This window comes from Olsenella massiliensis, from assembly GCF_001457795.1.
Taxonomy (GTDB): Bacteria; Actinomycetota; Coriobacteriia; order Coriobacteriales; family Atopobiaceae; genus Olsenella_F; species Olsenella_F massiliensis.
Window position 1 is genome coordinate 57672 of record NZ_LN898209.1, and the last position, 56232, is coordinate 113903.

General features: G+C 66.5%; 52 protein-coding genes and 1 riboswitch (1 of these 53 cut by a window edge). Of the genes, 40 read left to right on the forward strand and 12 right to left on the reverse strand.

The genetic code is table 11. The features are described 5' to 3' along the window. Nucleotides 1-105 precede the first annotated feature (105 nt). The 4 genes from yihA to BN3001_RS01440 all read right to left on the reverse strand — a co-directional run bounded on the left by yihA (nucleotide 106) and on the right by BN3001_RS01440 (nucleotide 4763). Nucleotides 106-696 (reverse strand): ribosome biogenesis GTP-binding protein YihA/YsxC, encoded by a 591-nt coding sequence (gene yihA, locus BN3001_RS01425; protein ID WP_058270050.1) that lies wholly within the window; start codon nucleotides 694-696, stop codon nucleotides 106-108. Nucleotides 697-842: 146 nt separating this feature from the next. Continuing rightward, nucleotides 843-3446, reverse strand: a complete 2604-nt coding sequence (locus BN3001_RS01430) for a DEAD/DEAH box helicase (RefSeq protein WP_058270051.1) — start codon at nucleotides 3444-3446, stop codon at nucleotides 843-845. A gap of 97 nt (nucleotides 3447-3543) precedes the next feature. After that, entirely contained in the window at nucleotides 3544-4518 is a 975-nt protein-coding gene (locus tag BN3001_RS01435) for a LysR family transcriptional regulator (protein ID WP_058270052.1), read from the reverse strand. A gap of 29 nt (nucleotides 4519-4547) precedes the next feature. Then, a complete protein-coding gene (locus BN3001_RS01440) occupies nucleotides 4548-4763 on the reverse strand; it encodes a hypothetical protein (RefSeq protein WP_058270053.1) in 216 nt (71 codons plus the stop codon). A gap of 133 nt (nucleotides 4764-4896) precedes the next feature. Between BN3001_RS01440 and BN3001_RS01445 the strand changes: the two genes are divergently transcribed. From BN3001_RS01445 to BN3001_RS01455, 3 genes are all read left to right on the forward strand, one after another. After that, entirely contained in the window at nucleotides 4897-5268 is a 372-nt protein-coding gene (locus BN3001_RS01445; RefSeq protein ID WP_058270054.1) for a helix-turn-helix transcriptional regulator, read from the forward strand. A gap of 96 nt (nucleotides 5269-5364) precedes the next feature. After that, nucleotides 5365-5967, forward strand: coding sequence for a hypothetical protein (locus tag BN3001_RS01450; RefSeq protein WP_058270055.1), 603 nt, complete (start codon nucleotides 5365-5367; stop codon nucleotides 5965-5967). Then, complete coding sequence (locus BN3001_RS01455; RefSeq protein WP_070639630.1) at nucleotides 5964-6347, forward strand: GIY-YIG nuclease family protein; 384 nt, start codon at nucleotides 5964-5966, stop codon at nucleotides 6345-6347. Before BN3001_RS01450 ends, BN3001_RS01455 begins: the two co-directional genes overlap by 4 nt. On the opposite strand, the gene BN3001_RS01460 is transcribed toward BN3001_RS01455, so the two are convergent. After that, nucleotides 6335-7102 carry an autoantigen p27 domain-containing protein gene (locus tag BN3001_RS01460; RefSeq protein WP_058270056.1) on the reverse strand — a complete coding sequence of 256 codons (768 nt, stop codon included), beginning with the start codon at nucleotides 7100-7102 and terminating at the stop codon, nucleotides 6335-6337. The two genes, BN3001_RS01455 and BN3001_RS01460, sit on opposite strands and share 13 nt — an antisense overlap. 306 nt (nucleotides 7103-7408) lie before the next feature. On the opposite strand from BN3001_RS01460, the gene eno reads away from it, so the two are divergent. The 8 genes from eno (at nucleotide 7409) to BN3001_RS01500 (ending at nucleotide 17693) form a co-directional block, all read left to right on the forward strand. Continuing rightward, nucleotides 7409-8707, forward strand: coding sequence for a phosphopyruvate hydratase (gene eno / locus BN3001_RS01465; RefSeq protein WP_058270057.1), 1299 nt, complete (start codon nucleotides 7409-7411; stop codon nucleotides 8705-8707). 217 nt (nucleotides 8708-8924) lie between these two features. Next, nucleotides 8925-9131, forward strand: coding sequence for a hypothetical protein (locus BN3001_RS01470; protein WP_058270058.1), 207 nt, complete (start codon nucleotides 8925-8927; stop codon nucleotides 9129-9131). 109 nt (nucleotides 9132-9240) lie between these two features. Next, complete coding sequence (locus BN3001_RS01475; protein ID WP_058270059.1) at nucleotides 9241-10587, forward strand: glutamine synthetase family protein; 1347 nt, start codon at nucleotides 9241-9243, stop codon at nucleotides 10585-10587. Between the two features lie 198 nt (nucleotides 10588-10785). Beyond that, nucleotides 10786-13008 (forward strand): ABC transporter substrate-binding protein/permease, encoded by a 2223-nt coding sequence (locus BN3001_RS01480; RefSeq protein ID WP_058270060.1) that lies wholly within the window; start codon nucleotides 10786-10788, stop codon nucleotides 13006-13008. Continuing rightward, nucleotides 12998-13855, forward strand: coding sequence for an amino acid ABC transporter ATP-binding protein (locus BN3001_RS01485; RefSeq protein WP_082629899.1), 858 nt, complete (start codon nucleotides 12998-13000; stop codon nucleotides 13853-13855). Before BN3001_RS01480 ends, BN3001_RS01485 begins: the two co-directional genes overlap by 11 nt. Nucleotides 13856-14040: 185 nt before the next feature. Continuing rightward, nucleotides 14041-14715, forward strand: coding sequence for a response regulator transcription factor (locus BN3001_RS01490; RefSeq protein ID WP_058270061.1), 675 nt, complete (start codon nucleotides 14041-14043; stop codon nucleotides 14713-14715). A 239-nt stretch (nucleotides 14716-14954) separates the two neighbouring features. After that, nucleotides 14955-16313, forward strand: coding sequence for a S1C family serine protease (locus BN3001_RS01495; protein WP_082629900.1), 1359 nt, complete (start codon nucleotides 14955-14957; stop codon nucleotides 16311-16313). A 909-nt stretch (nucleotides 16314-17222) separates the two neighbouring features. Further along, complete coding sequence (locus BN3001_RS01500; protein WP_197407434.1) at nucleotides 17223-17693, forward strand: SixA phosphatase family protein; 471 nt, start codon at nucleotides 17223-17225, stop codon at nucleotides 17691-17693. Nucleotides 17694-17843: 150 nt separating this feature from the next. Here the strand turns inward: BN3001_RS01500 and BN3001_RS01505 are convergent, their stop codons facing one another. After that, nucleotides 17844-19169, reverse strand: coding sequence for an LCP family protein (locus tag BN3001_RS01505; RefSeq protein WP_058270063.1), 1326 nt, complete (start codon nucleotides 19167-19169; stop codon nucleotides 17844-17846). A gap of 329 nt (nucleotides 19170-19498) precedes the next feature. Between BN3001_RS01505 and BN3001_RS01510 the strand changes: the two genes are divergently transcribed. The 12 genes from BN3001_RS01510 to BN3001_RS01565 all read left to right on the forward strand — a co-directional run bounded on the left by BN3001_RS01510 (nucleotide 19499) and on the right by BN3001_RS01565 (nucleotide 33793). Next, entirely contained in the window at nucleotides 19499-20533 is a 1035-nt protein-coding gene (locus tag BN3001_RS01510) for a LacI family DNA-binding transcriptional regulator (protein WP_058270064.1), read from the forward strand. 104 nt (nucleotides 20534-20637) lie between these two features. Then, on the forward strand, nucleotides 20638-21969 hold the full coding sequence (locus tag BN3001_RS01515; protein ID WP_058270065.1) for an ABC transporter substrate-binding protein: 1332 nt from the start codon (nucleotides 20638-20640) through the stop codon (nucleotides 21967-21969). Nucleotides 21970-22053: 84 nt separating this feature from the next. Beyond that, entirely contained in the window at nucleotides 22054-22929 is an 876-nt protein-coding gene (locus BN3001_RS01520) for a carbohydrate ABC transporter permease (RefSeq protein ID WP_058270066.1), read from the forward strand. Continuing rightward, nucleotides 22929-23795: a carbohydrate ABC transporter permease gene (locus BN3001_RS01525; RefSeq protein ID WP_082629902.1), complete on the forward strand. Its 867-nt coding sequence runs from the start codon at nucleotides 22929-22931 to the stop codon at nucleotides 23793-23795. The genes BN3001_RS01520 and BN3001_RS01525 overlap by 1 nt, the downstream gene beginning before the upstream one ends. 2 nt (nucleotides 23796-23797) lie before the next feature. Continuing rightward, complete coding sequence (gene malQ, locus BN3001_RS01530) at nucleotides 23798-25276, forward strand: 4-alpha-glucanotransferase (RefSeq protein ID WP_058270067.1); 1479 nt, start codon at nucleotides 23798-23800, stop codon at nucleotides 25274-25276. A 10-nt stretch (nucleotides 25277-25286) separates the two neighbouring features. Further along, complete coding sequence (locus tag BN3001_RS01535) at nucleotides 25287-26471, forward strand: ABC transporter ATP-binding protein (RefSeq protein ID WP_058270068.1); 1185 nt, start codon at nucleotides 25287-25289, stop codon at nucleotides 26469-26471. Between the two features lie 154 nt (nucleotides 26472-26625). After that, nucleotides 26626-26720: riboswitch (glycine riboswitch) on the forward strand. A gap of 158 nt (nucleotides 26721-26878) precedes the next feature. Further along, on the forward strand, nucleotides 26879-27964 hold the full coding sequence (gene gcvT, locus BN3001_RS01540; protein ID WP_058270069.1) for a glycine cleavage system aminomethyltransferase GcvT: 1086 nt from the start codon (nucleotides 26879-26881) through the stop codon (nucleotides 27962-27964). A 74-nt stretch (nucleotides 27965-28038) separates the two neighbouring features. Further along, nucleotides 28039-28425 carry a glycine cleavage system protein GcvH gene (gene gcvH, locus BN3001_RS01545; RefSeq protein ID WP_058270070.1) on the forward strand — a complete coding sequence of 129 codons (387 nt, stop codon included), beginning with the start codon at nucleotides 28039-28041 and terminating at the stop codon, nucleotides 28423-28425. Between the two features lie 2 nt (nucleotides 28426-28427). Then, complete coding sequence (gcvPA, locus tag BN3001_RS01550; protein WP_058270071.1) at nucleotides 28428-29762, forward strand: aminomethyl-transferring glycine dehydrogenase subunit GcvPA; 1335 nt, start codon at nucleotides 28428-28430, stop codon at nucleotides 29760-29762. Then, nucleotides 29759-31300, forward strand: a complete 1542-nt coding sequence (gene gcvPB, locus BN3001_RS01555; protein ID WP_197407435.1) for an aminomethyl-transferring glycine dehydrogenase subunit GcvPB — start codon at nucleotides 29759-29761, stop codon at nucleotides 31298-31300. Before gcvPA ends, gcvPB begins: the two co-directional genes overlap by 4 nt. Continuing rightward, a complete protein-coding gene (locus tag BN3001_RS01560; protein WP_058270072.1) occupies nucleotides 31297-32349 on the forward strand; it encodes a lipoate--protein ligase in 1053 nt (350 codons plus the stop codon). The genes gcvPB and BN3001_RS01560 overlap by 4 nt, the downstream gene beginning before the upstream one ends. Before the next feature lie 31 nt (nucleotides 32350-32380). Further along, nucleotides 32381-33793: a dihydrolipoyl dehydrogenase family protein gene (locus BN3001_RS01565; protein ID WP_058270073.1), complete on the forward strand. Its 1413-nt coding sequence runs from the start codon at nucleotides 32381-32383 to the stop codon at nucleotides 33791-33793. On the opposite strand, the gene BN3001_RS01570 is transcribed toward BN3001_RS01565, so the two are convergent. Next, nucleotides 33790-34212, reverse strand: a complete 423-nt coding sequence (locus BN3001_RS01570; protein ID WP_197407436.1) for a thioesterase family protein — start codon at nucleotides 34210-34212, stop codon at nucleotides 33790-33792. The genes BN3001_RS01565 and BN3001_RS01570 overlap by 4 nt on opposite strands. A gap of 133 nt (nucleotides 34213-34345) precedes the next feature. Between BN3001_RS01570 and msrA the strand changes: the two genes are divergently transcribed. Genes msrA through BN3001_RS01590 form a run of 4 tightly spaced genes read left to right on the forward strand, consistent with a single transcriptional unit; the run spans nucleotide 34346 to nucleotide 36643 of the window. Beyond that, the gene (msrA, locus tag BN3001_RS08430) at nucleotides 34346-34903 is read left to right on the forward strand and encodes a peptide-methionine (S)-S-oxide reductase MsrA (protein WP_235815008.1); all 558 of its coding nucleotides are present in this window, start codon (nucleotides 34346-34348) and stop codon (nucleotides 34901-34903) included. After that, complete coding sequence (gene msrB / locus BN3001_RS08435) at nucleotides 34900-35373, forward strand: peptide-methionine (R)-S-oxide reductase MsrB (protein WP_058270075.1); 474 nt, start codon at nucleotides 34900-34902, stop codon at nucleotides 35371-35373. The genes msrA and msrB overlap by 4 nt, the downstream gene beginning before the upstream one ends. 26 nt (nucleotides 35374-35399) lie before the next feature. Beyond that, entirely contained in the window at nucleotides 35400-36167 is a 768-nt protein-coding gene (locus BN3001_RS01585; protein ID WP_058270076.1) for an HAD family hydrolase, read from the forward strand. A gap of 2 nt (nucleotides 36168-36169) precedes the next feature. Then, nucleotides 36170-36643 carry an acyl-CoA thioesterase gene (locus BN3001_RS01590; RefSeq protein ID WP_058270077.1) on the forward strand — a complete coding sequence of 158 codons (474 nt, stop codon included), beginning with the start codon at nucleotides 36170-36172 and terminating at the stop codon, nucleotides 36641-36643. A gap of 63 nt (nucleotides 36644-36706) precedes the next feature. Here the strand turns inward: BN3001_RS01590 and BN3001_RS01595 are convergent, their stop codons facing one another. Then, complete coding sequence (locus BN3001_RS01595) at nucleotides 36707-37912, reverse strand: iron-containing alcohol dehydrogenase (protein WP_058270078.1); 1206 nt, start codon at nucleotides 37910-37912, stop codon at nucleotides 36707-36709. Between the two features lie 35 nt (nucleotides 37913-37947). Beyond that, on the reverse strand, nucleotides 37948-38319 hold the full coding sequence (locus BN3001_RS01600) for a VOC family protein (protein WP_058270079.1): 372 nt from the start codon (nucleotides 38317-38319) through the stop codon (nucleotides 37948-37950). 255 nt (nucleotides 38320-38574) lie between these two features. Between BN3001_RS01600 and BN3001_RS01605 the strand changes: the two genes are divergently transcribed. The 3 genes from BN3001_RS01605 (at nucleotide 38575) to rbr (ending at nucleotide 40139) form a co-directional block, all read left to right on the forward strand. Further along, nucleotides 38575-39000, forward strand: coding sequence for a Fur family transcriptional regulator (locus tag BN3001_RS01605; RefSeq protein ID WP_148362915.1), 426 nt, complete (start codon nucleotides 38575-38577; stop codon nucleotides 38998-39000). Between the two features lie 132 nt (nucleotides 39001-39132). After that, nucleotides 39133-39516, forward strand: coding sequence for a desulfoferrodoxin (locus tag BN3001_RS01610; protein ID WP_058270080.1), 384 nt, complete (start codon nucleotides 39133-39135; stop codon nucleotides 39514-39516). Nucleotides 39517-39593: 77 nt separating this feature from the next. After that, nucleotides 39594-40139 (forward strand): rubrerythrin, encoded by a 546-nt coding sequence (gene rbr / locus BN3001_RS01615; protein ID WP_058270081.1) that lies wholly within the window; start codon nucleotides 39594-39596, stop codon nucleotides 40137-40139. 138 nt (nucleotides 40140-40277) lie between these two features. On the opposite strand, the gene BN3001_RS01620 is transcribed toward rbr, so the two are convergent. Both BN3001_RS01620 and BN3001_RS01625 read right to left on the reverse strand, forming a co-directional pair. Continuing rightward, complete coding sequence (locus BN3001_RS01620; RefSeq protein WP_058270082.1) at nucleotides 40278-41306, reverse strand: Gfo/Idh/MocA family protein; 1029 nt, start codon at nucleotides 41304-41306, stop codon at nucleotides 40278-40280. A 159-nt stretch (nucleotides 41307-41465) separates the two neighbouring features. After that, nucleotides 41466-42344, reverse strand: coding sequence for an EamA family transporter (locus tag BN3001_RS01625; RefSeq protein WP_058270083.1), 879 nt, complete (start codon nucleotides 42342-42344; stop codon nucleotides 41466-41468). Nucleotides 42345-42746: 402 nt separating this feature from the next. Here BN3001_RS01625 and BN3001_RS01630 point away from each other — a divergent pair, with 402 nt between their 5' ends. The 3 genes from BN3001_RS01630 (at nucleotide 42747) to BN3001_RS01640 (ending at nucleotide 45804) form a co-directional block, all read left to right on the forward strand. After that, a complete protein-coding gene (locus tag BN3001_RS01630; protein ID WP_058270084.1) occupies nucleotides 42747-43010 on the forward strand; it encodes a DUF4177 domain-containing protein in 264 nt (87 codons plus the stop codon). 183 nt (nucleotides 43011-43193) lie between these two features. Beyond that, nucleotides 43194-43991 carry a Cof-type HAD-IIB family hydrolase gene (locus BN3001_RS01635; protein WP_058270085.1) on the forward strand — a complete coding sequence of 266 codons (798 nt, stop codon included), beginning with the start codon at nucleotides 43194-43196 and terminating at the stop codon, nucleotides 43989-43991. A 937-nt stretch (nucleotides 43992-44928) separates the two neighbouring features. Then, nucleotides 44929-45804: a hypothetical protein gene (locus BN3001_RS01640; protein ID WP_148362916.1), complete on the forward strand. Its 876-nt coding sequence runs from the start codon at nucleotides 44929-44931 to the stop codon at nucleotides 45802-45804. A 602-nt stretch (nucleotides 45805-46406) separates the two neighbouring features. On the opposite strand, the gene BN3001_RS01645 is transcribed toward BN3001_RS01640, so the two are convergent. Then, the gene (locus tag BN3001_RS01645) at nucleotides 46407-47177 is read right to left on the reverse strand and encodes a CPBP family intramembrane glutamic endopeptidase (RefSeq protein WP_058270087.1); all 771 of its coding nucleotides are present in this window, start codon (nucleotides 47175-47177) and stop codon (nucleotides 46407-46409) included. Between the two features lie 349 nt (nucleotides 47178-47526). Here BN3001_RS01645 and BN3001_RS01650 point away from each other — a divergent pair, with 349 nt between their 5' ends. The 7 genes from BN3001_RS01650 to cas1e form a co-directional block, all read left to right on the forward strand. Further along, nucleotides 47527-50604 (forward strand): CRISPR-associated endonuclease Cas3'', encoded by a 3078-nt coding sequence (locus tag BN3001_RS01650; RefSeq protein WP_058270088.1) that lies wholly within the window; start codon nucleotides 47527-47529, stop codon nucleotides 50602-50604. Nucleotides 50605-50749: 145 nt separating this feature from the next. Beyond that, a complete protein-coding gene (gene casA, locus BN3001_RS01655; RefSeq protein WP_058270089.1) occupies nucleotides 50750-52420 on the forward strand; it encodes a type I-E CRISPR-associated protein Cse1/CasA in 1671 nt (556 codons plus the stop codon). Nucleotides 52421-52530: 110 nt separating this feature from the next. Continuing rightward, entirely contained in the window at nucleotides 52531-53103 is a 573-nt protein-coding gene (gene casB, locus BN3001_RS01660; RefSeq protein WP_268872520.1) for a type I-E CRISPR-associated protein Cse2/CasB, read from the forward strand. 49 nt (nucleotides 53104-53152) lie between these two features. After that, complete coding sequence (gene cas7e / locus BN3001_RS01665; RefSeq protein ID WP_058270091.1) at nucleotides 53153-54289, forward strand: type I-E CRISPR-associated protein Cas7/Cse4/CasC; 1137 nt, start codon at nucleotides 53153-53155, stop codon at nucleotides 54287-54289. Beyond that, entirely contained in the window at nucleotides 54289-55035 is a 747-nt protein-coding gene (cas5e, locus tag BN3001_RS01670) for a type I-E CRISPR-associated protein Cas5/CasD (RefSeq protein WP_058270092.1), read from the forward strand. Before cas7e ends, cas5e begins: the two co-directional genes overlap by 1 nt. Before the next feature lie 12 nt (nucleotides 55036-55047). After that, complete coding sequence (gene cas6e, locus BN3001_RS01675; protein WP_082629906.1) at nucleotides 55048-55740, forward strand: type I-E CRISPR-associated protein Cas6/Cse3/CasE; 693 nt, start codon at nucleotides 55048-55050, stop codon at nucleotides 55738-55740. A 36-nt stretch (nucleotides 55741-55776) separates the two neighbouring features. Next, nucleotides 55777-56232, forward strand: the 5' portion of a protein-coding gene (cas1e, locus tag BN3001_RS01680) for a type I-E CRISPR-associated endonuclease Cas1e (protein ID WP_058270093.1). The gene runs 513 nt beyond the window's last position; 456 of the gene's 969 nt are visible here — the first part of the coding sequence; it begins with the start codon at nucleotides 55777-55779; its stop codon lies off the right edge, out of view.

A 56232-nucleotide genomic window follows, 5' to 3' on the forward strand; every position in this document is an offset into this window, starting at 1 on the left:
GGCCAAACAGTGCTCTAAGTGGCGTTACGTTTCAAAGAGGATCAAGGGGAGGGCAGCAATGGGGCTGCCCTCCCTCATATATGTCCTGTCGCTATCGTCGCGCTCTTACAGACAGGCCTCCTCGATGCGGCGCCTGAGCTCGGGAATGCCCGTGCCCGCCTGGGAGGAGGTGAGCACCATCTGGCTGCGCTCGATGCCGAACTGCCTTGCCAGCGTCTGGGCCTGGGACTCCTGTCTGGTGCGACTGAGCTTGTCCGCCTTGGTGAGGGCCACCACAAAGGGCAGGGCGCTCTCTCGGAGGAAGCCGAGGGTCTCAAGGTCGATCCTCTGGGCGTCGTGGCGGATGTCCACGAGCGCGACCACCAGGTTGAAGCTGCGCTCCTGGTCAAAGTAACCGGCGATGAGGTTGGCCCAGCGCCTCTTCTCGGCCTGGCTCACCTTGGCAAAGCCATAGCCGGGAAGGTCCACGAACATGACGCCGTCCACGTCGTAGAAGTTGATGTTGGCCGTCTTGCCGGGCTGCGACGACACGCGCGCGAGCGAGGCGCGGCCGATGAGCCTGTTGAGAAGGGACGACTTGCCCACGTTTGAGCGCCCCACGAAGACGACCTCGGGCGTCGTGGGTGCCGGAAGCTGCTCGGGCGTCCCGTAGGAGGCCGCATAGCGGGCCGTCTCGTAGCGGAGCTTGTGTGCCATGCGTTTTGGTCCTTTCGCAGAAGACGACGAGGCGCCGCCCGTCGGGTGTGGCTATCGTAGCCCAAGGAAGGCCGCGCGGCCAGGCGGGCCGCCTGCGAGCTGCCGCGCGCCTCGTTCGGCGCGGACCCCTCATCGCGCGAGGGCCCCTAGGGGGCGGCGAGGATGTCCTCGGCAAAGCCCACCCTGTAGGAGGAGAAGACCACGGCACCCTCGTCCTGGGTGGCGTCAAGGTCCACGTCGGCGGCGATGCCAAAGTCGCGATCGCCGTCGCTGTCGCTGAGCATCTGGCGCACGTGCCACACACGTAACGTCGCCTCGTCGCCCTCGTCGATGCTCAGAAAGTCTCGGCTTCGGGCGTCGCCGTCAAGCAGGATGTACTCGTGCTCCTCGTAGAGGCTGTCGATCGCCTGGCGCCAGCGGTCGCGTCGCCAGCCCCAGTCGGCGTCAAGCTCCCCCAGCGCCGTGGCGTCACGCCGGGCAACGAGGAGTACGCGGGCAAAGAGGGCGTTGCGCACGAGCAGGGTCAGGCCACGGCGGTCGCGCACCACCGCGTCGGCCGCCTGGGGCGCCGCGCCGGCGTCGGACGTTGCCTCGTCGGTCCCGGCCCAGGCGTCCACGAGGCTCGAATCCACCGTGCGCACGACCATGCCGAGCCACGAGACCACTTCAAGCAGGCGCTCGTCGAGCTTGTCCGTCGGCACGGTGCGGGAGAGCACCCGGTAGGCGTCGGAGAGGTAGCGCAGCAGCGTCCCCTCGCTGCGGGCTATGCCCAGGCGCTGGACGTAGCCCTTGAAGTCCGCGGCGGTCTCGACCATGTCGCGTAGCACCGACTTGCAGGAGAGGGCGTAGTCCGCAGCCCAGGGAACCTCCTTTACGTAGCGCCCGTAGGCCTCAAGGAGCATGTCCTCGAGCGGCTTGTCGTAGCTCACCTCCTGGATGCGCTCGACGCGCTCGTCATAGTCCACGCCGTCGGCCTTCATCTGCGCCATGGCACGGTCGCGCGCCTCGCGCTCCAGCGCCCTCAGGATCTGCGGGGGGTCTTCGAGCGTGGCCTCGACCATGCTGATGAGGTCGAGCGCATAGCGTTCGTCCTCGGGGTCGAGCAGCTCCAAGGCCGCGAGCAAAAAGGGCGAGAGGGGCTGGTCGAGCGCAAAGTCGTCGGGGAGGTCGACGGTGAGGGCGTATCCCTCGCCTCCCGTCGCATCGGGCTCTATGACGCCGGCGTCAAGCAGCGTCGCCAGCACCTCGTCGGCGCGGGCGTGGAGGCGGAGCTTCTCCTCGGCGTCCTGGAGGGAGTCATCGATGAGGCGTCGGATGCGCCCGCGGGCGTCACCGCCCTGCGAGACCTCCGCCAGGACCATCGCGTGGGTGACCCTCAGGCGGGGCCGCAGCGTCTCGGGCGCGGCCAGGATGAGCTTCTGGAAGGTCTGGTCGTTCCAGCCCACGAAGCCCTCGGGGGGCTTCTTCGTCCTGACCTTGCGCGCCCGCCTGGGGTCCCCGCCGGCCTTTGCCAGGGCGCGGGCGTTCTCGATGTCGTACTCGGTGGCCTGCGCGATCACGACGCCCTCGCTGTCAAAGCCCGCCCTGCCTGCCCGTCCCGCCACCTGATGGAACTCCCGGGCGTTGAGCCTGCGCATGCGCCTGCCGTCAAACTTGGTGAGCTGGGTCAGAAGGACGGTGTGAATGGGCACGTTGATGCCCACGCCCAGGGTGTCCGTGCCGCAGATGACGGGAAGCAGGCCCTGCTGCGCCAGCCGCTCGACCAGCAGGCGATATCGCGGCAGCATGCCCGCATGATGCACGCCCACGCCCGTGAGCAGGAGCCTCCTGAGCGTCTTGCCGAAGCCGGTGGTAAAGCGCGTGCCGGCGACGGCCCTCTTGACCTGCTCGCGCTGCCCCTTGGTCGACACGCCGAAGCTCGCCAGGCCCTGGGCGGACTTGAGGGCGCTGTCCTGGGAAAAGTGCACGACGTACAGAGGCGCCTCGCCGGCGTCCAGGGCGACCTTCACCGTCGCCTCGAGGGTGGTGTCGACGAAGCGATAGGAGAGGGGCACGGGCCTGGGGGCGTCCACGACGACGTCCACGGTACCGCCCGTCTGCTCCTCAAGCTTCGCCGCGATGGTGGACGTGTCGCCCAGCGTGGCGCTCATGAGCAGGAACTGCGCCTGGGGCAGCGTCAGCAGGGGAACCTGCCAGGCCCAGCCGCGCTCGCGGTCGTCAAAGAAGTGGAACTCGTCCATCGCGACGGCGCCGACGTCCGCCTGCGCCCCCTTTGACAAGGCGATGTTGGCGAGGATCTCGGCCGTGCAGCAGACGATGGGCGCCGTGGGGTTGATCGTGACGTCGCCCGTGATCATGCCTACGTTGTCGCGGCCCAATAGGCCCACCATGTCAAAGAACTTCTCGCTCACGAGCGCCTTTATGGGTGCCGTGTAGTAGCTGCGCCGGTCAGTGCAGCACGCCATGAAGCAGAGTCCCGTCGCGACGAGGCTCTTGCCCGACCCGGTCGGCGTGCCCAAGATCACATGGTCGCCCGCTGCCAAATCAAGCAGGGCCTCCTCCTGGTGCCCCCAGAGCTCGACGCCCCGCGAGGCCACCCAGCCCAGGTAGAGATCGAGCGCCTCGTCGGCGGGGATGTTCGGGAAGTGCTCGTCGTCCGGCCAGGGAATAAGCTGGCCGAGCCCCGCCTCATTCCGTGCCGTCGGGGCGTCCGAGCCGTCGTCATGCGTGCTGGGGGCGTACGTCGTCATGCTGCCCCTTCCGTGAGGCTGCGGCCATGGCCCTCCCATGGTACGCCATGCGACGCGCGCCCCCCTCGCGTCATCGTCCGTCGTGCGGGCCTTCGCCTCATGCGTCAGGGCCGTCCTTCGTGTCCTCGACGCGCCGGAGTCGGCGCGAGGGAACGATGGGCGAGCTGCCCTCAAAGCTCACGATGCGCTCGGACAGGCGTGCGATGTACTCCTCGGCGAGCGCGCTCGGCCGTCGTTGGCCGTGAACCACGTAACCCACGTTCATGACCTCGTCGGTCTCCAGGGGCACCGAGGTGATGCCCGAGTACATCTCGTCCGAGCGCACGCCCGTCGAGATGAGGTAGCCGTCGTAGCCCTTGAGCAGGCTCGTCATGGTCGCGCGGTCGCTGGCGACGATCTGCCGGTCATGGGGCAGCGTCGAGAGCGGCTCCTCGGAGAAGTACAGCGAGCTCTCGGGCCCCTGCTCGAAGGTGTAGCGCGGAAACTCGGCGAGGTCCTTGACGCGCACGGTGCCCCGCGCCGCCAGGGGATGCCCGTCTCGAACGAAGACATGGGGCTTTGCCCTGAACAGTGAGGTAAAGACGAGGTTTGACTCATCCAGCCTGCGACGCAGCGCCCGCTCGGTCGAGGTGGCCAGATAAAGGATCCCCAGGTCGCTCCTGAAGCTGCGGACGTCGTCGATGATGCTGGCCGTGCGCGTCTCGCGCAGCGTGAACTGGCAGCTGCGCGACTCGTGGGCGGACACGAAGTCGATGAAGGCCTGGACGGCGAAGGCGTAGTGCTGCGACGAGACGGACAGCGTGCGCTGCGGAGAGCCGCCGCGGCTGTATCTGCTCATCAGCAGGTCGGCCTGCTCGACGACCTGCCGCGCGTAACCGAGGAACTCGGCGCCGTCGCTGGTGAGCGCGATGCCCCGCGAGGAGCGGTCGAAGATCCTGATGCCCAGCTCCTGCTCAAGGTCGCGCACGGCTACGGACAGGCTCGACTGCGAGACGAACATGCCGTGCGCCACCGCGTTGATGGAGCCGTTCTCTGCTATGGCGATAATGTAACGGAGCTGCTGGAGCCGCATGGGCGCCCTCTCTCGTGCTCAGGATGCGGCTATCCTATCCTCACGGCTCCCATGATGTCAAGAAAGCGCTGGTAGTCATCCTCACAGTGAGGCAGGAACGCTGCGTCGACGCCGTCACAGAGCTCCCCGTAGGTTATGGCCCTTCCCGAATCCAGCGTAAGATACAGCTCCGTCGCGGGAGGCTCCCGCCAGCTCTCGTCGGCAGGGGGTTCGGGAAGGGGGCGTTCGTGCGCACCATGCTCCATGTGAGGCTGCCCTTCGTCGTAGACTCTACCTTACAGAGAGTCTACGACGAATTAGCGACATAGCCTACGGAGGCAAGACACAGGGACCGCGCCACTGTTCACAATGGGACCTCGCGTGTGGACGGGAGGTGCGATGGCTGACGAGGTTCTCGGCGCGCGTCTGAAGAGGCTGCGAGACCGTGCCGGCAAGACCCAGGAGCAGGTCTCTGCCGAGATTGGCGTCTCGAGCAAGGCATACAGCTCGTGGGAGACGGGTCGCCATGACGTGCGGGGCAGGTATGTTCCCCCGCTGTGCCGGAGCCTGGGCTGCACGCCCAATGACATCTTTGGCTGCGATGTTGCCGACGGACGCTCGCCCGTCGCTCCGGCGTCGCCGCTGCTGGACGAGAAGGTCATGGAGTTCATAGAGCTCTATGACAGGACGCCGGCCAACGTTCGCGGCGCCATTCACGTGATCATGGAGAGCGCGATCAAGACGCGCAGGCCCCGTCGCCCCCGATTGTGAGCTGGCGCGGCGGCGGGACGGCGCCATGCGCCTGGGTTCTGGGCTACCATGGTGGCGAGAGACGAAGGCCGTCCCGTTGGAAGGTGCGTGCGACCGATGCAGGTGGACTCCCTGGTGCATATTCCCGCCGCGGGCGGGTATGGCAGCGTCATGGGGCTGGGCGAGGACGGCAGCGTGGAGGTCGAGCTCATCGACCCTGGTGCGGATGACTTCTCCCTCCGGCTTCCGCTCGCCAACGTGGGCGAGCTGGAGCACGCCCGTGACGCCGACCTCGAAGCCCTCGCGCGCTCGCTGGCTCTCCTCCATCTGCGGGTCAGCAGGGCGCTTGACCTGGACAGGTCGTTTGACCTGTACGTGGGGCGCACGGAGGACGCCGCCCTCGACCTTTGGTTTGGCGGCGGCCGCAGGCGGCCGCGCAGGCTCAGGACGCTGTCTGCGGCCGAGGGGGAGGCGCTCGCGAGCACCCTGGCGAAGCTCGCCCTTGACGCCTGGAGGCACGGCGGGCCTCGGGAGGATACGCGCACGCTCGACGGCTGGGGCTGGTCGTGCGAGGTCATCGGCGGCGGCAGGGGCGCCTCGGGGTTCGGGCGCCAGCGCCCCTTTGAGGGCATGGAGGGGCTCTGCGACGTCCTCATGCGACTGGGGGCGCCCATCGGGTGGGAAGACGACGCCCCCGGCGCCGTCCCGTGCGCCCTATGAGCCCACGAGAGGGCGCCACCCTCGCCGCGGCGACGCGGGGAGAGGGCCGGGGCTACCTGGTCTACGTGCTGCGTTGCCGTGACGGCACGCTCTACAGCGGCATCACCACGGACATAGTGCGGCGCCTGGGCGAGCATCGCCTCGGGGGTCCCAGGGCGGCGGCCTATACGAGGTCGCACGGCGTCGAGGCGCTCGTCGCGCTCTGGGAGGCGCCGGACCGCTCGTGGGCGAGCAGGCTGGAATGGCGCCTGCATCACCTGACACGGGGGCGGAAGCTGTGGCTGGTCGCGCATCCCGCGCAGGCAGGGGAGCCGTTCAGGCCGCTGGGGCCTGACGCGCTCGAGCGGGCGTGGCGCTCCGTCCCTGGTCAGGACGTCTGATGGAGAAAAGCCGCCCAGGAGGCGCCTTGGTCCGCGCGCGTGGCGCCATCCTCTGAGCCGGCCTCGTCGGCGCCGGTGTCCCGGCGGGAGCTTGCCTCGTTGACGGCGGCCGCCTGGGGGTCCGGCCGTGCCATCCTCCATCCGCAGGTGGCAATGACGAGCGCCAGCACGACGACCGTCAGGGCGGCGAGGCCGCAGGCCAAAAGGCGCCGATGGCTCACGTCGCTGTCCTCGACGTACAGGCGGGGGTCGTGCCGGGAGACGGGCAGGAAGGGCCTGACGGCGGGAGGTTCCTCGGCGGGAGGCTCGCATGGCCGCCCGTCTTGGGGAGGCTGTGATCGCGTCTCGTCGAGGTCGGTTTCAGCCGCATCCGTCTCGTCAGCATTCGCATTGTCGGCATCCGTCGTCTCGGGCTCCGCCGGGGCGGCATGGACGGCGTCCGTCGGCGGTTGAGGCTGCGGCGGGGCCACGGCGTCCGCGTGGTCGTCTTCCGTGGCGCCAGGGCCGCCGTCGCCCTTGCCGCACTCGTCCGAGGCCTCGTCCTGTTGCGGCGGGCGCCCGCGCCCCCGTCGACTGTGCCTGCCCCAGCTCGCCATGCTGAGGTCCCTCTCGGAGTAGTCATCGTCCATCTCGTCGTCGGTGGTCCCGGCGTCGGGGCAGTCCCACCAGGAGCGCAGGTCGTATCCGCACTGCGCGCAGAAGCGCTGCCCCTCGACGAGGGGCGCTCCACACCTTGGGCAGTGGCGCGTTGTCATCGGCACTCCTGGGGCGTATGCGGGCGGGTGGGTTCGCGCCTTCACAGGTCGCCCCTTTAGGATAGCAATATGCGCGCGCAAAAGAGGCCGCGTTTGATCGGCGGCAGCCACGATGATGCCGGGCGCCGGTCTCGTGCGGGGCGAGAAAACTTCCCCTGCCGGGTAAATCCTAGTTGCATGATGGGTATTACTACCCACAGGAACGTACGCACGGTGGTCATACGGCGTCAGGGTCTCTTGCCTGTGCGGACGCGTGACCCGCATCATTCGTCGGCGGCACCGCCGCCCGAGAGAAGGAAGCCTGTCATGAGCGAAATCATTGACGTCTACGGCCGCGAGGTCCTGGACTCCCGCGGCAACCCCACGGTCGAGGTGGAGGTCGCCCTGGCCGACGGCTCCGTCGGCCGCGCCATCGTGCCCTCCGGCGCCTCCACCGGCGCGTTCGAGGCCGTCGAGCTGCGCGACGACGACGCTGACCGCTACCTGGGCAAGGGTGTCCTCGGTGCCGTCGCCCACGTCAACGGGGAGTGTCGCGAGGCCATCGTGGGCCTTGACGCGGCCGACCAGCGCGCCGTCGACGCGGCGCTCATCGCGGCGGACGGCACGCCCAACAAGGCCAGGCTCGGCGCCAACGCCATTCTGGGCTGCTCGCTTGCCGTCGCCCGTGCCGCAGCGGTCTTTGCCGGCCAGCCCCTCCACGCCTACCTGGGAGGCGTCAACGCTCACACCCTGCCCACCCCCATGATGAACATCCTCAACGGCGGCGTTCACGCCGACAACAACGTGGACTTCCAGGAGTTCATGATCATGCCCGTGGGCGCCCCCGACTTCAAGACGGCCCTTCGCTGGTGCACGCAGGTCTACCACACCCTCAAGGGCGTGCTCAAGGACGCCGGCCTCTCCACCGGCGTTGGCGATGAGGGCGGGTTTGCACCCGACCTCGCGTCCAACGAGGAGCCTCTCGAGTACCTCATGAGGGCCGTCAGGGAGGCGGGCTTCGAGCCGGGCAGGGACTTCCTGTTCGCCATGGACCCGGCCACCTCGGAGCTGTACGACAAGGAGACGGGCACCTACGTGCTCAAGGGCGAGGGCCGCTCGCTCACCAGCGACCAGATGGTCGACTACTGGGAGAAGCTCGTCGACACGTATCCGATCATCTCGATCGAGGACGGTCTCGCCGAGGAGGACTGGGACGGCTGGGTCAGGCTCACCGAGCGCCTGGGCAGAAAGGTCCAGCTCGTGGGCGATGACCTCTTCGTCACCAACACCGCCCGTCTGAGGAAGGGCATCGAGCTGGGTGCCGCCAACGCCATCCTGATCAAGGTCAACCAGATCGGCACCCTGACCGAGACCCTGGAGGCCATGCAGACCGCGCAGCGCGCCGGCTACGCCTGCGTCGTGAGCCACCGCTCCGGCGAGACCGAGGACACCACGATTGCCGACCTGGCCGTCGCCACCAACGCAGGTCAGATCAAGTGCGGCGCCCCGGCGCGCTCAGACCGCGTCGCCAAGTACAACCAGCTCCTGCGTATCGAGGACGCGCTGCTCGACGCCGGTGCCTTTGCCGGCAGGGGCGCGTTCTACAACCTGCGCGCGCAGGGCTAGACCACCCTTTTCCCGGCCTTGATGCCGTGTTCGGCACCGACCCGCGCCCCTCATCCGGCACGGGCGGTGCCGTCCTGCTGCCTGCGGGCAGGCTCCGCGCGCGGGGCGGCGCGTCCTGCGCCGGTTGTGTGCCTGGCATGAGATGTGCCGCCCGTGTCGCCGCGCCAGAGGAGGACGCGTATAGTAAACCATAGCTAACACAAGGAAAGGCGGGAGCATGCTTGCAGACGTGTTGGTGATCGCGGCGGTCGCCGTGGCCCTGGGACTCAGCATCCGCGCGGTCATTCGGGGCTCGTCCGACTGCTGTGACTGCGCCAGCGGCAAGGGATGCGCGGCGCACGCCTCGCACCAGGGGCGCTGCCCGGCGGCCAAGGACATGGTCGCCAACGCGGAGAAGGCGCTCGGCAAGGCGCACAAGGCGTGACGTGCCGCTGGGCGACCCCTCGGACCCTCGAAACAGAGGCGTAATATGTCTCTGCCAAGCTATGCGCTGAGGCAGGGCCGATGAGCGCGGCGCGACCAGAGGAGGGTCCATGAGTGATGACAGGAACATCGACTTCGTCCTGAGGACGGTCGAGAAGCGCGACGTCCGCTTCATCCGCCTGTGGTTTACTGACGTGCTCGGCAACCTGAAGTCCTTCTCCATCTCGTCAGAGGACCTCGAGGAGGCGTTCGAGGAGGGCGTGGGGTTTGACGGCTCCTCCATCGAGGGCTTCGTGTCCGCCGACGAGTCCGACATGCTCGCCTTCCCGGACGCGACGACCTTCCAGGTGCTGCCCTGGCGCCCGCAGAAGTACGGCGTCGCCCGCATGTTCTGCGACGTGCGCACGCCCAGTCGCGAGCCCTTCGGGGGCGACCCCCGCTCCGTGCTGCAACGTATCTTCGCCCGGGCGGACGAGCGTGGCTACGTCATGAGCGTCGGTCCCAAGCTTGACTACTTCTACCTGCGCCCCACCGACGACGCCAACCCCGTCCCCGCGGACCGGGCCGGTTACTTCGACTTCACCTCCAACGACTCGGCGACCGACCTGCGCCGCGAGACCACGCTCTCGCTGGAGCATATGTCCATTCCCGTCTCGTACTCCTACCACAGCAACGCGCCGTCGCAAAACGCCATCGAGCTTCGCTATGCCGAGGCTGTGACCTGCGCGGACAACATCATGACGGCGCGCCTCATCATCCGTCAGGTCGCCCATGAGAACGGCCTCATGGCCTCGTTCATGCCCAAGCCCTTCTCCGAGTTCTCGGGGTCGGGCATGTACCTCTACGAGTCGATCTTTGACCATGACGGCACCAACCTCTTCTGGGGGCCCAAGACGGAGCATCCCGCCCACCTGTCCGAGCTCGGTCGTAGCTACGTGGCGGGACTCCTCAAGTACGCGCCCGAGTTCATGCTCGTCACCAACCCGACGGTCAACTCGTACAAGCGTCTCGTGGCCAACGGAGAGGTGCCGGTCTATGCCACCTGGGGACGCAAGAACCGCGCCGCGCTCGTGCGCGTTCCGACGCATAAGCCGGGCAAGCACCAGTCGACGCGCGTGGAGCTGAGGAACCCCGACCCGGCGGCCAACCCCTACCTCGCGATCGCCGCCTCGCTCGCCGCGGGCCTCAGGGGCATAGAGGAGCGGCTGACGCTCCCCGAGGAGTCCTTCTCGGGCCTTGAGGACCTGGGCGACCGCGAGCTTTCCGCCCGCGGCATCAAGCACCTGCCACGCACCCTGGGGGAGGCCATCAAGAACTTTGACCGCAGCGATCTCATGCGCGAGGCCCTCGGCGACCACATCTGCGACTTCATGGTTGAGCAGAAGTGGCGCGAGTGGGACGAGTACTGCTCGGTGGTCACGGACTGGGAGCGGCGCACCTACTACGCTGGTGTGTAATCGTTCCGTAATTATACATTCAGTGATATCAAATACCCGATATAACAGGTAGTTTGTTAACATACGAAATCCTTCGTACAAAAATTTGAGTAACGCCAGCATATCGCCGAACGTGGCCTGCTAGGATGGTCCAAGTTCTGATGGGAGGGGTGGTCACGCCGTGGCCCCCCTCACGTGGTATGTTTGGAGGTCATTCATATGGGTGCGAACGCTTCGTCCAGGGAGGGAGGTCCGGGGCCGAGAGCCTTGGGCATCCTGCTCGCCTGCGTGACCCTGCTGGGCGCGCTCGTGGGCTGCTCGAGCCTTTCGTCGCCGGGCGGCTCCGTCTCGGAGGCATCCGGTCCGTCAGAGGGGTATGTGCTGGTCAACCCCGGCAAGCTGACGGTCGTCTCGGACCTCGCCAACCCGCCTTTCGACTACTTTGACACGGGCAGCGCCGTCCCCGTCGGCTTTGAGGTCGATCTCATGCAGGCCGTCGCGCAGAAGATGGGCCTGACGTGCGAGTATCTTCCGCCCCAGAAGTTCGACTCGATCATTCCCATGATCAAGCAGGGCGGCAGGGCGGACGTGGGAGCCTCCAACTTCACGATCACCGACGAGCGCCTCCAGGAGATCGACTTCACGGACGCCTACATCGACTCCAACCAGGGGGTCGTGACCTCGGCGGACGTGGCCGACGCGGTCGCCGCGGACTATCGGGGCGCCCTTGACACTCCCGAGGCGACGCTGGCCGTCCAGGCGGGCTCGACGGGTGAGGCCTGGGCGCAGGAGAACCTGCCCGACGCCACGATCGTCTCTCTCGACGACCCCATCGCGGCGTTGACGGGCGTCCAGAGCGGCCTCTACACGGCGGCCGTCGCCGACCTGCCGGTCATGGAGTACGAGGTCAAGAACTCCTATACCGCGCTCAGGGTGGCCCTTCAGGTTCCCACCGGCGAGCAGTACGGCATCGTCGTCTCCAAGTCCAACCCCGGCCTCACGGCCGCCCTCAACGAGGCGCTGGAGCAGTGCCAGGAGGACGGCACGATGGACGCGCTCAAGGCGAAGTGGTTCGGCAGCTCCGACAGCTCCTCCATCGCCACGGCCTCCACTGCGGGCGAGGCCTCCGTAGACTCCTCCGGCATGGGCACGGTGGCGGTGTCAAAGGCCACGGCCCGTCCCAACGAGTCGGGCGGCGACGGCGTCATCGGGGGGCAGAACACCCGCCTTACCTGGGAGGGAACGGTCTATGTGGACAGCGGGGTCAGCTCCGTCAGGCTGACGTTGCCCGCGGGCGCGAGCTTTGACGGCTCCAGCACGCGCATCACGGTGCTTGACGGCCTCTCTCGCCAGAGCGTGAGCGGCACCGCCACCCCGGAGGGCAACGTGCTGAACGTGAGCTTTGGCAAGCCGGTGGCCAACGGGTCGCTGCTCAGGCTTGAGGTCACGGACATGCGCTTTGCACCCGCGGGCGGTGACAGCGTCGTCTCGGGCAGCTACGTGACGGGGGAGGGCGCGACGGGGACGCTCGAGGACTCCAGCCCCATCGCCACCATCGGCCTGACGCCCCTGCAGTCCGCCGTCAACTGGCTTGACGGCCAACCCTGGGTCGCCGCCTGGAACTCCGTGCCCTTCCTCAACATGTTCTTCAAGCCCCAGCTCCTGGCGACCTCCTTTGCCGCGCTGCTGCCGGGCTGGCTCCTCTGCCTTCTCATCGTGACGGCGGCCTATCCCTTCGCCATCGTGCTGGGCCTCCTGTTCGCGCTGCTGAAGATCTCGCGCCATCGGCCCCTCAGGGCGCTGGCCTCGGTGTACATCAACGTCCTGCGGGGGACCCCGCTGTTCCTGCAGATCTACGTCGCGTTCTTTGGCCTGCCCATGTTGGGCGTCAACATTGACAACACGGTCCTGGGCATCATCGTGATGGCGCTCAACTCGTCGGCCTACCAGGCCGAGATCTACCGCGCCGGCATCCAGTCCATCCCGACGGGTCAGTACGAGGCCGCCGCCTCGCTGGGCATGAGCCGCCTGCAGACCATGCTCTGGATCATCCTGCCGCAGACCGTCCGGCGCGTGATACCCACGGTGACGAGCGACTTCATCACTTCGTACAAGGACACCTCGCTGCTCTCGTCCGTGGGCGTCATGGAGCTCATGATGTTCTCCAAGAACCTCACGACCACGACGGGCAACATCACGCCCTACATCGCCGCAGCCGTCTTCTACCTCATCGTCACCCTGCCTCTGATCAGGGTCGTCGGCATCGTGGAGAGGCGCCTGTCCGACGCGGAGCACGGGCTGGAGGCGCGCCCCCTGGCGTCTGACGGCCAGGGTAGCACGGGCCCGTCCGCCCCTGCCGGGGACGCAAGGGCGGCCGATGCGCCCCTCTCGCCCCTCACGCCACACACGCACGATGACGGAGGTGTCAACGATGCACAGTAAGAATCGCCCCTGCGCCGCGGACGTCCCGCCCGCCATGGACGCCGAGAAGGCCGCCCGTCTCGCCTTTGCGCACGACCTGCCCCTCTCGCGCCATCACTTCGTGGAGGGGGAGCATCCCGTGGTGCGCATCGAGCATCTGGGCAAGACCTTCACGGACACGCCGGTGCTGCGCGACGTCAACCTCAACGTGTGGAACGGCGAGATCGTCGTGGTGCTGGGGCCGTCGGGATCGGGCAAGTCAACCATGCTGCGCTGCATCAACCTCCTGGAGACGCCCACGCAGGGGCATGTCCTCATTCGTGACCAGGAGATCACGGGCGCCAGCGGGGCGAGCCTGTCGCTGCTCCGTCGTGACCTGGGCATGGTGTTTCAGCAGTTCAACCTCTTTCCGCACCTGAGCGCCAAGGAAAACGTCGTCATCGGGCAGATGAAGGTCCTCAAGAAGTCGCGCGCCGAGGCCGAGGCGGAGGCCATGCGCCAGCTCGCGGCGGTGGGTCTGGCGGACCGCGCCGAGTTCAAGCCGCCGCAGCTGTCCGGCGGCCAGCAGCAGCGCGTGGCCATCGCCCGCGCGGTCGCCATGCATCCCAAGGTGCTGCTCTTTGACGAGCCCACCTCGGCTTTGGACCCCGAGCTCGTCCGTGACGTCCTTGCCGTCATGCGCGACCTTGCGCTCAACGGCGACATGGCCATGATCGTCGTCACCCACGAGATGGGCTTCGCTCGAGAGGTGGCCGACCGCGTGGTGTTCATGGAGGGCGGCGTCGTGGTGGAGCAGGGGCTTCCCAATGACGTGTTCGACCACCCCAAGGAGGCGCGCACCAAGGAGTTTCTTGGCAGCATTGGCTAGCGCGCAGCATGACAAGGCCCCGTCGCACCATGCAGGCCCGCCGGCGTCCCGCATCCCGCGCGGACGCTGGCGGGCGTAATTGCGCGCGGCTCTGAGGGTGCGCGGCCGCCAAGATATGCTAGTCTCTAAGAGATTTGCTCGGCGGCTGTCCTGTCGTGGCAAGGCGAGCGGGAACGGGGGCGAGTATGCACCACAAGAACGTCTTGCTTCTGGCAAAGACCGCGCGCTACGTCGAGCGGATGCGTGGGCTGCGCAACCCCCTGGACGTTTCGATCCTTCATGCGACGCCGGAGACGCTCTCGCAGGCCGTCAACTCGGGACGTGAGATTGACCTGGTGATTCTTGACGCCGAGGGCATAGGCGCAGACACCCTCAGCGCCGTGGACGACTACGCCGCGGACAACGGTCACATTCCCATGCTCGTGATCCAGGACGAGGGACGCCTGTCCAGCCTGCATCTTCCCGCCCAGGGGAGGAGCGACTTCATCCTGGCCGGCGCGGGGCAGGCCGAGCTGGCGGTACGCTGCGCCCTTCTTCTGAGGCCGGGAGACCAAAGCTCGCCCTCCGACATCGTGTCCGTGGACAACATGACCATCAACCTCGCCACTTACCAGGTGTGCATTGACGACGAGCCCGTGGACCTCACGCTCATGGAGTACTCGCTCCTCTCGTTTCTGGCCACGCATCCCTCGCGGGCGTATTCCCGCGAGACGCTGTTGCACCGGGTCTGGGGCTTTGAGTACTGCGGCGGCACGCGCACCGTGGACGTGCACATCAGGCGCGTACGCTCAAAGGTGGGCCCCCTCATCGCGACCCACATCGTCACCGTCCGTGGGGTGGGCTACCTCTTCAAGGTCTAGTCTGTGGCCTGCCTGCGACGAGGCGCGAGCCCGTCGGTGAGCGTCCGTGCCGCCGCGCAGGGTACGTAACGCGCGGCAGGACGTGCGACAAGACGCACGACAAGACGCACGACAAGCCCCGTGCTGTCGCTTGGGTGTGAATCCTCCGCGCGCGTCTGAACGCGAGCGCCTCAGGGGTACAGTCCCTGTGTACGTAACCGACGAGGGTGCCGCGCACCCCTAAGACGAGGAGAACGCCAATGACGGAAAACGGCCTAGAGGGGCGGGGAGAGCCAGGTTCGTCGGCGGGCCGCATGAACGGCGCGGACGTTGCCCAGGACGCGAGCGTGCGGGCGCCGCAGGCCCATGCGCGGCCCGTCAGGTCCGCGCTCGTCTCGCTTGCCGCGGGCGCCCTCGGGGCCGGCCTTCTGGTGTTGGCGCTCAAGGCCACCGGCGTCATCGGCGGGACCCAGATCATCAAGACGACCCAGAGCGGGGCGGGGCAGACCGTCAACATCACCGCCAGCGACGCAGACGCCACCACGGCCCAGGCCGTCGCCGCCAAGGACCTCTCGTCCGTCGTGTCGCTCAACGTCACGACGGCCAAGGGCACGAGCCTGGGCTCGGGCGTCATCCTGGACGCCGACGGCAACATCATCACCAACTATCACGTGATCTCCGGCGCCACGTCCATCACGGTGACCGTCAACAACAAGAGTTACGACGCCACGGTAGTGGGGACGGATCCCTCGAGCGACATCGCCGTCGTTCACGTGAACCTCGACGGCGAGAAGGTCACCCCCATCGAAGTCGGCAACTCCGACGCGCTGACGGTAGGGGAATGGGTCATGACCATCGGCAGCCCCTTTGGCCTGGACCAGTCCGTCTCCGCGGGTATCGTGAGCTCGCTGTCGCGCAACACCCTGCTTTCGTCGCGCGCGGGCGAGACGATCTACACCAACCTGATTCAGGTCGATGCGGCCATCAACCCCGGCAACTCGGGAGGCGCCCTCGTTGACGGCAAGGGAAGGCTGGTGGGCATCTGCACGCTCTTCTCGTCCGACACCCAGTCGTTTGCCGGCATCGGCTTTGCCATCCCCGGTAACTACGCCGTCAACCTCGCCAAGAAGATCATCGCGGGCGAGACGGTCACCCATGCCTACGTGGGCCTCTCCATGCAAACCGTCAACGCACAGAACGCAACGGCCAATCACTTTGCGGTGCAACAGGGCGCCTACGTCGCCGGCGTCACGGACGGCGGTCCCGCCGCGTCCGCCGGTATCCAGAAGGGCGACATCATCACCGCCGTCAACGGCGACGCCATCACGAGCGCGGACGGCATGATCCTGGCGGTGCGCTCCCACGACATCGGGGACACCATAGCGGTGACGTTCATGCGCGGTGACAGGGAGCAGACGGTCAACGTGACCCTGGGCTCTGACGAGGCGCTCCAGCGGGAGCGCGCCGATGCCTCCGGCCTGGGACCTGACGGCGACTCCTCATCCACCACACAGGACCAGGACATCTCCCCGGACCAGGACATCTCCTCGGAGGATCTCTATAACCTTCTGCAGCGGATGTACGGCCAGGAGGACGGCGGCGGGCGCATGGGTCGCTAGCCGCCACCTGCCGGGGCGTCGCCTGCGCCCGGCGGTGGACGGATGGGGAGGCCTCCCCGCGCGCGGCGCGCCGCCCGGGCCTGCGGCGGGGGGCCCCGGCCTTGCGCCGGGGGCATTCCCCTAGGTCTGCGGGTGCCGCGGGCGGGTTCCTACCGGGTCCTCTAGGCTCGCGGGGCGAACGCACGGGGTTCTATAAAGTTGTGGGTGTAGGGCGCGGGGTCCCATATGGTTTAGGGCGTGGCACGCGGGATTCTATATGGTTGCGTGGCCCGGGCCTGCGGCGGGGGTCTCCGGTCTGGCGCCGGGGGCATTCCCATAGGTCTGCGGGTGCCGCGCGCGGGTTCCTACCGGTTCCTATAGGCTCGCGGACGACACGCACGGATTCCTATAAGTTTGCGGATGTAGTGCGCGGGTTCCTATAGGTTTGAGGGCGTCGCGCGCGGATTCCTATAGGTTTGCGGGCCTCTCCCGTGGATTCCAATAGGTTTGAGGGCCTCTCCCGTACAGAGCTATAGGCTTGAGGAAAAAGGGTAATTCCCACCTGGGCAAACGCCGCGACGATTCCTCAAACCTATAGGTCTGTCTCCTTCGGCCTCTCAAACCTATAGGTGCGCGGCGACGCCGCCCTCAAACGTATAGGTGCGGTATGTCGTAGGCCTCAAACCTATAGGTGCGGCAGGTCGCCGCCCCCAGGCCCAGAAGACGGCCCGTGCGGCGCGCTGCGGCCTCCCATCCATGGCGCGCGTCGCCGACGTCAGCGACCCGTCGGCGCGCGACGGCTAGGCGGGGCATGGCTGGGCGGCCGTCGTCGGTTGCCGACGACCTCCGCGTCCGCCGGCCTGTGTCGGGGCGTACCTGGTACGATGGGCGCACGTCAAGTTCGCGGGCATGTCCATGATGGGAGGCATCATGGTCCAAACGCTGGTGTTGGTACGCCATGGGGACGCCGAGCGGCGGGGTCCCGAAGGCGACCGAAGCCGCCGGCTGACGCCGGGCGGTCTTGAGACGCTGCAAACGACGTATCCTCGGGCGTTCGCGCCCCTGCGCGGGGTGGCGGGTCTTGAGCTTTGGTCAAGCCCCGCCGTGCGTGCGCTGCAGACCGCCGAGGTCGCCGCCGACGCCCTCGGCATCGATCGTGCCGACATACGCCAGAGACCCTGCCTTTACGACCAGGACGACCGCGCGTTTCTCGACGAGCTGGAGGCGTGTCCCGCTCAGACGCTCGTGGCGGTGGGGCACGTGCCCTTCATGAGGGACCTTGCCGCACGCTTGGCCCAGGCGAGCGGACCCTTCCCAAAGGGGCAGGTCATGGCCATCTCCTGGAACGAGAGCCGGCCGTGGCCGTGCGACGGGCGCGTCCTATGGACCGTGACGCCCTGACGCGAGCCTGCGCGCAAGGGGAGTCCTCATTCGCGCCTCGCGGCATCCGCGCCACGAGGTAGCGGCGCCCGTCCGTGCCTGGCGGCCGCCGCCCGCGTCCAGCCACCCCGCGCCTGACGGGCCAGCCGGGCCTGGCGAGTCCCCGTCGCGCTATCCCTTGCGTCGAGGCGTCCGCGAGCTGGCGCTCGTGCCGGCCCCCTCCTGCAGCCCGTTCGCCACGGTCGAGGGGTCACCTCCCGCATTGACGGTGGCCATCAGCGCCATCGTCGCGTCCTCGTCGGCTATCACATAGCTCACGCCACCGATGACGGCGGTGGATGACGGAATGCTCGCCGACCAGATCGTGGGCGACTGGAGCGACATGCGCAGCAGCAGGGGTATGAGGTCATAGCAGTGATAGGTCGTCGAGAGGGTGCCTCCCAGCGCGTTCGCTGCGGCGGGCATGAGCGTGGGGTTGGCGCGCAGCTTCTGCACGATTGCCTGCATGAGCAGGCGCTGGTCCGCCTGACGCTGATAGTCGCCCAGGGCAAAGCCATGGCGGACGCGTGAGAACAGCGTCGCGGTGGCACCGTCCATCTCGTGGGTGCCCGCGGGGAGCACCAGGCCGGTATAGTCGGGGTCGTTGACGTCCACGGGCACGTTGACCGTCACGCCGCCGATGGCGTCGATGAGCGAGGACAGGCCGTCGAAGTCAATGACCGCCACCTGGCTCACCCGGATGCCCAACAGGTCCTCCACGGCGGCGACCTCGCCCGAGATGCCCCCAAACGCGTAGGCGGCGTTGATCTTCTGGGTGCCGTGACCGGGGACTTCGACTTTGGTGTCGCGGGGCACGGACACGAGCGTGATCTTGTTGGCGATGGGGTCGATGCGGGCGACCATGATGGTGTCGGTGCGGGAGGAGTCGCCGTCCTCGCGGCGGTCAGAGCCCAGAAGCAGCGCATAGTAGGGCGTCACGGGCGTGCTCGGCGAGAGCATCCCCGAGAGCGCCCGGCTGTCTTCGTCCCCTAAGGCGATCTTGCGGTCGACGGGGGAGAGCAGCACGACATAGGCGACGATCGCCGCCGCCATCAGCCCCAACAGGACGAGCAGGACGATGCGCCCTGGACGCCGTTTCCGGGACGGCTTGCCGGCCGCCGCACCGTCGCGCTGCGCGGCCTGCGCACCCCTCGCGGGCCTATGCGCCATCTTCCGCTCGCTCGCGTCGCCCAGGCGCGCCTCGACGCCCCGCCGGACGCTCTTGGCGGCGCTTCGCGCCTCGTGCCTGCTGCGATTGGCCCCAACATAGCGGGAGGGGTCGCTGTACGGCGAGCCGTCCGCCTCGCCGCGCGCGTGGGGGGCGGCCTGCGCCTCTGCCTGACGTTGGCGTCGAACCAAAGGAACGTTTGCGGGAGCGCCCGCGCCGTGCCTGCTGAACCTGCTTCCCTGCTGGAAGGACCCTTTGGGATGCTGGGGTCGCATTTCGTCGTCAGTCATGTCACTCCATGGTGCGCTTGGTCAGGTCTGGCGCTCCCTAGCCTACCATGAACGGTTCACGGAGCCGTCACCGACGCCGCGACCCTCAAGGAACCACACGCGAAAAGTCACGCGTCACGCTCGGCGGCGTTTTCGCCCTCGAACGCGAGAGACCCGTCCCATCGCACGTTCGCGCCCGAAAAGCGCACGCTCGCGGAAAGCGGACGCCTGTCTCGACGGGACCGTGACGGCTTGCCCGTATACTGCGGATAAGGAATTGGAAACGTTTCCGGGAACGTTGCCAGAATCGTTTCCAGCACATGTTCGCGCCGAGCGGAGAGGGGAAGGGCATGACGATCAAGGATGTCGCGGCGTACTGCGGCGTGTCGGTCAGCACGGTCTCGCGCGTCATGAATGACCACCCCGACGTCTCGCAGCCCGTGCGCGAGAGGGTGCTCGACGCGGTCGAGCGCCTTGGGTACGTTCCCAACCGGACGGCGCAGGACCTGGTGCGCCCCCAGGAGGATTGCGTGGGCGTGGTGGTCCGCGGCATGGGCAACCCCTTCTACGCCCCCATCATCCTCGCCATCGAGCACGCCTGCCGCGAGCGGAACTATACGATGCTCACCCACTTCATCAGCGAGCAGGACGACGAGGTCGTCCTTGGCGCGGAGTTCGCCAACGCGAAGCGCGTCAAGGGACTCATCTTCCTTGGCGGCCACTTTGACTACGGCAGGCGCGAGCAGGCGCTCATCCGCCTGCCCTTCGTCTGCTGCACCTACACCAACCAGTTTGGACATCTCGACGAGACGGCCTACTCCTCGGTCTCCATCGACGACGTGACTGAGGCGATGCGCGCCGTGCGCCTCCTCACCGAGCTTGGTCACCGCAAGGTCGCCATTCTTCTGGGCTCGCCCACGGACCAGTCCATCAGCGAGCTGCGCTATCAGGGCTACGCGAACGCCCTGGCCTCCGTCGGCGTCTCCGTTGACCCTGCGCTCGTGTGCGAGGTCTCCTCGTTCTCCATGGCCGACGCCTACCAGGCCGTGAGCAATCTCTTCGAGGCCCGCCCGGACGTGACGGCGGTGTTCTCGGTCTCGGACGCCATGGCGATGGCCGCCATCAAGGCTCTCGCGGACCGGGGCCTCAGGGTCCCCGCCGACGTGTCCGTCGTCGGCATCGACGGCATCGAGTCGTCAATCTACACCATTCCCACGCTGACGACGCTCGTCCAGCCCAAGGAGGAGCTGGGCGCGTGGGCGGTGAGCGTGCTCGTGGACCAGATCGAGGGCAGGGAGGCGGCGGGACATCGCATCCTCGCGGCCGACCTGCGCGCGGGCGGCTCCATCGGCCCGGTCAGGGCGAGCTCGGCCCAGGACGGCTGATGGCGCGCCTTCAGGGCGTGCAAGGCAGGCAGGCGATTCCGCATCAACGGGATGCGTGAGAAGCATATCGACAGGACAAGAAGGGCACGACGAGAGGAGCGACAATGAGCGTCAACGGATGGAAGCTTTCGAGGAGGTCGTTTGTGGGCGGCGCCGGCCTGGCCGTCGCCGCGGGGCTTGCCGCCTGCAGCTCGGGAACCTCGAGCTCGGGTGGATCAACCTCAGGGTCGGACCGTGCGGGTAACGTGTACTGGCTCAACTTCAAGCCCGAGCTTGATGCCACCCTGCAGAAGCTTGCCGGGACCTATATGGAGAAGTACCCCAACGTCAAGGTGAAGGTCACGACGGCGGCGGCGGGCACGTATGAGCAGACCCTGACCTCCGAGATGGACAAGTCCGACGCCCCCACGCTCTTCGTCATCGGCAACACCGCCGGGGTCAAGGAGTGGGGCGACTTCGCGATGGACCTCAAGGACAGCGACATCGCCAAGCTTCTGAGCACCGAGGACTACAACCTCTCCGATGACGCGGGCAAGCTCGTCTCCATCCCGTACTGCTATGAGTGCTTCGGCATCGCCGTCAACACCGACCTCATCGAGAAGGCCGGTCACAAGATGGACGAGATCAAGGACTTCGCCTCGCTCAAGGCGGTCGTCGAGGACCTGCACGCCAAGGCGGCCGAGAACGGCTTCGACGCCTTCGTCGCCACCGACATGGACGACTCCTCGAGCTGGCGCGTGACCGGCCATCTCACGAACCTCATGTTCTTCTACGAGGCGCGCGACGACGGCGGCTGGAAGGAGGCCCCCGCCACCATCAAGGGCACCTACGTCCCCAACTACCGGAAGCTCTACGACCTCGCCATCAACAACAGCACCGTGGAGCCCAGCGCGCTCGCGACGGGCGGTCATGACCCCCTGACGCAGTTCACGAGCGGCAAGGCCGCGTTCTTCCTCACGGGCTCGTTCGGTTACGCCGACGTCAAGGACAAGGTCACGAACACGGCCTGCATCCCGTACTACTGCGGCGTCCAGGGCGAGGAGAAGGCCGGCCTCAACTGCGGCACCGAGAACTGCTGGGCCATCAACGACAACGCCTCCGACGAGGACAAGAAGGCGACCATGGACTTCATGGTCTGGCTCGTCTCTGACGCCGACGCCGCGCAGGCCATGGTGGACGGCCTGGGCATCCTTCCCTACAAGAACGCCCCCGCCAGCGCGAACGTGTATCTCGCGAACGCCCAGAGCTACGCGGACGCCGGCAACTACAACCTCGACTGGGACTTCAACTACACGCCCAACGTCGAGCAGTACCGTGCGAACCTCGTCTCCGCGCTCAACGCCTACAACGCCGCTCCCTCCGACGTCAGCTGGGAGGGCGTCAAGACCGCCATCGTCGATGGCTGGGCGACGCAGTACAAGGCCGCCAACGCCTAGGGTCCCGCGCGTCCGACGCGCATGACAGTCGCGGCGGGGGTTGGGAGGGCGCTCCTGGCCCCCGCGCGTCGAGGAAGTGATGACATGAGCACCAAGCCAAGGAGGGAGACCTCGCGCGTTCGTGCCACCCGACGCTGGAGCTGGCTCTTCATGGGCCCCGTCGTCGCGGCCTTCTCCATTGGGTTCGTGTGGCCGTTCCTGCAGGGAATCTACCTCTCGTTCTGCAGCTTCAAGACCACGAGCAACGCGAAGCTCGTCGGTCTCTCCAACTATGCCTCCGCACTGGCGGACCCGAGCTTCCAGTACTCGTTCTGGTACACGGCGGCGACGGCCCTCATCAGCCTGGTGCTCATCAACGTCGTCGCGTTCGCCGTCGCCTACGTGCTGACGCAGTCGGTGAGGGGGTCCAACCTCTTTCGCACGGTGTTCTTCATGCCCAACCTCATCGGCGGCATCGTTCTGGGCTACATCTGGTCGATGATCTTCGACGGCATCCTCCAGGCGTACGGGACGTCCATCCTGCTTGACACGACCCTCGGGTTCTGGGGCCTGATCATTCTCATGTGCTGGCAGCAGATCGGCTACATGATGATCATCTACATCGCCGGCATCCAGGCCGTTTCCGAGGACATGATCGAGGCGGCCCGCATCGACGGCGCCTCGAACCTGCAGACGCTCTTCAAGGTCATCATCCCCAACGTGATGCCCTCGATCACGATCTGCACGTTCCTCTCGCTCACCAACGGCTTCAAGCTCTTTGACCAGAACCTGGCGCTCACGGGCGGGCAGCCCTTCCAGTCCACCGAGATGCTGGCGCTCAACATCTTCAACACGTTCTACACGACGGGTGCCGCGAGTCGCGGCGTCGCCCAGGCCAAGGCGGTCGTCTTCTTCCTGCTCGTGGCGGGACTGGGCCTGGCGCAGCTCGCCTACACCCGCAAGAGGGAGGTGCAGCAGTGATGGCAGGTTCAAACTCCACCGCGCTCAAGGGGGAGAGGCGCACGCAGCGGCTCCTCTCCGCGCTGTTGGCCGTCGTGTGCGTCATCTGGGTGCTTCCCGTGGTCTCCGTCATCGTCAACGCGTTCAAGCTCAACACCTACGTGAAGACCGAGACCTTCGCCCTTCCCACCGCGGAAAGCTTCGCGGGGCTCTCCAACTTCGTCACGGGCATGACCTTCGGCAACTACCCGTTCTGGAAGTGCATCGCCTACAGCTCGCTCATCACCATCGCCTCCACCGCCCTCATCCTGCTGTTCTGCTCGATGGCGGCCTGGTACATCGCGCGCGTCGACTCGCTGTTCTGCAAGGTCGTCTACTTCCTGTGCATCTTCTCGATGGTCGTGCCGTTCCAGATGGTCATGTTCACGCTCTCGAAGACGGCGGACATGCTCAGGCTCAACACGCCGATCACCATTCCCATCGTCTACCTGGGATTTGGCGCGGGCCTTGCCATCTTCATGTTCGTGGGCTTCGTGAAGTCCATCCCGCTCGAGATCGAGGAGGCGGCGGCGATCGACGGTTGCGGCCCCCTGCGCACCTTCTTCCTCGTTGTCCTGCCCATGCTCAGGCCCACGCTCATCTCCGTGGGCATCCTCGAGATCATGTGGGTGTGGAACGACTATCTCCTGCCGTACCTCGTGCTCGACATCAACACCTACCGCACGATTCCCATCCACATCCAGTACCTCAAGGGCAGCTACGGCACCGTTGACCTCGGCGCGACCATGGCCCTCGTGCTGCTGGCCATCATCCCCGTCGTCGTCTTCTACCTCTGCGCGCAGAAGTACATCATCAAGGGCGTCGCCGCCGGGGCTGTGAAGGGGTAGGCATGAGACGGTCGAGTGGGGTGCTGCTCCCCCTGTCCTCCCTGCCCTCGCCGTATGGCATCGGGTCCTGCGGAAGGGAGGCGCGCGAGTTCGTCGACTTTCTCGCCCGTGCGGGTCAGAGCTGGTGGCAGCTTCTGCCCGTGGGACCCACGAGCTTTGGCGACTCCCCCTACCAGAGCCCCTCGAGCTTTGCCGGCAACCCGTACTTCATCGACCTCGACGAGCTCGTCGTCCGCGGCGTGCTGAAAAGGCGCGAGGTCGAGGCCGTAAGATGGGGCGCCGACGCGTCGAGCGTGGACTACGCCGCCCTGTACGAGCACAGGCTACCCCTGCTCAGGACCGCCTTCGAGCGCTCCCGAGGCGAGGACGCGCGAGAGGTGGACGCGTTCGCGCGCGCGAACGCGTCCTGGCTGGCAGACTACGCGCTCTTCATGGCCCTCAAGCGCCACTTTGGCATGGTCTCCTGGACGGAGTGGCCCAACGAGGCGCTGCGCCTGCGCGACGAGGGGGAACTCGACCGCTGGCGCGAGCGGCTCGAGGATGACGTCGCGTTCCACTGCTGGCTCCAGTGGCTGTTCCTCGCGCAGTGGCAGGCGCTGCGCGCCTACGCCCAGGTGCGCGGTGTGGGCATCATCGGCGACGTCCCCGTGTACGTCGCCCTCGACTCCGCCGACGTGTGGGCGTCTCCCGAGAGCTTTCAGCTCGACGAGGACAAGCGGCCCGTCGCCGTCGCCGGCGTGCCGCCCGACTACTTCAACGCCGACGGCCAGCTCTGGGGAAACCCCCTCTACGACTACGAGGCCATGGCTCAGGACGGCTTCGCCTGGTGGGTACGGCGGATGGGCGGCGCGGCGCGCCTCTTTGACGTCGTGCGCATAGACCACTTCCGTGGGTTCGAGAGCTACTGGCGCGTGCCGGCCGGCGCGGCCACCGCGCGTGGAGGCACGTGGGAAAAGGGGCCGGGGATGGCGCTCGTCGGCAGGCTCATCCAGGCGTACCCCGAGGTCAGCTTCATCGCCGAGGACCTGGGCTATCCGTCTCGTCAGGTGGAGCAGCTGCTGGCGGACTCCGGGCTGCCTGGCATGAAGCTCCTCGAGATGGCGTTTGACGCCCGCGACGAGAGCGACTACCTGCCCCATCGCTACGAGCGCAACAGCGTCTGCTACGTAGGCACCCACGATAACGCGCCCATCATGGGATGGCGCGACGAGGCCGACCCCGCAGACGTGCAGAAGGCCGTCGACTACCTGGGCATCGGACCGGACGAGGGCTTCAACTGGGGCGTCATTCGCGGCGGCATGGGCAGCGTCGCCGACCTCTTCGTGGCGCAGATGCAGGACCTCCTGGGACTCGGCAGCGAGACCAGGACGAACACGCCGGGCACGCTCGGCGTCAACTGGCGCTGGCGCCTCCGCGCGGACCAGCTCACCGACGAGCTCGCGGACCGCCTGGCCACCATGACCCGGATGTACGGACGATAAGGAGCGAACCATGGCAGAGGTAACTCTCAGGCACATTCAGAAGGTCTATCCCAACGCCGAGCGCGGCAGCAAGGCGCGCAAGGGCAAGGGCCGCCCGACCACCAACCTCAAGGTCACCGACGAGGGCGTCGTCGCCGTCGATGACTTCAACCTCGACATCGCCGATCGAGAGTTCGTCGTGCTCGTGGGTCCGTCGGGCTGCGGCAAATCGACCACGCTCAGGATGGTCGCGGGACTCGAGGAAATCTCGGGAGGCGAGCTCTCCATCGACGGCAGGCTCATGAACGACGTCCCCGCCAAGGACCGCGACATCGCCATGGTCTTCCAGAGCTACGCGCTCTACCCCCACATGTCCGTCTACGACAACCTGGCGTTTCCCCTCAAGCTGCGCAAGCTTCCCGCGAGCGAGATCGACGAGAAGGTGCGCGAGGCGGCGCAGATCCTGGGAATCACCGAGTATCTCCATCGCAAGCCGAAGGCGCTCTCGGGCGGGCAGCGCCAACGCGTCGCCATCGGGCGTGCCATCGTGCGCAACCCCAAGGTGCTGCTCATGGACGAGCCCCTCTCGAACCTTGACGCGAAGCTGCGCAACCAGATGCGCGCCGAGCTCATAAAGCTGCGGCAGAGCATCAACACGACCTTCATCTACGTGACGCACGACCAGACGGAGGCCATGACCCTGGGCGACCGCATCGTCATCATGAAGGACGGCGTCGTGCAGCAGGTGGGGACGCCCCAGGAGGTCTTCGATCGGCCCCAGAACATCTTCGTGGCCGGCTTCATCGGCGTGCCGCAGATGAACTTCTTCGATGCCACGCTCTCGGTCAAGGCGGGGAGGGTCTCGCTCGCCGCCCCTGGGTACGACGCCGTGGTGCCCGCCGACGTGGCGAGCCGCATCGAGGGCAACGGCGGCGCCGACGGCCAGGACGTCACGGTGGGCGTCCGTCCCGAGCAGCTCGTCATCAGCAAGAGTGGCGAGGAGGGGTCCCTCTCGGGCTTCGTCGAGGTCACTGAGCTCATGGGATCGACCGTTCACGTCCACGCCACGACGGAGCTGGGCCCCTTCGTCCTCGTCGTTCCGACCGTGGACCTGGGAGACGCCAGCTACCTTCCGGGAACCCCCCTGAGCTTCAGGTGCGCGCCCGGCGCCCTTCATGTCTTCGACCGCGCGACGGGGGAGAGCCTCACGCGCTAGTCGCGCACACGGTCGCAGCTCGAGGGGGCGCGTCCCGGGACGCGCCCCCTTGCGTCCTGCCGAGCGCGCGCCTGCCGTTCGCCCGCCACGTCGGCAATCCGGCGCCCTGGGGCCGGCCGACTTGCTAGCATGGACGCACAAGCGCATAGCTCGGATGACGGGGTCGGGAGAGGTCGTCGCGCGGTCGGTTGCGCGGACGAGGCCGAAGGGGAGGCAGAAACTCTCAGGCAAAAGGACCGATCCTCGACGAGAACCCGGAAAGGCACCGACACCGAAGAAGCAATCCCGGCGTGGCCCTCGCGGCGCGCGCGAGAGAATCTTTCAGGTCAAAGACGGGAGCATGGACGCCAGGGCGGCCCTCGGGACGCCAGGCGCCCGTACCGCTCGCCCGCTTTGGAAGGCTGCCCATGGACCTGAAGACGCCCCTGTACGAGACCCACGTGAGGGAGGGCGGCAGCATCGTGCCCTTCGCGGGGTACCTTCTCCCCGTGCAGTATCCTGACGGCATCCTCGCCGAGCACGAGGCCGTGCGCACGGCCTGCGGGCTCTTTGACGTGTCGCACATGGGAGAGCTGCTGCTGAGCGGCCCGGGGTCCCTCGCCAGCGTCAACCACCTTATTTCCAGCGACTGCACGAGCCTGCGGCCCGGACGCATGCGCTACGGCGTCCTCATGAACGAGCGGGGCGGCTGCGTGGACGACCTCATCGTCCACTGCCTGGGACCGGATGAGTACCTCCTGGTCGTCAACGCCGCCAACCGGGCCAAGGACCTCGCCCACGTCCGCGCGAACGTCCTTGCGAACACAGAGGTGCGCGACCTCTCGGACGACGTCTGCCAGCTTGCCCTGCAGGGCCCCCTGTCCCGCGAGGTCATGGCGGACGTCGCCGACGTCTCCCAGCTGCCCGGGCGCTATTACTCGTTTTGTCGTCACGTGCGCCTCGCCGGCGTTGACTGCCTGGTGTCCCGGTCCGGCTACACGGGCGAGCTTGGCTATGAGATCTACGCCGAGGCGTGCCAGGCCTCCCGGCTGTGGGAGGCGCTGCGCGTCGCGGGCAGCGACCGAGGCCTCGTTCCCTGCGGCCTGGGCGCCCGTGACACCCTGCGCCTTGAGGCGGGCATGCCCCTGTACGGCCACGAGATAGACGAGGACGTCTCTCCCCTCGAGGCGGGGCTCTCGTTTGCCGTCAAGCTGGACAAGGAGGAGTTCATCGGCCGCGAGGCGCTCATCGCCGCCGGCACGCCCGCCCGCGAGCGCGTGGGCCTGCGCGTGACGGGCCGCGGTATCGCGCGCGAGGGTCAGGACGTCTTCTTGGGCGACCGACGCATCGGTCGCACCACGTCGGGAACCTTTGCGCCGCATCTTCGGCAGGCCGTCGCCATGGCCCTGGTGAGGCGGGGCGTCGTCAGGCCGGGCGACGCGGTGGAGGTGGACGTTCGCGGCAGGCGCCTCGCCTGTGAGGTCGTGACCCTGCCCTTCTATCGCCGGGACTAGCGTTAGCACCAATGACGCCCCGCCACGACGCGTGAGGGGCGTGAGGACGGCATCACACGCAGAAAGGACCTCTCATGGCACAGATACCCCAGGACCTGCGGTACGTCAGCTCGCACGAGTGGTTCAGGGACGAGGGCGACGGCACCCATGCCATCGGCCTCACGGACTTCGCCCAGCGAAGGCTCGGCGACATCGTCTTCATCAACCTGCCCCAGGAGGGAGACGAGCTGGTGGCCGGCAGGCCCTTCTGCGACGTGGAGTCGGTCAAGGCCGTCTCTGACGTCTTTGCCCCCGTCTCGGGCCACGTCGTCATGGTCAACGAGGGGCTTGCCGACGACCCCGGGGCCATCAACGAGGACCCCTACGGCGCCTGGATCTGCCGCGTGAGTGACGTGTGCGACGTCGACGGCCTCATGGACGCCGCGTCCTACGACAGCTACTGCGCGACGGCGAAGGAGTAGGCATGACAGGCTACGTCCCCGTCACGCGCGGCGAGCGAAAGGAAATGCTCGACTATCTGGGCATCTCCTCCGTTGACGAGCTCTTTTCGTCAATACCCCCCGAGGTGCCCCGCGTCGAGCCCGACCTGCCCCGGGGCGTCTGCGAGCTTGAGGCGCTACGGGACATGACGGGGCTTTCTAAGAGAAATCGGCGCTTTGACCAGGTCTTCAGGGGCGCCGGCGCCTATCGTCACTACATTCCCTCCATCGTCGATGCCGTCAGCTCAAAGGAGTCGCTCGTCACCACCTACACGCCCTATCAGGCCGAGATCAGCCAGGGCGTGCTGCAGTCCATCTTTGAGTACCAGACGCAGGTCTGCGAGCTCACGGGCATGGACGTGTCCAACGCCTCCGTGTACGACGGCGCCTCTGCGGCGGCCGAGGCCCTGCTCATGTGCGTGGGGCGCACGCGGACGTCCGTCGTTCTCTCCGGGACGACCGACCCCCAGGTCGTCGACGTCGTGCGCAGCTACTGCGCGAGCAGGGGCGTGCGCGTGGAGGTGGTGGCGCCCCTGGCCGACCTCTCGAGCGACGTCGAGGCGCTGCGTCGCGCCCTCGGCGCCGACACCGCCGCGCTCTACGTGCAGAGCCCCAACTATTACGGCGTCATCGAGGACATGGACGAGCTGGTCGGGCTCGCCCACGGTGCGGGGGCCAAGATGGTGATGGGCTTCAACCCCATCGCCCTGGGCATCCTGCGCTCGCCCGGCGAGCTGGGCTGCGACGTGGCCGTGGGGGAGGGCCAGCCCCTGGGTCTTCCGCTGGGCTTTGGAGGTCCGTATCTGGGCATCATGGCCGCCACGGGCAAGCTCATGCGCAAGCTGCCGGGGCGCATCGTGGGCCAGACGACGGACGCGCGGGGACGTCGCGCCTTCGTGCTGACGCTACAAGCTCGCGAGCAGCACATACGTCGCGAGAAGGCCTCGTCGAACATCTGCTCGAACGAGGCGCTCTGCGCCCTGCGCGCCTCCGCGTACCTTGCGTCTTTGGGGCCGGAAGGCCTGGCACGGGTGGCTCAGGGCTGCGCCGCCCACGCGCATTACCTCGCGGAGCGCCTCGCCGGCCTCACCGGCTTCACGCGAGTGGGCGAGCGCCCCTTCTTCCATGAGTTCGTGACCACGAGCCCCCTGCCACCGACGGAGCTCGAGGGACTGCTCGCGGACAGGGGCATCCTCGGCGGCCTGCCCGTGCGGCTGCCTGCGGGAGGCGAGGGGCTGCTGTGGTGCTGCACCGAGCTGAATGCCAAGGGTGACATCGACGCGCTCGTGCGCGTCCTCAGGGAGGTGGCGTCCCGATGACCGAGAAGGACCCGACCGCGACCAAGGCGGCCGAGCGCGAGGAGCCGCAGGCGGCAAAGGCCATGGAGCTCCTGTTCGAGCGGAGCGTCCCCGGACGTGGCTGTGACCTCGTGCCGCCGCCGGACGTGCCTGCCGTCGACTTTGGTGAGGAGCTGCTGCGCAGGCGGCCCCCGCGCCTTCCCGAGCTGAGCGAGGTCGACCTCAGCAGGCACTACTCCAAGCTCGCCCGCCATGCCCATGGGGTCAACGACGGTCCCTATCCGCTGGGATCCTGCACGATGAAGTACAACCCCAGCGTCAACGAGAGGGTCGCCGCCCTGCCCGGCTTCGCCGACCTGCATCCCCTGCAGCCCCTGGGAAGCGTCCAGGGCGCGCTCGCCGTCCTGCATGAGCTCGAGACCCTTCTGACGCAGATCTGCGGGATGGACCGTGCCACCTTCCAGCCGGCCGCCGGCGCGCAGGGCGAGTACACGGGCCTCCTGCTCATCCGGGCCTGTCTCGCGGCGCGCGGCCAGGCGGGCAGGACCAAGGTCATCGTGCCCGACTCCGCCCACGGCACCAACCCGGCCTCGGCGACGATGGCGGGCTTTGCCGTGGTGAGCGTCGGCTCGACCGCGGAGGGAGGGGTCAAGCTCGACGAGCTGCGCGCCGCCCTTGGCCCCGACACGGCGGCGCTCATGCTCACCAACCCCAACACCCTGGGCCTCTTTGATCCCAACATCGTCGAGATCTGCCGCCTGGTCCATGACGCGGGAGCCCTCTGCTATTACGACGGCGCCAACCTCAACGCCATCATGGGACGGGTCCGCCCGGGCGACATGGGGTTTGACTGCATGCATGTGAACCTGCATAAGACCTTTTCGACCCCGCACGGCGGCGGGGGGCCCGGGTCGGGCCCGGTGCTCTGCAAGGAGTTCCTCGCCGAGTTTCTCCCGGGGCCCGTGGTGCGTGAGCAGACGGCACAAGACGGCAGCGTGCGCCTTGGGCTTGCCACCCCGGCGAAGAGCGTGGGAAGGGTGCGCAGCTTCTATGGCAACTTCCTCACCTGCGTGAGGGCGCTCACCTACCTCAAGCGCCTGGGGGCCGAGGGCGTCTGCGAGGCCTCCGCGCAGGCCGTCCTCAATGCCAACTACCTCGCGAAGCGGCTCTCGGCCGCCTTTGACCTGCCCTTTGGGCAGCGTTGCATGCATGAGTTCGTGATGAGCCTCGCCCCGCTCAAGGAGCGCACGGGCGTCACGGCGATGGACGTGGCCAAGCGCCTCCTGGACTTTGGCATCCATCCGCCCACCATGTACTTTCCCCTCATCGTTCACGAGGCGCTCATGGTGGAGCCCACCGAGACGGAGGACAAGAAGAGCCTGGATCATGTCGCCGACGTGCTTCTGGACATCGCCCGAGAGGCCCAGGAGGCGGGCGGGCGGCTCCACGAGGCCCCCTTTGGATGCTTTGTCGGCAGGCCTGACGAGGTGACGGCCGCCCGCCACCCCCTGCTGCGCCACGAGGCGCCGTCGTCACGCCCAGCAAAGGCTCGGACATGATCGGCCAGCTTGCCTGCCTGGTGACGAGTGACACCGATCCCTACCTCAACCTCGCCCGCGAGGAGCTGCTCCTGCGCCGCGTGCGGAGGGGCCAGTGCATTCTCTATCTGTGGCAGAACGAGCGCACCGTGGTGATTGGTCGCAATCAGAGCGCTCATGACGAGTGTGACGTGGAGGCGCTCGAGGCGGACGGCGGGCATCTGGCCCGTCGCCTCTCGGGTGGCGGTGCCGTCTATCACGACCTTGGCAATCTCAACTTCACCTTTCTCGTTCCCACGGAGGACTTTGACGTGGCGCGACAGAGCGAGGTCATCTTGCGCGCGGTTCGCGCCGTGGGCGTCAGTGCCGAACGCTCCGGTCGCAACGACCTCGTCGCCTGCGGCCGAAAGTTTTCCGGGAACGCCTTCTACCACAGCGGGGGAGGCTGCGCCACGGGCGTGAGCTACCACCACGGCACGCTCATGGTGGACGTGGACCCCGTCCCGCTCGTCCGCTACCTGCGCCCCTCGCCGCTCAAGCTTGCCGCCAAGGGCGTCGCGTCCGTTCGCTCCCGCGTTGTCAACTTGCGCGAGCTGGCGGGCGGTCTCACGACAAGCGCCCTCGAAGACGCGCTCGTCGAGGCGTTCGGGGAGGTCTACGGACAGCCCGTGACATCCCTGGCCCCCGACGCCCTCTCCGTCGCCGAGCTCGAGCATGGGCGCCGTCGCCTTGCCGACGACGCCTGGCTCTTCAAGACGGAGGGCCGTCGCCGACGTGCGCGGCTGCCGCTGAGCGGTGCCAGGCGCTTTGGGTGGGGAACGGCGCTCATGGGCCTGGAGCTGCGTGACGGGCGCATCACCGCCTGCGAGCTCTGGTCCGACGGGCTTGACGCCGACGTGCTCGAGCGGGTGCCTCCCGCTCTCAGGGGCTGCGCGCTCGATGAACGCGCGCTCAAGGCGCGCCTGACGGGCGCCGCCGGCGCGCATGAGCCCCTGGCGCGTGATCTCGTGGTCCTCGCCTGCCAGACGGCTGCCGGCGAGCGGTGCCAAAACGGCGCCCAAAACGCATGAGAAGGACGGTCGCGACGAAGGGATGATACCCATGGGACGGGAGCGTGTGGACGTCATCGTCATCGGCGGGGGGCCGGGAGGCTACACCGCCGCCCTCGACCTTGCACGCAGGGGAAAATCCGTCCTGCTGCTGGAGCGAGACGAGCTGGGGGGCACCTGCCTCAATCGGGGCTGCGTCCCCACCAAGGCGCTCATAGACGCCGCGCAGGCGTTCGCGGCCGCGCGCGGGGGGACGGACGGGTCCGTGATCTGCGAGGGCGTGCGCTTTGACGCCAGACGTGCCCACGAGCGCGCCGCCGAGGTCGTGGGCACGCTTCGCGCGGGCGTCGCGCGGCTTCTCGCCGACAATGGGGTGCAGGTGCTCGATCATAGCCCGGCGCGGATCGTCGCCGCAGACGACGACGGCGGCACCGTGGCGTCAGGCGGCGAGCTGCTGAGGGCGCGCGACGTCGTGGTCGCCACAGGCTGCGTGCCTCAGACCCTCCCCGTGCCGGGCGCCACGCTGCCCGGCGTGCTCAGCTCCGACGACGTCCTGGCGGGCGCCGCCGCGAGCGCCTCCTCGATCGCGATCGTGGGAGGCGGCGTCATCGGCGTCGAGATGGCCCATGCGTTCTCGCTGACGGGGCGGTCGGTGACCGTCGTCGAGGCGCTCGACCGGGTGCTGCCGACCTTCGACCGCGAGATCTCGCAGCGCGTCGCCGCCCAGCTCAAGCGTCAGGGCGTCATTGTCCACGTCAAGGCGCGGGTGTCCGCCATGGCGGGAGCCCCCGGCTCCATGGAGCTGTCCTTCACGGATCGGAGTGGCAGCGAGCAGCTCTGTCGCGCGGCGGTGATTCTCGTCGCCACCGGGCGACGCCCGGCGACGGGCGAGATCTTCGTCCCGTCCGTCGCGCCGCGGCTCGAACGGGGCTGGCTGGCCTGCGACGGGGACGGGCGCACGAGCCTGCCCCATCTGTGGGCGCTGGGCGACGTGCGGGCGGGGACGCCCCAGCTCGCTCATGTTGCGCAGGCCCAGGGACGCAACGTCGCCGCCGCCATCTGCGGGCAGCCGCCCGTCGTGGACGAGGGGACGGTGCCCGCGTGCGTGTATCTCTCGCCCGAGGTGGCGAGCGTCGGCCTCGACGTGGCCACGGCGCGGGCGCGGGGGCTGGACGTCGTCAGCTCCAAGCGGCCCACGGGCGGCAACGCGCGCTGTGCGATCACGGGAGGCGGGCCCGGCTATGTGAGGCTCTGCGTCGAGCGCTCCTCGCGCCGCCTCGTGGGCGCCCAGCTCGTGTGCCCCAGGGCGACCGACCTGGTGGCGGAGCTCGCCCTCGCCGTGCGCCTGGGACTCTCGGTGGACGAGCTCGCGCGGACGATTCATCCGCATCCCACGCTGAGCGAGATGGTCATGGGCGCTGCGACGGACCTCTGCGCCGTGCGACCGGCAAGGGCAGGCGACTAGGCGTCCGCGCGACCGGCGGCCTTGGCCAAGAAGCGCTCGGCGTCCACGACGACGCGCTCGTGCGTGCCGCGCGCCACGAGGCCTGCGTCGTCATGGGCCTCAAAGGCAAACATGAGCCTGCGTCCCTCCACGGCCATGAGCGTCGTGGCGCAGCTGACGGTCATGCCCAGGGGCGTCGGCGCCAGATGCTCGAGGACGAGCTTGGTGCCGACGCTGCTTTGGCCCTCGTCAAGCTCCGCCGCCACGCTGCGCCAGGCCGCCTCTTCGACGAGGGCCGCGAGCTTGGGGGTGGCGAGGACGTCAAGCTCACCGCTTCCGATCGCCCGGGCGCTCGCCGGCGCGTTGACCGTAGCCTGTGACAAGCCGTTGATGCCGCTCTTGAGCATGGTCTCCTCCTGGGGTCGCTGTGAGTCTCTCATTGTGGGCCCACCCATTTTAGAAGATGGTCGTTCCGGGCGACGAGGGGCACGGGCAGGCGGCGGGCGTCCGTCGCGGCTCGGGTTCGCCCCTGTGCGAAATAGCCTGCGCCGCTCGGGGAATAAGGTCTTGAGCATGAGCATGTCCTCGGCCTCGGCGGCCGACGTGACGACGGCGAGGAAGGGGTCGCCCATGGGCGCGACGCGGGACATCTATCTGGCGGGCGGCTGCTTCTGGGGCATCGACGAGTACTTCTCGCGCATGCCCGGGGTGACGGCCACGCAGTGCGGCTACGCCAACGGGCCGAAGGGGCGCCCGAGCTACGAGGACGTCTGTGCGGGCTCCGGCCACGTCGAGACGGTGCGCGTGAGCTACGACCCTCGCCAGGTGGGCCTTGACGTGCTGGTGCGTCAGCTGTTCAAGGTCATCGACCCAACGTCACGCAATCGCCAGGGCAACGACTGCGGGGTGCAGTATCGCACGGGCGTCTACTATACGGATCCCGCCGACCTGCCCGTCCTTGAGACCGCCTTCGAACGCGAGCGTCAGTCTCTGACGGCGCCCCTCGCCACCGAGCTGACGCCCCTCGCGTCGTTCTTCCCTGCGGAGGAGTATCACCAGGACTACCTCAAGAAACATCCCGACGGCTATTGTCACGTCGACCTCTCGAGCCTGAGGGAGGTGGGGGTATGAGCGCGGGCGATGCGGGACGCTACCGGCGCCCCAGTGACGAGGACATCCGCGCGCGCCTCTCCCCGCTGCAGTTTGAGGTCACGCAGCACGCGGCAACCGAGCGTCCCTTCACGGGCGCCTACGACCGGTGCTTTGAGCCAGGTATCTACGTGGACGTGGTGAGCGGGGAGCCGCTCTTCTCGTCAGCCGACAAGTTTGACGCCGGCTGCGGCTGGCCCGCCTTCGCGCGCGCCATAGCGGACGATGCCGTGAGCGAGCGGCAGGATGGCAGCTTTGGGATGAGTCGGGTCGAGGTGCTGAGCCGCTTGGGCCAGAGTCATCTGGGCCACGTCTTTGACGACGGCCCGCGAGAGCGAGGCGGGCTGCGCTACTGCATCAACAGCGCCTCGCTGCGCTTCGTGCCCCTGGACCGCATGGACGAGGAGGGGTATGGTTCTCTCAAGGACCAGGTGACGAGACCCCCGCGCTGAGGGGTCGCATATGCGAGGGAGAGGGGATGCACATGCTCGGCATCGCCTTTGACATCGACGACACCCTCTATGACCTCGCGGACCCATATCGCACGGCGTTGCGGGACTGCTTCGGGCCCCTGCCGGGCGTCTCCGCCAGCGAGCTCTTCGCCGCCAACCTCCGTCACTTTGACAAGACCTATGAGCGCGCCAGGGCCGGCGAGCTGGCGATGGATGACATGTTTGCCCATCGCCAGCTGTCCGCCTTTGCCGAGCAGGGAATGAGCATCTCGCTCGAGGAGGCCCTCTCGTTCCAGCGTGTCTACCGCGATCTGCAGTGTCGCATCTCGCTCACGCCCCTCATGCGGGGGCTGCTCGACGACCTCGCACACGCGGGGGCGCGTCTGGGCGTCGTGTCAAACGGCTACAGCGACAACCAGTGGCGCAAGGTGCGGACCCTGGGCCTGACGCAGTGGTTTGCTCCCGAGGCGATCGTGGTCTCCGAGGACGTGGGCGTCGCCAAGCCCGACCGACGCATCTTTGACATGGCGGCGGGCCGCATGGGGACAGACCCCTCGACGTCCTGGTTCGTGGGGGACGCGGCGCGCAACGACGTTGACGGCGCGGCCGCGGCCGGATGGAGGACCATCTGGTTCGACCGGGGGCGCGGGGCCGGGGAGCCGTCCCGTCGCGCCGCCGACCTGAGAGTGGGAAGCGAGGAGGAGCTGGCCGGCGTCGTTAGGGGGCTCCTGGGCCGCGACTGCGGTCCGAACGCGCGCGCCCGAACTGCGCCCGGCGCCATCAAGGAGGCCTGACCATGCTGCTTTCGCGTAATGTCGCCGGCACGCACGCCTCACGGGAGGCGCCTCGGCCGGTCCAGCCGCTCGTCACGCATCGCTTCGTGGCGACGGGCGAGCTCAATCACCATGGCACGCTCTTTGGGACCGTCATGGCCCAATGGTTCGTCGAGGCCGCGTTCCTCTGCGCGGTCGACACGGTGGGCGACAGCGACAGCGTCGTGTTCGTGCGTCTGCACGACATGGACTTCGTCACCCCGGTCCATCTGGGAGAGACCCTGCACTTTGAGGCCGTACCCCTCGTCGCGGGGACCACGAGCCTGACCGTCCATGCGCGTGCCCGGGTGGGGGAGCGTCCCGTCACGCGAGGCTTCGTGACCTTCGTGCACGTGGACGGACAAGGGCGGCCCCTGCCCCATGGCCTGCGCCTTGAGCCCTCAAGCGACGAGGAGCGCTCTCTGGTGCGCGAGGCCCAAAGCTATCTGGAGGCCTGACGCGCACGGGGACCTGCATCTGCCGCCCCGTGCGCGTCGTCGCCCCCTGAGCGCCGAGTGACCCTAGAAGGCCGACTCGTAGATCGCTCGCGCGTCCTCCAAGGTCAGCGGCATGAACTCGCCGAAGCGCTCCCCCTTGTTCTGTCGGAGCGTCACGAGCCAGGTGCGCACGTCCTCGGGGGTCACGTCGAGGTCTCCCAGGGTGCGCGGCATGCCGAGGCTCACGAAGAAGCGCTGCAGCTCGTCAATCGCGAAGGTGACGGCGTCGGCGACGGCCTCGTCCGTCTCGTCCACGGGCTCCACGTCAAAGACTCCCTTGGCAAAGTCCAGGAAGCGCCCTGGGTTTGCGTGCCAGACGTGACGCATCCAGGCGGGCAGGATGACGGCAAGCCCGGCGCCATGGGTCACCTGGGGGGAATGGGCCGAGATCTCGTGCTCGAGGCCGTGGCTCTCCCAGCCGCCGGCTCGACGCTCGGGCGAGCGGTCCCTGCCGCAGCCGCAGAGGTCGTTGTGGGCCAGCGTGCCCACCCACATGACGGCGGCGCGCGCGTCGTAATTCGTAGGGTCGTCCCTTACGACGGTCGCGGCGTCCATGAGGGAGCGAATCAGGCTCTCGCAGATGCCGTCGGTGACGGGAACCGCCCCCACGGCGCCAAAGTAGCGCTCGCAGATGTGGCAGATCATGTCGGTCACGCCGGCCGCGGTCTGGTACTGCGGAAGCGTGAAGGTGAGCTCGGGATCCATGATGGCCAGCCTCGGGCGGAAGACGTCCCCGGAGACGCCCTTCTTGAGGCTAAGGGCGTCGTTGCTGATGACGCAGGACGCGGAAGCCTCCGAGCCTGCGGCAGGGATGGTGAGGACGACGGCGAGCGGCAGGCAGGCACCCATCTTTGCGGCGCCGCTGAAGAAGTCCCACACGTCTCCCTCATAGGGGACGCCAAACGCTATGGCCTTGGCGCAGTCGATGACGGAGCCGCCGCCCACGGCGAGGATGAGGTCGACGTCATGGGTCCGGGCGAGCTCGATGCCCGTGCGCACCAGTCCGACCTCCGGGTTGGGACGCACGCCGTCAAGCTCGACGGCCTCGACGCCCTCCGCGCTGAGGGACGACATGACCCGCTGAAGGGTCCCGGTGCGGCGCACGGACCCGCCGCCGTAGACCAAAAGGACGCGCTTGGCGCCCAGGGCGGCCACTTCGGCGCCGGTGCGGTCAACGAAGCCCCGGCCAAACACGAAGCGCGTGGGGGAGCAGAAGACGAAGTCGTTCATGGTTGTCCTTTCGATGGGGATGTGAGGACGGGTGGCTAGTCTCGCGGGGGAAGGATCTCGATCCAGCAGCCGTCGGGGTCGGCGATGAAGTAGAGGCCCATGGAGGGGTTCTCGTGCACGATGCAGCCCATGGACTCGTGCAATGCGTGGGCGGCCTCGTAGTCGTCCACCTCAAAGGCGATGTGCGTGTCGCCGCCGCCGTTGTCGTACGGCTCGGTGCGTCCGCGGTTCCAGGTGATCTCGATCTGGAAGGGGGACGTCTCGCTCTCAAGGAACGTGATGGTCCACGAGCCGTCCTCGGGGCCCTTCTCGCGCACCACGCGCATGCCCAGCGCCCTCTCGTAAAACGCTATGGTCTTCTGCTTGTCGAGGGAATGCGTGCAATGATGCAGGAACGTGAACTTCATGCGGGCCTCCTTGGCGGTGGGTGCAAAACGTGCCGTGCTCCTGAAAAAGACGTGCCGGACTCCTGAACCAATGATACCCAACGGCGCTGCCCGTCCCTCCCGGGCGCGATGCGTGCTCCGGCCAGGGGCAAGGCGGCAGGTGTGCTCGTGGGCCGCATGAGCTGCCAGTCCCAAGGCATCATCGTCACGAGGCGCGGAAAGGTCTTGACATAATCAATAATAGTTACTAATATTTAGAAGAGGAGAGGGGATGAGATGCCAACGGAGTTGCGCTACAGCCGTCAGCGCGCCGCCATCTGGGAGTGGATTCGCAACAGGCGGGACCACCCCACGGCCGATGAGGTCTACGTTGCCCTGAGGGAGCAGTTCCCTCACCTGAGCCTTGCCACCGTCTACCGCAACCTCATGGTCCTCTCGGACCAGGGAAAGCTCAGGCCGGTGGTCGCGGGCGACAAGGTCACGCGCTTTGACCCCAATACGGCGGAGCATCAGCACTTTCGCTGCACGCGCTGCGGGCGGGTCTTTGACGTGGAGGCTCCTGAGGTCGGTCGGGCCGTTCGCAGGCTTGACCTGGGGACCGTCGGCACCTTGACGGACTTCAGCCTGTGCCTGGAGGGCGTCTGCACCGCGTGCGCGCAGGCTTTGGAGGCGCGCGGCGACGCCCTCGCCCCGGGTATGTGACGTGTCGCGCAGGCCGGCAGACGGCCGCGAGGGGCGCCGCAGCGTGATCGGACGTCTCGGATGATGGGTATGGTCCAAGCAAGTGCCATGAGGCGGCAGAGGGCCGTCTGGCAATAAGGGAAAGGGAAAACAATGGCTGAGGCAAAGTTCTTCCGTTGCACCAAGTGCGGGAACCTGGTCTATGTCGCGCACGACGGCGGCGGCCCGCTCGTCTGCTGCGGTGAGCCCATGGAAGCGTTGAAGGCAGGCTCCACTGACGCTGCCACCGAAAAGCATGTCCCGGTGATCTCTGAGGCACCGCATGGCCACATCACCGTCAAGGTCGGCGAGGTCGAGCATCCCATGACCGAGGAGCATTACATCGAGTGGGTCTGCGTCGTCACCGACGGCCGCGCCTCGTTCAAGTTCTTCAAGCCCGGCGACAAGCCCGAGGCCACGTTCGGCGGCGTCGCGGGTGCGTCCGTCACCGCCTACGCCTACTGCAACCTGCACGGCCTCTGGAAGGCCGAGGCCTAACATCAGCATGTCTCCGTCGGCCGCCCGGTCGCGCGGAGGGGAGAGAGTGGTATCCAAACTAGGGAAGGGAAACGTTCATGGCAGTCGATTTCGCAAGCTCACAGACGAAGAAGAACCTCGAGGCCGCCTTTGCCGGCGAGTCTCAGGCCACCAACAAGTACTCGTACTACGCCAGCAAGGCCAAGAAGGAGGGCTACGTCCAGATCTCTGACATCTTCACGGAGACCTCGGGCAACGAGCGCGAGCATGCCAAGCTCTGGTTCAAGTACCTCCACGACGGCGACGTCCCCGACACCCTGACCAACATCAAGGATGCCGCCGCCGGCGAGAACTATGAGTGGACCGACATGTACAAGGGCTTTGCCGAGACCGCCGAGCAGGAGGGCTTCAAGGAGATCGCCGCCAAGTTCCGCATGGTCGGCGACATCGAGAAGCACCATGAGGAGCGCTACAACAAGCTCGCCGAGCGCGTCGAGAAGGGCGAGGTCTTCGCGCGCCCGGGCGTCAAGGTCTGGAAGTGCATCAACTGCGGCCACCTGCACGTCGGCCCCGAGGCTCCCGCGGTCTGCCCGGTCTGCAAGCACCCGCAGGCGTTCTTTGAGGAGCAGGGCCTGAACTACTAGCCCGCCTTTGACGTCCCGCGCCGCGCAGCGGGGCCATGTTGGCAGCGACGCCCGTCACCAGCTGGTGGCGGGCGTCTCTCATGGCGCGGTGGTGACCACGTCTCCGCATGGCAGGTACGTCAGTCGAGCCGTACGAAATCAGCGGGAGGAGACCCCCTGCGTCAGGTCCCGCTCCTCCGGGTAGAGAAAGCCCCACTCATGGCGCAGGCGCGTCATGACGTCCATCACGTCGGCCGACGTCTCGATCTGCCGCCGCGCCGCCACGTCACCGGCCACCGCCGCCTCAAGGTCCGCCATCGCGTAGCTCAGGGCGTTCTCCCGCCTGCCGGCCTGCACCCGCTCGCGCTCGCCCGTCTCGGTCCAGACGACGTCCGCCGCGTCCGCACGGGGATACTCCATGATCCCCACGTAAGCCTTGTCGGCACTGATGACGGCTCGCTTGGGCTGCTTTGAGTGAAGGGACAGCGACAGTACGACGAGCTGCCCCTCGGCGTTGCGCATCAGGATGCCGTCAGTCTCGTCCACGCCCGTCGGCGCGGGGTTCATGAGGGAGGCAAGCTCGTGGGGCGAGCTCTGCAGGAAGAGCCGTGCGAGCGTTATCGCGTAGACGCCGATGTCCAGCAGCGCGCCGCCGGCCAGCTTGGGGTTAAAGAAGCGGTTTTCCATGTCGTATGCCTTGTAGCTGCCAAAGTTCCCCTGGATGAGGTTGACGCGCCCAAAGTCGCCCGCCGCCGCACGGCGCGTCAGCTCCTTGTAGAGGGGCATGTGGAGGATGGTGCAGGCGTCCATGAGGACGACGCCCGCACGTTTGGCAAGCTCGCGCGCCTCGGCCAGCTCGTCCGCGTTGAGCGTGATCGACTTCTCGCACAGGACGTGCTTGCGGGCGGCCAGGGCCTTGCGCAGGTAGGTGATGTGGGTGTTGTGCGGCGTCGTCAGGTACACGGCGTCCACGTCCGTGTCCGCGAGCAGCTCGTCGGCCGTCGCATAGACCTTGCCGACGCCGTAGCGCTCCGCAAAGGCGACGGCCTTCGCATGGGTCCTGTTGGCGACCGCGTCAATCGAGCGACCCTCGCGCTCGAGCGTCTGCGCCATCTCGTTGGCGATGACGCCGCAGCCGATGACGCCCCATCTTAGACGAGGCGACGATGCGTGTGCGTTCGTAGTCATGACATGTCCTTCGTTGGGAGTGTCGTCAGAGAAGGCCGTACGCCCATCCTACCGCAAGCCGGGGCCACGGCATCGTCTTTGGGGGCGGCCGGCCGGGCCGACGCCTCGGCCTACGCCCCAGGACCCGCGCATCGGACCTCGCACGGAACGCCTCGCGCGTCATGCCCAGACGGCCATCACCACGGTTGACACGACGATGAGCGCAAGCCCCGTCAGCGAGCGGGTGGAGTATCTCTCCCCCAGGACAATGGCCGAGAAGGCCATGGAGACCACGATGGAGAGCTTGTCTATGGGAACCACCACGCTGAGCGGTCCCATCTGCATGGCAAGGTAATAGCAGAGCCAGCTTGCCCCCGTGGAGACGCCCGAGAGAACGAGGAAGGCCAGCTCCCTCCTGTCCAGGGACGCAGGGCGCGCATGAGGAAGCTTGCCTCTCAGCGCAACGATGCCCCAGGCCATGACCAGCACGACGCAGGTGCGAATCGCCGTGGCAAGGTTTGAGGGAACCTGGGCGATGCCCACCTTTGCCAGAACGGACGTGAGGGCGGCACATACCGCGGAACCTACAGCAAAGACAAGGTACGAGGACCCCCTCGCACGGTCCGCGGCGGCGGTGGGCTGCCTTTTGACCATGAGGAGGGTTCCCACAAGGATGCCAAGCGAGCAGGCGAGCTTGAGAGGAAGCAGACGGGTCTCCCCAAAGAGGACGATGGCAAGAAGGACCGTGAGCACGGAGGAGGTCTTGTCCAGGGGGACCACCTTGTTGACGTCTCCCATGGAGAGCGCCTTGAAGTAGCACATCCAGCTTGCGCCGGTGGCCACCCCCGAGAGCGTCAGAAAGACCCAGGACCGCGGGCTGATGGCGCCGATCGAATCAAGCTGTCGGGTGATGAGGGCCATGAGCCAGGAAAAGGCAAGGACCACCAGCGTCCGCATGGCGGTGGCAACGTCTGAGTCGGTCTTGCGGACGCCCAGCTTGGCGAGAATTGCGGTGATGCCGGCAAAGAGCGCGGATCCGGCTGCGGCAACCACCCACATGGGCATCTCCCTCCCGACCAGGTCGTGCGCGGCATCAGGTCGCGTTGCGGGCCCGGGTCGCGCGGCGAGCCCAGGCCGTGCGGCGAGCCCAGGCCGTGCGGCCCCGTGGACGGCGGCCCCGCACCTCTCGACGTCGTGGACGACGGCTCCGCCCCTCCGGCGCAAGGCAAGTATAGGGCGCGGCGCCTGCGGCGTCTTTTGGCGTGATGTTAGCCCTGCGACCTCGGCCTCGCATGCATGCGGGGGGCGCTCCGACAACGGCCCTGGGGCGGCGCGCCAAAGCGAATCCGGCCAGGACTCGGGAGCAATGGGCGCGACATGAGCATCGGGTGCGATATAGTGAGGAAGCTGATGCCGCCTTGGCCGATTGCCCTGCCACGTTACATCGGAACGGAGATTGCGATGGGTATGTTCGACAACATGAGAAAAGAGTCCTCGTTCAGCAGCGCCTCGGGAAAAGACAGGCCCTATGTGGTGCTCCAGGTTACGCTCAAAGAGAAGCTCATGGGAACGGGGTCGGGCAATCTCTCCGAGCTCGAGAACGTCATTAACGCACAGGCCGCAAAGGGCTATCGGCTTCATACGATTTCGACGTCAAACGGGGGCAGCAAGGGACTCGTGGGCGGAGATCGCATCCAGGCGACGCTGGTCTTTGAGCGACTGTAGACGGTTCTTGTCAGGCTCCGGGCGCCCGCATCCCTTATGTCTGCGGGTTTTTGCCCTTGACCTCGGCATGCTGCTTGAAGTGACCTTACATTGCGCAAACGCTCGGCTGTGCCTCGACGGGGTATCTTCTCCTTGCACACTGATGTCTTGACGGCGCCTTGGGCGCCCTGAAAGGATGCGCGCGTGATACGACTCATTGCCTCGGACATGGACGGCACGCTGCTTGACGAGAACTCCGAGGTGCCTCCCGAGACCTTTGACCTCATCCTGCGCCTGCGCGAGCGGGGCGTTCTCTTTGCCGTGAGCTCCGGACGCAGGTATGACACGCTCCAGCGCTTCTTTGAGCCCGTGATCGACTGCATGGACTTTGTGGCGTCCAACGGGACGCAGGTCTATGTGGGCGGGCGGATGGTGGGCCGCGAGGTGTTCAGCCATGCCGCGCTACAGCGCCTGGTGCGGGTCATTGACCGCTTTGACTGCCTGCACCTGGCGCTCTTTGACGCCTCGCGCAGCTTTCTCTTTGATGAGGACGAGAAGTACGAGCGAGAGTTTGACAAGAACCTTCCCAATCCCGAGCAGATCTATAGCCTTCCTGACCCCGACACGAGCATCATCAAGGCGTCCCTCTTCTGCGATGACGAGAAGAACCTCATGGACATGGCCTACGTGCTCGGTCGCGAGCTGGGTAGCGACTTTACCTTTGCGCCGTCGGGCAGGAAGTGGATCGACACGATGCCGGCCGGCATCAACAAGGCCACGGGCATTCGTCAGGTGATGGATGTCCATGGGGTGGACGCGAGCGACGTCATGGCGTTTGGCGACTCGATGAACGACTACGAGATCCTGCGCCTGGCGGGACATCCCCGTGCGATGGGCAACGCCCGCTACGGCATCAAGCGCATCGCCCGAGACATCGTCGCCACCAACGCGGAGCATGGTGTGCAGCGCGAGATGCGCAAGCTTCTGGATGAGCTGGGGTAGGGTGCAGTCGGCGCCTGGCGCCGGAGGGCGCGATGCCGGAGGGTTGCCGGCGGCGGGAGGTTGTCGGCTCCCGGCGCCTGTCGGTCCAGGGCGCCTGCCGTTCCGAGTGCCTGCCGGTTCCAGGAAATTATCAATGACCGAGTCTCCTTCGATTTTGTCATTAAATTCGCGCTTCCTGGGCAAACGTAAATTTAATGACCAGACGGCTGGCATCTGGTCATTGATAATCCCGGGCTTCGGCGGGCGGGGTCGCCTAGGCGGATGGGCTGCGCGCCGAGAGCTTCCCTGAAGGAGAAGGCGCGGCGCTGGTGCTGTAGCCGGATTGTCGCTGATGTCGAAGCGCTGCTGACGCCAAGGTGTCGCTGACGTCAAGGTGCTGCTGACGTCAAGGTGCTGCTGACGTCAAGCCGGTTCGTTTGATTTCATCGGCGACCAGCTCTGCCTTGCGATGTGCCCCCCGGCCGTCCACCCCTTCTTGCAAAATGAATATTCTCACGTTTTCGCTCTATCTAGATTTGCCAATCTACCTGGTGAATTATCAAAAGCCAGCCTTCATGTTGGTATCATTGATGATTCAGGTGACACGCCGTACTGCAAACATTGCAGCTACCTTGCGGCAACCTGCATCACGTGGCGACACGAGATGTCGTACCGTCAGCGCATGGACATCACCTTTTCTCACAGAGCCGCTCTTGCCATCATCCGCGCCCAAAGGATGCGGAGGGCGACTTGCGGACGAACGGACGCTCGCCGCCAATCGTTCGCGACGTCTGACACTCCGCCCGTTCCGTCAGCCTTGCCTTCCGGTCAGACGATTCGCAGGAGTCGATGGTCGCGGACGCTGGTCATTGAGTGTCTCTGCCGTGCCGGCCTTACCTCGGACGATGCCCGCGAACTCTTTTCTCTCGAACATGTTGACGTGCTCAAGAGGAAGGGAGTGAGAAGAACCAGAGTTTCCGGTTGCCGCAGCTGGGACGACCGTAGTGGCGTCGCGCTTCCCGAGGGCATTTCGACCAGCACCGCCCCTCACGTGCTCGCCCAGTTGGCCGAACTGATGCCCCTTCCGGCCCTCATGTGCGTCGCGGCGGAGCTGATGGGCGCGTATGCCCTTCCGCCGCTGGCACCGCCCGTCGGCACGGCGAGAGGGTCCACCACCTTTGGGGTCGAGGCTCTCGTCACGAAGGCCGAGCTGCTTCATGAGCTTGCGATGCACGCCCCCCTTCCTGCGACGTTGCGAGCGCTGCGCGCCGTCGTCTTCGCGGGAGAGCGGGCATGGTCTCCTCAGGAGGCTCTTCTGGCCACGATGCTCGCGCTCCCCGGAGACCGGGGAGGCTATGAGCTGGGACCGCTGACGCTCAACGCGCGCGTCATGACGGGCATTGGCAACGCCATGACGTGCGCCTCTCGCGTGCCCGACATCTTGCTCGCCTGCAAGACGGTTGGCATCAACTACGACGGATGGGGGCACTTTGGCATCATGGAGCTGGAGCGCGCCGCCGTGGGACTTGGGCAGGACCCGGGAAGCGACCAGAGGGCTCACGAGCTTGCCGTGCAGCGTCGGGCACTTCGCGAGAAGTACGTGGACGACCGTCGTCGGGATCGTGAGCTGCTGGTGGCGGGCGTCGAGACCCTCGTCGCGACGAGCGAGGACCTTAGGGACGTGAGCACTCTCGACCTCCTCGTGCGGCAGCTCATCGTACGTGCGGAGGCAGCAGGAGGGCAAAGGATGGCACGACAGCGAGCGCTGCTGGAAAGTGAAAGCCTTGCGCACCGCCGTGCCGAGGTGCTTGCGAGCCTGCGGACTCTCACGTGACGCGTGATAGCTGGGCCACTTGGTGGCTGGATGAGGCATCTGCCTCCTGCGTTGGCGCTGACCATCCACGTGCCGGCCACGAAAGCGCTGGCTATGGAACACATCCGGAGAGGTGAGCGGCATCTCGGCCTGCGGTCATGCCCGCAGGCGACCCCGCCGACGTTCCTAGACGCATTCGTCCCCTGGTCCGCCGGCCCTTCCAGGCGCCCGCACCCCTAGGTAGCCCTGACCACCCTCCCAGGCGCCCGCCTGTCGAAGCCCGGGATTATCAATGACCAGATGCCCGCCGTCTGGTCATTAAATTTACGTTTGCCCAGGAAGCGCGAATTTAATGACAAAATCGAAGGCAACTCGGTCATTGATAATTTCCTGGAACGGCAGGCGCCCGGAACGGCAGGCGCCCATATCCGGCAGTCGTGCGTCGTGGCTTTCGGCGACATCCAACATGACGGTCACATGGACAAGAGAAGCTGAGCGCAAAAAAAGCTGAGTGCAAAAAAGCTGAGTGCCAACAGGAATGGGTGTCAGTTTTCCAGGTAGAGTCATGCCCGGTGAAAGGGCCGTCAGGTTCCGCGCATGCGCGGAGTGCGTAGGAAGGGAGTCTATGCGGCAGGCCGGGGCCGCCCCTGTTCGTCGTCGGTGCCGGCGGGCGCTCCCGACATCCCCATCCAGAGTGAGACTGCCGTCACGACAAGGAATCCGACGGCGAGGTCCGGCCCCAGACGCAGCAGGAACGCCGACAAGAGCGTGTTGAGAAACCCGTGCAGGACGGCACACCAGAGCAGCGAGGCGCCGCGCCGCCTGAGCCCGGCGAGCCAGAAGGAGAGCAGCACCGCCTGAAGGGCAAACGTTCCGTATGGCATGGCGAGGTGGGGGTCTTGCGGCGTAAACCAGAGCGGCAGGTGCCAGGCCGCCCAGATCACGCCTACGACCAGCGTAGCCACGGGATAGGGAAGGCGCGTCTCGAGCTCCGGCTGCAGGACGCCGCGCCAGCCGAGCTCCTCGTTGCCGCCGCCCGCAACGGTGGTGATCACGAAGAGCGCGGGAAGTACGAACAGGGGTATCTGTGGGTTGAGGCCGTCGGACCCAAGCGTCACCGCGGCAAGGACGAGGCTCGCCAGCAGCGCGAGCCAACCTAACGAGCCTCGTGAACCCGCCAGCAGAAAGCGAGCGCATCCGTTGCGCGTGCGTGCGTCGGGCCGGACCACGAATGCCGCGATGGTGGGGCCAAAGCCTCCCAAGACAAAGAGGGGCATGACCGCCGGCGCCACGGCGTCGATGACTCCTGCGATGCAGAGCATCGCCCTGAGCCCCCAGCACGACCAGGTGATGAGAAAGGTGAGGGCAAGATAGCGTTTGGCGATGTCAGACATGCAGCTCATGGCGCCAGTCTAGCATTGCGTTGGCGGCGCTTCGTAAGGGGGTTGTCAGGTCTGGCCGGCAAGGCGGTGCGGAGCGTGAGCGGACCGTGCGTCTTTGCAATATGTCGTTGCGTTTGCCCAGATAAGCTTTGTGAAGAGGGTCCCAAACGCACACTTTCCAGACGCACGCTTTTGATGAGAACAAGAGCCGCATGGCGCGGGAGGGGGACCGGCCGCGCCGACCCCTCCTCTCGCGACATTTCTGTCGGGGCGCTGTGCCATAGTTTTCCCAACCAGCGCGGCGCAGTCAGGACCCGCCGCCATCGGCGTCGTGCCACACGACGGAGGCAGGGAGGATCGCATGGACATCTCGCCCCAGGCGCGCTCTCTATGGGGTAAGTCGGACTATGGCGCGGGGGAGGCGTGGCTGCCTCTCGCGATGCACATGCTTGACTCCCTTGGCGTCGCGCGTCTGCTGTGGGACGCGTGGCTCCCCCAAGGAACGAGGGAGACGCTCTCGCGGCCGCTCGGGGGAGACCAGCACGTGGCAAGGAGCCTCCTCATGCTGCTTGCCGGCCTGCATGACTTGGGCAAGGCCACGCCCGTCTTTCAGTCGACGCCCTCGCGGACGGCGTCATCATGGGACGAGACGTTGCCAGACAGAGTCATCCGCGCGGGGCTCTGCCTTCGCGCCGACTTCGCCGAGAGGCGGCTGCCCACCCACGCCGTCGCCGGCGAGGCCCTCGTGCGGGAGCTCCTATGCGCGCGTGGATGGGGCGGGCGTGCCGCCAAGGCCCTGGCGAGCGTGATCGGCTCTCATCATGGGACGTTTCCCCAGCAGAAGGCGGCACAGGACGCCAGGCTGCTGTACGCGGCCGAGATGGGCGCCATCGGTCGCGGCAGCGAGGAGTGGGCGCGAGTCAGAAAGGAGCTCTCTGAACTTGTCATATGTCGGGCCAGCGTCTCGTCGGACCTTGTTTGCACCCTGAGCGAGAACGTCCTGCCCGCTCCCGTCCTGAGCCTGCTTGCCGGGATCGTCACCATGGCGGACTGGCTTGCGAGCAATCAGGAGCTCTTCCCTCTCTTTCCTTTGGGTGAGGATCGATGGGACAAACGGGTTTCTGACGCTTTCCTGGAGGCGCGCCTTGCGCAGGGTTGGGAGTGCGCGGACCTACCAACTCCGTGGCACACGAGCCGGACGGCCGTGCCCCTGGACGAGACCTCGTTCAGGGAGCGTTTTGGCCTTCCTGCCGGCTGCGTGCTCAGGCCCATCCAGGCCGCCATGGTCAAGATCGCGCGGGAGCACGATGACCTTGGCATCGTCGTGCTGGAGGCGCCCATGGGAGAGGGCAAGACCGAGGCCGCCCTGGCCGCTGCGGAAATCATGTGCGCCCATGGCGGTATGGGGGGCATCTGCGTGGCCCTGCCCACGATGGCGACGACCGATGCGATGTTCGGCAGGGTGCGTCACTGGCTTGACAGGCTGCCGCATGTGGACGGCGAACACGACAAGAGCGTCACGCTCGCACACGGCAAGTCTCAGCTCAACGAGGAGTTCCAATCCATCAAGGCGGCCTCGCGCCGACGACAGGGCTCGGCGCGAGGAGGAGGCGGCATCGAAGGCGACGTGTTTGCCTCCGACTGGATGTCCGGCAGGAAGAAGGGCATGCTCGCCAACTTCGTCGTCTGCACGGTGGACCAGGCGCTCATGGGCGCCCTCGACATGAGGCACCTTTCGTTGAGGCAGGTGGCGCTGGCCAACAAGGTGGTCATCATCGACGAATGCCATGCGTACGACTTGTACATGCGCCAGTATCTGGGCAGGCTGCTCGAGTGGCTGGGCTACTGGCATAACCCCGTTATCCTGCTCTCCGCGACGCTTCCCTCGCAGCTCAAGAAGGAGATGGTCGATGCCTACCTGGCGGGGAGAAAGGCCTCGGGAGCTCAGTTCGCGACGCGAGCTCGTCGTCATCGGCCTGTATCCCGATGGGCGCAGACGTCCCCTGCCGCCACGCCCCCTGCCGAACTGACCGCGGCAGCGACGTCTTCTGCCGCGCCGACCGCGGCCGCGACGCCGGCGTCCGTCTCGCCCAGCCTGGAAGGCACGGCACGCGGCGACGCCTACCCACTCATCACCTACACCTGCGGCATCGAGAGACGTGAGCTTCCATGCGCGACGTCAGGGCGCGGCGTCAGCCTCAGCCTGGCGCTCATGGCAGACGATGAGTCCGAGCTGGTCCGCCTGCTTGAGGAGAGGCTTGTTGAGGGCGGCGTCGCGGGCGTCGTCTGCGACACGGTCGCGCGGGCGCAGCGTGTCTTCCAGGTCGTGCGCGAGGCCTTTGGTGAGGCAGACGTGCTGCTTGACCACGCCCGGTTTATTGACCTTGATCGTTTGCTCATAGAGCGGAGCATCCGCAGCCTCCTTGGCCCCGCCGCCACCCGCGCAAACGGGCGGCGCCCAAAACGGCTTGTCGTGGTAGGCACGCAGGTGCTCGAACAGTCCCTTGACATAGACTTTGACTTGCTCGTGACCGACGTAGCCCCCGTCGACCTGATATTTCAGCGTTTGGGGCGCACCCATCGTCATGTGCGGGGTGACGGCGAGAAAGACCGCCCTGACCGCCTGCGCACGGCACGTTGCTATGTGAGGGGCATCACGTCCTGGGAGGGGGGCGTGCCCGCCTTCATGGATGACGTCACCAAGGTGTACGGGGAAGCCACCCTGATGGAGGCGCTCTCGGTGCTGGATCTGACCGATGCCGGCGGGCGTAGGGACCTTGCGCTGCCTCAGGATATTGCCCCCCTCGTGAGGGCCGCCTACTCAAAGGGGGTAAGCGGTCGCGTTCCCGAGGGCTGGCAGGAAGGATATCAGCGCGCCTGCGCGCAAAGAGAGAAAAAGCGGCGCGAGAAGATGGCGCGAGCTCGCGTCTGCCTCCTGCATTCTGCCGTCTCCTCCGTCACCAACGAGTGGAACCTGGACGACCTTGCCTCAAGCCACTGCCTGGGCGACGCCGCCGACCTTGACGCGGGCGAGCGTGCCGTGCGCGACACGCAGGAGACGGTAGAGGTGCTGCTGCTCAGACAAGGTGCGGACGGCGTGAGCCTGCTCCCGTGGGTTGGTGACGATAGGCGGGGCATTCTCCCCGGCGCCTCGGTGCCCGTGCATGCCTGCCCCGAACCGGCGCTCGCCCGCCTCGTTGCCCAAGGCTGCGTTCGTCTTCCCCTGAGCCTGTGCAACCCCCAGAAGATAGACCTTCTCATCAGGGAGCTTGAGGACAAGAGTGGGGAGATCGTGTCGTGCTGGCAGGATTCTCCCTGGCTGGCGGGGCGCATCGCACTTCTCATGAGGGAGGAGAAAAATGGGTTGCTCGTGACCACGATTTTGGGTCAGCGGCTTGAGTACTCCGCTCAGGTGGGTTTGCAGACCGTTTGCGGGTGAGAGATGACTGGCAGTTCTGCCGTGATAAATTGACTATGATGTTCAACATTCTCATTATGAGTTGATCCAGTTGAGCATCAGAGTGAGGTAGTGTTCCCCGCCTCTGCGGGGCAGTTCCATCGGCATCCATCAGATGGGAGCGTCTATGGCCGGACCTGAGCAACCTCTGTCGTTCAATCTGCTTGAGGAGGGATGGATTCCCGTCGTCTATCGTGACGGCAGCCAAGGTGAGCTGACGCTCGGGGACGTCTTTGCCCAGGCGCCGCGCATCCGAACCATAGAGGGGGATGTGCGCCAGCAGACCTTCGTTCTCTTGCGCCTTCTGCTTGCCGTCCTGTACCGCTCTCACCTTGACTTTACCGGCACCGAGGCCGACTTGCGCCTGTTTTGGAAGGAATCCTGGGAGGACGGCGCGTTTGACCTCAATACGATCGACGCGTATCTGGACAGGTTTCACGACAGGTTTGACCTCTTTGACCCTGAGCATCCCTTCTTCCAGACGCCCGGCCTGCGCTATGTGAGCAAGGAGTACGATTCTGTCGGGGAGATGGTCGCGGACGTTCCCAAGCCCGAAAAGTTCCTCTTTTCGATGAGGGACCAGCACCACCTTGACTCGCTCGGCTTTGCCGAGGCAGCCCGCTGGCTCGTCTTCATGCAGGCCTTTGACCCGGCGGGCATCAAGTCTCCCGTCGTGGGAAACACGCACCAGAAGGCGGGAAGGGTCTACGCCCCCCAGGGCGCCCTGGGAACGGGCGTCGCGGGTGCTCTGGGCGGCATCTTCGTCGAGGGTGACAATCTCTTTCAGACGCTCATGCTCAACTGGGTGCTCTACGACTCGGTCCGCAGCAAGGAGCACCCGCTGCTGGGCGTCGAGCGCGACCTGCCATCCTGGGAGCAGGACGACCGCAGCTGCGACATGGTGATCCAGGCGGCGGACGAGCCCTACGGCCCGGTGGGCATGTACGTCGCGCAGAGCAGGAGAGTGCGCCTGGTTCCCGATGCGTCCGCCCAGGTCGTCAGGGGCGTCATCTCCTGCTACGGCACCGTCGGCAGCGTTCTTGACAAGCAGCATGTCGAGCCGATGACCGCCTGGCGGGAGAGCCCCGCCCAGCAAAAGAAGCTCGGCCTGTCCCACGTGCCGCTCATGCCGCTGGCCCATGACCCCGCCCAATCGCTCTGGCGCGGACTGGGGTCCGTCATCGCCGCACGCGGCGCAACAGGCGAGCAGGACCTGCGCCCGGGCGTCATTCGCTGGATCGGCGCCCTTGAGGACGCTGACGTCTTTGAGGGCGCTTCGCCGCTCGTGACCCTCCATGCCCAGGGTATGGTGTACGGGACTCAGAGCAGCGTGTTTTCCGAGGCAATCGATGACTCGTTTGCCATCCCCGCCATGGTCCTCAGAGACGCGTCGCGAACGCGCGCCCTTGCGGTGCAGGTCGTGGAGCAGGCAGCCAATGCCGCAGACGCCCTGGGTCGCTTCATGAACAACATTCGTAGGGCTGCGGGTGACAGGGGCGACGCCGCCCAGTACAGGGCCAAAACGACCAAGGTCAAGGAAGAGGCCTTCCGCGAGATGGACGGCCTCTGCAGGGAGCGCCTGCGCAATCTGGACAAGGCGGAGCAAGACGAAGGCTACTTTGACGCCTGGCGCAACGAGATTCGTCGAATCATATGGGCCATCGGTCATCGATCGCTTAGCACCATGAGCGTCTCCTACTTTGAGGTGCATGACAAGATGTCCGTCGGGCGCGCCCTGCAGCTCTTTGAGCAATCGTTGGACAAGGCGCTTCCCGGCACGTCAAAGAGGCGCCAGTAGAAGGCGACCTATCGATTTGGCCAGACGATGGCGGAAAAGGAGGATGAGGAGTCGTGAATTCAGGCAGGTCAAGCACAAGCTCGTTGGTCAGGGCATATGTCAGCCGCAAGGTGGCGGAGCTTCAGGGTTCGTTCCTAGCGAGGTCAAGCTCGGCTCGCGCACAGTTGGCGAGGCTCCGCAGGCTCGACGCCCCGGGAGCCGGCTCGTGGATGAGCGTGGGAGAGACCGTCTTTGCGGACATGCCCCTCGATGGGCTGCAGGATGCCGACGCTGAGCGGTTCATGCGCTCTGCCAAGCTGGCGCTCAAGCTCTATGCGCTGCATCAGCAGTCCAAGAAAAAGCCCATGGCAGTGCTTTTTGACAAGGACGCCCCATGGCGGGGAACTCTGGGGTCCGCCTGCTTCCAGGCGGGCCATCATCATGGCGACAACACGGGTGCCGCAGGCATCGAGAGGCGCATGTCATCGCTCGAGGCGGCGACTGAATGGGGCGCGGTCGAGGTCTGCCTGCGAGCACTGGTGCAACTGTTGCGCGCGCAAGACGTTCCGCTTGACTACGGCAGGCTCGCGCACGATCTCTATCTTCTGCAGATTCCGGAGGCCAAAGACGGCGTGCACATGAGCTGGGCGCGGGATTACTTTGCGTATCGGCCCACGCCAGAAGACGTCGACAAGGAGCAGTGACGCAGGCCGCCTGCAATGCGGTTTTCATGTCCAAACGAGGAGGAACATCATGTTCGTTGACATCCATGTAATCCAGAACGTGCCGCCCAGCAACATCAACCGAGACGACACAGGTACGCCCAAGACCGCCGTGTTTGGCGGCGCGCTCCGTGCTCGCGTGTCAAGTCAGGCCTGGAAGCACGCCATGAGAAAAAGCTTCATGCAGTACGTCCCAGCAGATGAGCTGGGGTGTCGCACGGCCCATGCTTGCGAACTCATCGCCGAGCGCATCGTCGCGCTCGATTCCGGCCTCGCCGAGGTCGCCGATGCGTGGGCGCAGGCCGTGCTGAGCGCGGCAGGGGTGAAGACTGAGCAATCTAAGCGCAAGGGCAAGGAGATGGGCACGCAGGTCACTCAATATCTCATCTTCATCGCAGAACGAGAGTTGGACAAGCTGGCAGCCCTTGCCGTCCGTCACGCTCGTGCGGGTGAGGACGCGTCCAAGCCTCCGAAGGAGCTCAAGAAGGAGGTGTCCAAGGCGTTTCACGGCAGGCAGGCGCTCGACATAGCCCTCTTTGGCAGGATGCTTGCCGACGCCCCCGACCTCAGCACTGACGCATCGGCCCAGGTGGCCCATGCTATCTCCGTCGACAAGATCACCCAGGAGTATGACTACTTCACGGCGCTCGACGACTGTTCCGCCAATGACAACGCCGGCGCGTCCATGATCGAGTCCGTGGGCTTCAACTCCTCGACGCTGTATCGCTATGCGACGGTAAACGTTGACTCCCTCCGTGAGCAGCTGGGCGATGACCAGGCGACCGTCGTGGGCGTCGAGGCATTTGTCAAGGCGTTCGTGCGCTCCATGCCCACGGGCAAGCAGAACACCTTTGCCAACAGGACCGTCCCCAGCACCGTCATCGTGGCGCTTCGGTCCGACCAGCCCATCAATGCCTCTGCGGCGTTCGAGAAGCCCGTGCGCGCGCAGGAGGGCGCCTCAATTTCCGAACGCGCCGAGGAGCGTCTGGTCGAGCGCCTGATCAACACCGAGCGAATGTATGGTTCCAAGGCAAGGCGGACATGGATTTCCTCCATTGACGGGCAGAGTCCGAAATTGGACGAGCTGGGGGTCGTTGAGGAGCTCCCTCAGATCTTCGAAGACGTCAAGGCAGCCATCCTGGCGGAGTTGAAGGGTGACGAGCAGTAATGGGCGTCTTGATGCTCAGGCTGGCGGGACCCCTTCAGTCGTGGGGGGACTCCTCGCGCTTCACGCGCAGGACCACACGACAAGAGCCCACCAAGAGCGGTGTCGTGGGGCTTGTGGCCTCGGCGTTGGGAAGGAGTCGGGAGGAGTCCGTCGAGGACCTGGCCCTTCTCGACTTTGGCGTGAGGATTGACCAGCCGGGGCGCCTGCTCCCTGACTTTCAGACGGAGCATCCTCTGGGCGACACGAAAAAGTCCATGCCTCTCACCACCAGGTACTATCTTGCTGACGCCAAGTTCCTGGCCGCGCTCGGGGGAGACGACGAGCTGCTACGGGACATTGCGCGTGCTCTCAGGGCCCCCCGGTGGCCGCTCTTTCTGGGACGAAGGTCATGCCCGCCAGGCGAGCCGATCCTCATGGAGGCTCAGGAGTCCTACCAGGACGTGAGGGACGCGCTGTCCCGGCATCCCTGGATCGCCTCGGAGCATGAACGACGACGTGTCGGCCAGACGGAGCTGCCCGTGCTGTGCGACGCCCGGGAGGGCGAGCCGTGCACGAGCCAGGCGGACTTTCCGCTGAGCTTCTCGGGGTCGGGGCGTACGTACGCACAGAGGGCGGTCTTCCACTTTGTCGTTGATGTCGCATCCCTGCGCGCCGCGCAGGAAGGCGCGCAGGCTGACACGACGCCGGCGCGTGGGCATGGCAGGCCGCCACAGCTGGGGGATCACGACCCCATGAGTTTTGTATAGGAGGGTGTCAACGTGTACATATCCAGGGTGCCGCTTAACGTGGCACGGCCCAATACGCTCAGGCTCGTGGCCTCATCGTACTTTGTGCATGCCGCAGTGGAGCACTGCTTTCCTCCCACGGCCCGACGCCTTGACGAAAAGGGGAGGGTGCTATGGAGGATTGACGCCAACCCCAAGGACAAGGACTCGCTCTGGCTGTATGTGGTAAGCCCCGAAAGGCCCGACTTCACTCATGTCGCCGACCAGTATGGGTGGCCCGCTGCGGCGCCGGGCGAGACGAAGGACTACTCCCCGCTTCTGGGCAAGATCGCGCAGGGGCAGAGCTGGCAGTTCAGGCTCAAGGCCAATCCCACGCGCCTCGTACGGACTGACAAGGGCAAGCGTCCCAACGAGAAGGTCGTGGGCACCATTCAAGGGCATGCGACCGAGGCGCAGCAGGTTGACTGGCTGCGGCGACAGGGCAACGTCCATGGCTTTGAGCTTGCGGTGTGGGAAGATGCGATGCCTTATGTGACTGTGACCCAGAGGCGTAAGGAGCGCTTCTCGCGTCAAGGCTCCACCGTGACGATATCGACCGCCGTGTTCGACGGCGTCCTCACCGTCACCGACGCGTCGGCGTTTGCCAGGGCGCTCTGTCAGGGGGTGGGCAGGTCAAAGAGCTTTGGGTGCGGCCTGCTTACCATCGCCCCCTGGAACAGGAGATGATTGGCTCCAAGGGCGTCAATCGAGAGGTGGGATGACATGAGCCTGGGCAAGGGGGGAGCCAGGGGGACGCCCCCTCCCGACATCGTCGCGCTGGCACGAGCGGAGGACAGGCTTTCCTTCCTGTATGTTGAGCGCTGCAAGATTGGCAGGGACGAGAATGCCATCACGGTCTTTGACGCCGAGGGAGCGACGTATGTTCCCTCAGCCACCCTGTCGGTGCTCATGTTGGGTCCCGGCAGCTCCATCACGCATGACGCGATGACGGTCATCGGGGAGAGCGGGTCCACGGTCGTGTGGGTTGGCGAGCGCGGTATACGCCTGTATGCCTTTGGGAAGCCGCTCACCCACTCGTCAGCCCTGTTGCAGCGTCAGGCTGCCTTGGTCTCCAACCGCCGTGCGCGGCTTGGTGTGGCACGGCGGATGTATCAGCTGCGATTTCCTGACGAGGACGTCAGTGGGCTGACGATGCAGCAGCTCAGGGGAAGGGAGGGG

Coding starts and splice junctions, on each gene's coding strand:
- BN3001_RS01510 (WP_058270064.1), top strand. CDS start 19,499: ATGACGATCAAGGATGTCGCGGCGTACTGCGGCGTGTCGGTCAGCACG.
- gcvT (WP_058270069.1), top strand. CDS start 26,879: ATGGACCTGAAGACGCCCCTGTACGAGACCCACGTGAGGGAGGGCGGC.
- gcvPA (WP_058270071.1), top strand. CDS start 28,428: ATGACAGGCTACGTCCCCGTCACGCGCGGCGAGCGAAAGGAAATGCTC.
- rbr (WP_058270081.1), top strand. CDS start 39,594: ATGGCAGTCGATTTCGCAAGCTCACAGACGAAGAAGAACCTCGAGGCC.
- BN3001_RS01645 (WP_058270087.1), bottom strand. CDS start 47,177: ATGTCTGACATCGCCAAACGCTATCTTGCCCTCACCTTTCTCATCACC.
- BN3001_RS01625 (WP_058270083.1), bottom strand. CDS start 42,344: ATGTGGGTGGTTGCCGCAGCCGGATCCGCGCTCTTTGCCGGCATCACC.
- BN3001_RS01570 (WP_197407436.1), bottom strand. CDS start 34,212: ATGAGAGACTCACAGCGACCCCAGGAGGAGACCATGCTCAAGAGCGGC.
- BN3001_RS01565 (WP_058270073.1), top strand. CDS start 32,381: ATGGGACGGGAGCGTGTGGACGTCATCGTCATCGGCGGGGGGCCGGGA.
- BN3001_RS01480 (WP_058270060.1), top strand. CDS start 10,786: ATGGGTGCGAACGCTTCGTCCAGGGAGGGAGGTCCGGGGCCGAGAGCC.
- BN3001_RS01595 (WP_058270078.1), bottom strand. CDS start 37,912: ATGAACGACTTCGTCTTCTGCTCCCCCACGCGCTTCGTGTTTGGCCGG.
- malQ (WP_058270067.1), top strand. CDS start 23,798: ATGAGACGGTCGAGTGGGGTGCTGCTCCCCCTGTCCTCCCTGCCCTCG.
- gcvH (WP_058270070.1), top strand. CDS start 28,039: ATGGCACAGATACCCCAGGACCTGCGGTACGTCAGCTCGCACGAGTGG.
- eno (WP_058270057.1), top strand. CDS start 7,409: ATGAGCGAAATCATTGACGTCTACGGCCGCGAGGTCCTGGACTCCCGC.
- msrA (WP_235815008.1), top strand. CDS start 34,346: ATGAGCATGTCCTCGGCCTCGGCGGCCGACGTGACGACGGCGAGGAAG.
- cas5e (WP_058270092.1), top strand. CDS start 54,289: ATGGGCGTCTTGATGCTCAGGCTGGCGGGACCCCTTCAGTCGTGGGGG.
- BN3001_RS01475 (WP_058270059.1), top strand. CDS start 9,241: ATGAGTGATGACAGGAACATCGACTTCGTCCTGAGGACGGTCGAGAAG.
- cas7e (WP_058270091.1), top strand. CDS start 53,153: ATGTTCGTTGACATCCATGTAATCCAGAACGTGCCGCCCAGCAACATC.
- BN3001_RS01500 (WP_197407434.1), top strand. CDS start 17,223: ATGGTCCAAACGCTGGTGTTGGTACGCCATGGGGACGCCGAGCGGCGG.
- BN3001_RS01495 (WP_082629900.1), top strand. CDS start 14,955: ATGACGGAAAACGGCCTAGAGGGGCGGGGAGAGCCAGGTTCGTCGGCG.
- BN3001_RS01490 (WP_058270061.1), top strand. CDS start 14,041: ATGCACCACAAGAACGTCTTGCTTCTGGCAAAGACCGCGCGCTACGTC.
- BN3001_RS01585 (WP_058270076.1), top strand. CDS start 35,400: ATGCACATGCTCGGCATCGCCTTTGACATCGACGACACCCTCTATGAC.
- BN3001_RS01435 (WP_058270052.1), bottom strand. CDS start 4,518: ATGCGGCTCCAGCAGCTCCGTTACATTATCGCCATAGCAGAGAACGGC.
- BN3001_RS01515 (WP_058270065.1), top strand. CDS start 20,638: ATGAGCGTCAACGGATGGAAGCTTTCGAGGAGGTCGTTTGTGGGCGGC.
- BN3001_RS01620 (WP_058270082.1), bottom strand. CDS start 41,306: ATGACTACGAACGCACACGCATCGTCGCCTCGTCTAAGATGGGGCGTC.
- BN3001_RS01535 (WP_058270068.1), top strand. CDS start 25,287: ATGGCAGAGGTAACTCTCAGGCACATTCAGAAGGTCTATCCCAACGCC.
- BN3001_RS01590 (WP_058270077.1), top strand. CDS start 36,170: ATGCTGCTTTCGCGTAATGTCGCCGGCACGCACGCCTCACGGGAGGCG.
- BN3001_RS01430 (WP_058270051.1), bottom strand. CDS start 3,446: ATGACGACGTACGCCCCCAGCACGCATGACGACGGCTCGGACGCCCCG.
- BN3001_RS01525 (WP_082629902.1), top strand. CDS start 22,929: ATGGCAGGTTCAAACTCCACCGCGCTCAAGGGGGAGAGGCGCACGCAG.
- casA (WP_058270089.1), top strand. CDS start 50,750: ATGGCCGGACCTGAGCAACCTCTGTCGTTCAATCTGCTTGAGGAGGGA.
- BN3001_RS01470 (WP_058270058.1), top strand. CDS start 8,925: ATGCTTGCAGACGTGTTGGTGATCGCGGCGGTCGCCGTGGCCCTGGGA.
- BN3001_RS01505 (WP_058270063.1), bottom strand. CDS start 19,169: ATGACTGACGACGAAATGCGACCCCAGCATCCCAAAGGGTCCTTCCAG.
- BN3001_RS01650 (WP_058270088.1), top strand. CDS start 47,527: ATGGACATCTCGCCCCAGGCGCGCTCTCTATGGGGTAAGTCGGACTAT.
- BN3001_RS01605 (WP_148362915.1), top strand. CDS start 38,575: ATGCCAACGGAGTTGCGCTACAGCCGTCAGCGCGCCGCCATCTGGGAG.
- BN3001_RS01600 (WP_058270079.1), bottom strand. CDS start 38,319: ATGAAGTTCACGTTCCTGCATCATTGCACGCATTCCCTCGACAAGCAG.
- BN3001_RS01485 (WP_082629899.1), top strand. CDS start 12,998: ATGCACAGTAAGAATCGCCCCTGCGCCGCGGACGTCCCGCCCGCCATG.
- BN3001_RS01610 (WP_058270080.1), top strand. CDS start 39,133: ATGGCTGAGGCAAAGTTCTTCCGTTGCACCAAGTGCGGGAACCTGGTC.
- gcvPB (WP_197407435.1), top strand. CDS start 29,759: ATGACCGAGAAGGACCCGACCGCGACCAAGGCGGCCGAGCGCGAGGAG.
- BN3001_RS01445 (WP_058270054.1), top strand. CDS start 4,897: ATGGCTGACGAGGTTCTCGGCGCGCGTCTGAAGAGGCTGCGAGACCGT.
- msrB (WP_058270075.1), top strand. CDS start 34,900: ATGAGCGCGGGCGATGCGGGACGCTACCGGCGCCCCAGTGACGAGGAC.
- BN3001_RS01520 (WP_058270066.1), top strand. CDS start 22,054: ATGAGCACCAAGCCAAGGAGGGAGACCTCGCGCGTTCGTGCCACCCGA.
- BN3001_RS01440 (WP_058270053.1), bottom strand. CDS start 4,763: ATGGAGCATGGTGCGCACGAACGCCCCCTTCCCGAACCCCCTGCCGAC.
- yihA (WP_058270050.1), bottom strand. CDS start 696: ATGGCACACAAGCTCCGCTACGAGACGGCCCGCTATGCGGCCTCCTAC.
- BN3001_RS01460 (WP_058270056.1), bottom strand. CDS start 7,102: ATGACAACGCGCCACTGCCCAAGGTGTGGAGCGCCCCTCGTCGAGGGG.
- BN3001_RS01455 (WP_070639630.1), top strand. CDS start 5,964: ATGAGCCCACGAGAGGGCGCCACCCTCGCCGCGGCGACGCGGGGAGAG.
- BN3001_RS01630 (WP_058270084.1), top strand. CDS start 42,747: ATGGGTATGTTCGACAACATGAGAAAAGAGTCCTCGTTCAGCAGCGCC.
- BN3001_RS01560 (WP_058270072.1), top strand. CDS start 31,297: ATGATCGGCCAGCTTGCCTGCCTGGTGACGAGTGACACCGATCCCTAC.
- BN3001_RS01450 (WP_058270055.1), top strand. CDS start 5,365: ATGCAGGTGGACTCCCTGGTGCATATTCCCGCCGCGGGCGGGTATGGC.